Source organism: Paenibacillus rubinfantis, from assembly GCF_001486505.1.
GTDB classification, from domain to species: Bacteria; Bacillota; Bacilli; order Paenibacillales; family Paenibacillaceae; genus Fontibacillus; species Fontibacillus rubinfantis.
Window position 1 is genome coordinate 362,064 of record NZ_LN909066.1, and the last position, 57,233, is coordinate 419,296.

Here is a 57,233-nt window from a genome sequence, read left to right on the forward strand (position 1 = left end):
CAGGAGAAGGAGGTATAGGAAAGACCATAACCAAACGGAAATAGAACCTTCTCCGGGCAGAACGTTTCAAAGTAACGATAGCCAACATAAATATCTTCCTCATAGAGGTTGCGCACTTCGCTGCCAAAGTTGGCCGTAGAAGGATAGTCCTCGATGTGATAAGCGATCGTATCCGGCAGTTTGCCGCTTGGCGTAACGTCACCCGACAGCAGGTCGGCCACCGCATGACCGCCGATCATCCCGCCTTGCCATACGAACATCACCGCCCGAATCCGGCCTTGGTGGACTGGATCGTTAATCCAGCTCATGTCGATGACATTCGCAACGTTCATCAGTACAGCGACCTGTTCAAAATGTCGGGTGACGGTTTCTAGATTCAGCCGTTCCTGCTCCGTTAACCGGTAGCTGCCTTCGGTATCGGCATTATCCTTATCCTCACCGGCAGTTCGGCCGATGATGAACACCGCTTTGTCCGTTGCTTTTTTGGCTTCTGCCACAATTTCATCGGTAAGCGGCATTTCCTTCTGGCACCAAGGCTCGGCCGCCCAGCCGCCGCCGCCGTTGTCGAACGGGTTCTCGGCAATCCACTGCTCGTATTGGCCCGCCAACTGTTCATTGATGCGAATGCTCGGGTTGGCCCGCAGCCCGTCCAAAATGCTGACGACATAAGGGACGTTTACGGCGCCGCCAGATCCCGTACCACTTCGATAATAATCGATTTGGCATCTACCGAAAACGGATACAACTTCATGTTCTTGAATCGGAAGCATAGCGTTTTCATTTTTCAACAGAACGCCGCCTTCGGCTGCCGCGATTCTGCTGTATTCGGCGAAACCTTCCAAAGGAACGCCTAACATCGATTTGCTCATCTCTCTACTCTCTCCTATCCGTTAGTAGATCCCGATATGGGATATCTCATCGTAGTCCTAACTTCAACTATACCAAATCCAACGCTATGTTGGGTAGATTAACCTGATTTATGCTTGGAGAATTCAAGCGAAAAAACTCGCGTATACAACGATGCCGAGATAAGGAATCACCCATAGCAACGGCAGCAGATTCCACCACATCGCACGCTTGTAATTGCCCTTGGCGAAATAGGTCCAGCCCAGGATCAAAGCTAGCAGCAGTCCTCCGGGGTAAGCCTGGAGATACGTGAACAACCATCGCATCCCTGGGTGGACATCGCCGGAACCCTGAAAGAGATATGCGGAAATGCCAAGCACCACCAGCCATGCGTAAATGAACAGCAAATACACCAGCTGCGACGGGATCAAGAACAGCAATGCTTTGCGTTTGGATGACATGGGAATGACCTGCTTTCTTTAGCGGGATGGGTGTGCTAGTCAAGCCATACTTCGGAATCCTGACGCAAGTCAAACAACCGATCAATTTGCTTGGATGTATTCCGCTCAATGGATAACGGCGGCAATTCGTTCCGGCCGAAAAATCCAACCTCCAGCGTCTCCATTCCGGCTTCCGCTTGCCCCCCGGCAATCTCGCACAAAATAAACATTTTGTAAATATGGTAAGCCTCGGGAGGATGCTCGTGGAATTTCTTGTCCAAGACCGCCAGCAATCGCACAGGAACGACGGTGAGACCGGCCTCCTCCTTCACTTCCTTGACCGCGACTTCCTTCGGCGAAAGACCGATATCCGCCCAACCGCCGGGAAGCGCCCAGGCCCCGTCAATCCGCTCCCGGACAAGCAAAATCCGGTCATCGTGAAATACCACGCCGCGCACGTCAACCTTCGGGGTAGCGTACCCGGTATCGTTAGCAAACAGGGACCTTACTTTCTCCGTCTCAACCTCGGTATACCGGGACAAAATGTCCACGCTGAGCTCACGGAGCATCTCAAAACGCTCAAGATCATACATATCTTTGGAATAGGCCAGACCAGCCTGACTAATCGCCTGAATTTGTTTCGCCCATTCCAGCCATAACCGTTGCGGAATCGCGTCCGACATTCCTATCGCAACCTTTCGAGTCGAAGTGATCTAGATCCATTGCACCGCTGTCGCGATCAAATACGCGGCCGGCAGGATAATCACCTGTGCCGCAAGCGTCCCCACAAACCTCGCGCCCATCAATAGAATATAGATTTTCCCCAACTGCTGCCGGGATTCCTCCTGATGTAGCGCCCGTTCCGTAATCAGCCCGAGCTGCGGATCGATAAAGATCGTCAACAGGATGGTTGCCACGCCGTTAATGATGCCGGACGCCTGCGAAGCGGTGGTGCTCAGCTCCGGCACCAGATAAGCGGCATACAAGGAAGCCAACACCCCCACCGTATAGAAGGCGGTCACCGCGATATTCAACACGATGAAACGCTTCGGAACCCCCAGCAAACGGAAGGACCGCAGGCGCAAGCTTGGCTTGCGAAAATAATGCCTGACGTTTTTGAGCTGTGAGACCGTCACGCTGGTCACAAGCTTAGGCAGGGATCCCGCCACTTCCAGCTTGGCGATCACGCGTCCAAACAGGTTCACGCACGTAGGAAACAGAAACATCGCCAGCAGCGTTCCGACAGAACCGGCCAACAGCACGATCCGGAGCGTATCCATCACCTGAAAATCGGGATACTTCCTGGCATGATCGATAAAGGTGGCTGTCATCGGTGCCTGAAGCATATTTGCCGTTCTGGATACAAGCACGACGATCCCGGTCAGCGATAACGCAACCACGATTTTGTTCAACTTCACACCGGCATATCGGATCGAATACGATAAGGTCTCAGCTGCATGAATAATCATCGTTAGGATACATACAATTGCCAGATTGGTGGTCAATTTCTTCCCATCTCCAATGAGCTTCCCTTGGTTTTATTCCCCTGCTTCGATACGTTTTACATACTTGGCCATCATCGTTCGGTACTCGAACAGAACCTCTTCCTTGTCTTCGGTATACACAAACCCATTCGATTTATAAAAGAGCGTGCCGATGTCGTTCTCGCGCTCGCACCAGGCGTAAATTTCCTTAATCAAAGGGTTTTGGCGAATCAACTCGTTCAGCAATTGCTTGCCGATGCGCTTGCGCTGATGTTCCTTTAAGATATACAGTCGCGTCAACTCGCTGACACCATCATCCGGCTCCGACAATTGACCAAAACCAACGATCTCCCCTTCCCATTCCGCAACCAAAAACTTGCGGGACGTTTGCGCCTCATCCAACGTGATGCTTTGCTCCAGGCTGCTTTTCGCATAGGCGTGGGTCAAATACGTTGCGATGAAATGCTCCGGATAAATCGTTTCATACGTGCTGTTCCAGGTTTCCACAGCTACCTCGCGGATGCCTTCAATATCGTTCAGCCTTGCCGGACGGATCAGCAGTGAATCCATCAGCTTCAATCCTTTCTCTTTCTGAAATAACTGGACCCAGCTTTGGATATGGGCTATCTCCAGCCGGGTCGGATGTCGAAATCTTATATTAATGCCTGATTACAAATCTATGATACACTGTACTCAACGGGGAAAGCTACCCCCAATCATGAAATCGCTTTCTTTCTAACAATGTAATCAACGAAGCCTTGTCTGATGCGTTCCCCTTCAAAAATTCTTTCCAGTACCCTGTCTTCCTTGTATAAGATCTCCATATCACAAAGAAGCGCGTCCGGCTCCCCCGGCTCGTAATAAGAATGAATGACCGGCAGGTCATCATCAAATTGCTCATGCTCGTGATTCCCTACATCGGGGCCTTGGCCACACCGAAAATCCTGGGTAGTCAGAAAATTGACGAACATCAGTCCTCCCGGCATCAAAACGCGTTTTAACTCTTCGATCGATTGTTGGACCTCTTTTTTTCGCATATGAAAAATCGAATTGTATGAGTAAACGAATCCCATCGATTGGTCCGGATAGTCCAATTGGCGCATATCCCCCTGACGGATATTTAAGGTCTGTCTTTTTCGCCGGCCATAATCATTCGCAATTTCGCATTGCCCAGGGTCTACATCGATGCCGTAAGTGGTAAAGCCGTAAGCGCTAAACAGGCTTAAAGGAGGCATATCCCCGCCTGCTCCGCAATCGAGAATCCGCCTGGGGAGGTTCGTTTCCAGACCATAAGCCAAGAACCGGTACAATGGTATCTGCTTGAAGATTTCTTGCAAGGCCATCACGCTCCAATAGGTATGTAATTTGATTCACAAACATTATATTAAAGAATCGGCGATAGATATAGGAAAAAACCTATTCTCGGATTTAACACCGAGATGAAAAACACGTGCTAAGCTTGTCATAGGATGAAATGAGAAATGAGATCCGAGGAGGCAAACGATATGCTGGACAACAACGCCAACTGGCGGGAGTTGGCCTTTCATCATATCCCGCGTATGCTTATCGATGAACATGAACCGTTCCGTCCCATCCGTGTCGGTGTAACGGTCCTTACGGAAACCGGACCTTCCCCCTCCTTCAAGCGCATGCTGGAGGTGGATCACAAACGCGTTGGAGCCGTGATTGAGTATGCCGTCTATTGGGATTACGATATCACGCATTTATACGATCTGGAGCATATATGGATCTTCCTGTCCCCGCAAGGCACGGTTGTGGATTGCGAGGCCAGCTTTCACGGCGGGTATCTGAAAGGCATCGCCCCCGGCAAAACGAACGTTGGGACGGATGGGCGAATCAGTTTGTACTGCCAACCGGGAAAACATGCCTATTCTCCGCTTCGCGAGCTGTTCGACCTGATTCCGGACCTGCATCAAGCCACCGGAGAGCATGCGGGGAAAGACGGCGTATTGGAACCCGACATGCTGTGCGGCATGTATAAGACGCTGCCGGAAGCCGACGCGCTTGCGGCCGAGCATCTTCGCGGCTTCCGGTTCGACATCGCTGGTACCTATATGCCGTTCGAGTGGACGCCCGACATGCTGGTCACCTGGGAGGAGTTAAAGCGGGAAATCCCTGTCCGAATGAGGGACCTGTTGAAGCGGCTGGGTGAGCAGAAACAACTCAGCACCTAAGATTTCACCAAGCGTTTCCCCAGTTCGTGGCCGGCCAGCACCAGGGGCAAAACAAGCAGACCCACCGGGAGGCTGAGCAGGATTTCTCCCCAGGTCACCAGGTTCTCCGAGAGTAGGCGCTTAAACAGCAGAAGCGAGTAAGGAAGCACGATGAGAACGGCGGTGACGACGCCCGGCGTGTACATTTTTAGATACAAGGACTGGGCGACGTGGGTAAATACATGCACGAAGAACAACGTGTTAAACGATAAGAAAACAAAAAATCCCCCCTGCTCCGCCGCCATCAACGTAAACGGAACAAAGACGATAAACTCCAGCAATACAGCCACAGCAAATTGACTGCTGGTGATGTTTAGCATCTGGGTTAGCGAACGCTTCATGCGCACCGGGACGGCGGCCACCACCTTCTGGCGGTTTCGCTTCGCCCAAGGCCCCACCCAGATGACTTCCTCCATGTCATGGATGACAAACGCCACAAGAAACAGCCAAACCAGGGAGGAAACACTTATGTTATCCATGATTGAACCTCCTTAATGTCTCGCACTTTCACCTGCTCAAATCTGTCACAACATCTTATCTGGGCGAGCTCCCTCCCGACTTACCCCATCACAACGCCGATGATCGTCCACAGTCCGGACAGGACGATCAGCCACAGGGCGATTCGCTTAAACCGCTGCTCGTTGAGCTTCTTCAGTGCACGGATACCGATGAACACGCCGATCAGCATGCTAGGCACAAACCACGCCGTATAATGAAGCGTCTCCGAGGTCAGCAATCCCCCGTACAGATAGGTCAAGATCGTCACGATGTTCAGGAAGATCCCGTACACCGAAATATTGGCCCGAAACGTCTCCTTGCCTACCCCTTGATTCGATAAAAACAAAGCGACCGGCGGTCCGCTCATCGAGATGCTGCCGTTCAGCAGCCCACTTGCCGCGCCGACCGGCAGGTAGGCTAACCTGTCCCGCTTGACTGGAAACGTCTTGCCCGCCAGCTGCAGCGCGGCGACGAGGATGATCAGCGTCCCCGTCGCTAGCTTTAAGATGTCCCCGCTCAGAAACAGCAGGAGGTACGTACCCAGCGGTGCTGCCACTAGGCTGGCAAGGATCAGAAGCCAGATTTTGCGAATATCGGCGGATTTGTAGCAGCTTGCCAAGACGACCCCATTGGTGCACAAGCTCAAAATCACGACGATCGGTACGGTTTGCTGCAGCGGGAGGATCTGACCCAGGATCGGCGTCGCAATCAGCGCAAAACCAAAACTCGTCAGCCCTTGAGTAAATCCGGCGACGAAGATAACGACAATTCCAAGCAAGATAAGAACGGACAAATCCATGATCACGGGCTCCTTCTGGGGTAAAGACTTCCAGTAGACATGCTCCGTTTACTTTACCACCATCGGCCGGTTCCTTCCATGCCAAATCTCGCGAATCGGCCGAAGAGCTAAGCGATCCAGGTTACTTCGATGGCTGCAAATAACTAGTAAACCAGGCCGAAATCTCCTTCAGCCGTCGAATCCGGTGCACCGGTTTGCCTGAGCGCGACAGCTCGTGGTTTTCGCCTTTGAACAGGCATAGCCGCGACGCCACGCCGTGCATTTTCAAAGCGGTAAACATTTGCAGCGCCTCCACCTGCCAGCAGCGGAAATCTTCATCGGAATGGAGAAACAGTGTGGGAGTCTGCACGCGGTCCGCGTACTTCAGCGGAGACTGTTCCCACATGCGCTCCCCCCCGTCCCAAGGCGTTGATGCGGTTTGATCCACGGCAAAATAGTAGCCGATATCGGTGGTACAGCACATCGAAATCCAATTGGAGATGGAGCGCTGTGAGACGGCGGCGGTAAACCGCGAGGTATGTCCAATGATCCAATTCGTCATAAATCCGCCGTAGCTGCCGCCGGTAACGCCCAGCCGCTGCCGGTCGATCGCCGGGTACGTCTCTAGCACCCGGTCGGTAAATTCCATCAGATCGTCGTAGTCCACCGTTCCGTAACGCCCCCGGATATCGGCAAAATCGTCCCCGCGACCATCCCCACCCCGCGGGTTGCTGAAGAACACGAAGTAACCTTCATTGGCCCACAGCTGCATTTCATGGGAGAACACGGTTCCATAAACGGTTTTTGGTCCGCCATGAATGTTCAAGATCGCCGGATAAGTTCGTCCCGCATCATAATCCTTTGGCAGCAGCACCCAGCCATCGATCTCCACGCCGTCCTTGTTGGCGAAGCTCAGCGGCTGTGGGACCGCAACGTATTTTCCATTCAGAACCTGATCATTGAAATTCGTAAGCGGGGTCTCCTCTCCGGAAGACAAGTCCAGCCGATACAGCTCTTGCAGGCGCTGCTCCCGCATCCCAATGAACACCACGGTCTCCATGTGCTTAGCTAAGACATCCATGGAACCTTCGGCTTGGCTGAGGAACTCAATACGGCCGTCGTAAGTGATTTTGCAGAGGCGGGAACACGCCTGATCGGTCACAATGCAGTAGACGCCGTCCTCCTCCGCCATGAACCAGCGGCCTTCGCCCAAGCGGCAATCTGTTCCTACCGTATTCCCAACGGACAGGTCCGGATCGGCAAACCGGGTAATCCTCCCTTGCGAATCCAACCGCGAGAATGTCGGATTTTCATTAATCGTATATTTCCGGCGCTCCGAGGCAACGAAGACGATATCCTCTCCCACATATTCAGCTGTCCGAAACTGATAAGTGCCGGCCGCAATCCGTTCGTGCGCCTGGCCCGTACCAAGATCTACTGTCCAGAGGGAATCCGTCAGCCCCATTTTGTCGGTGTAATCCACCCCTATGTACATCAATTGTGTTTGAGCCTGATTGACCTTCATCAGAGATACGTCGAAATAAGAACTGCTCAGCGGCGTCAAGCTTCCGTCCGTCGCATCGTACAAGTAAACCCGGCTGCGCTTCTTGTTGGTGATCCCGGCACCGTTTTGCCAGAACGGAATTTCGTCCATAACCGTGTAGTCCTGCTCTTCGTCAAAGTTTTTCCGTGCCTGGTCCTTCTCCTCCTCCGTTTGCCCTGTCAGGGTCGGGTAGGTATTGTCATAGATGGCGCGCACCGCCCAGCGGTTACCGTTCAACGGCAATATCTCAGTCACCCGAAGCGGCAGAGTAAACGCCTTGAGCGCTTCACCGCCATCAAGCCGGAGAGTATAAAAATGGGTTTGTGGCTCCAGCGGATGCAGCTCTTTGTCGGAATGCTCCCTGTCCGCCTGGATAAACAACGTCTCATCATCCAGCCATCGAAATGAGCCGACATCCCCCATTCCCGTGTATTGTCGGGTTTGACCGTCCCGGACTGCGGTAATCCACAAATCGGAGAGATACTCCTTTTTCTCTGAATTGCTCGTTTTCACGCCATATGCGGCATAACTTCCGTTCGGCGAGAGTTGAACGGCCGACAGAAAACGATACCCGATAAAATCTTCGAGTTGCAGCGCTTCCATTCCTGAACCACTCCTTTTCCGGCATTTTATCCCATTCTACTACGCGGGAGGCTGGAACAAAACTACAAAAAAGACCTATTCCGAGACAAATCGGAACAGGTCTTTCACAAGAAGGAGGTGCACCCGGCTAGTTTTTTTCTTTCGTCACGGAAAACGAATCGGGCGCATTCTCCACCTTCTGATCTTCGCGGATACCGGTCATCTCCTCGGCCGCTTCCATTAACGGCGCGGGGCCACCTCTTGGGGTTGATCGAGCCGTTGCCCGTGTCCGTCGCTCTTTGAGCCAATAGATCCCGGCGAGTAGGGCAACCAGACTTAATCCAACCACCAGGCCGGTGCCCTGTCCGGAAATAAAGGGCATGCTCACGATGATGGCGACCATACCGATCAGCCCGGCCCAGGACGTATAGGGATAACCCGGAAGCTGACAAGCGGCCTCCGGGGAACAAGGTGTTATCCGCCGCCAGCGATAGTGGGAAGCCAAAATAATAAAGTAAGAAAACAAAAGCGAAAATCCGCCGCAGCTGACCAGGAAGAGGTACACCTGCTGAGGGAGCAGGTAACCCATCGCCAAGCCGAACAGCATCGCGGCCCCGGAGCACAGAATGCCCTTATAAGGGATATCCTGCCGGTCTTTAAGCCATGCGGGGGCGTGGCCTTCCGCCGCCAGCGAACGCAGCATCCGCGCAAGGCCAAACGTCGAGGCCAGCATGGTGGATAGAATCGCTGTAATCATCACGATATTGATCAGCGTCCCGGCCCAGCCCATCCCCCAGCGGGTCAACGCCAACACTAACGGGCTCTGATCCGCGATCATCCCCTGTGTAGGATACAACATAAGAATCACGGCGATGGCGGCGATATAAAGGGAGACGAGACTGATCAAGGTCATATTAATGGCCCGGGGAATCGTCTTCTTCGGGTTCTCGACCTCGGAAGCGGCCAAGCCGATCACCTCAAAGCCGGCGTACGTGAAGATCACAATGAGCATACTGCCCGCAATCCCCGCTATTCCGCCGGGAAACCACGCTTCACCTCGCAGCTCGCCCGTGCCTGCGGCCGGAGTTCCGGGAACCCAGCCCGCGATCAGGGCCAATCCGATTACGATAAAACCGACGATCGCCAGCAGCTTGACCGCGGCCAGGCCGCTTTCCAGCTTGCTCAGGTAGTCGGCACCAAGCAAGTTAAGCAGCGTGATTCCCACAATGATGAGCATGCCCATGACGACCTGCGGGAAGTTCGGAAACCATTCCCGCAGAAACGTCGATGCGGCAATCGATTCGCTGGACATCGCCAGAATCAAGCCAACCCAATACACCCAACCGGTGATAAAGCCAACGCCGCGTCCAAAGCTCCGTTCCGCATAGGTGCGGAAAGAGCCCGGAACCGGATCGGCCGCTGTCATTTCCGAGAGGGCATAAAGAATGACGTAAACCAGCAAACCGCCCAATATATATGAAAACAAAATGCTGGGACCCGCCGCTTTGATCGCCACCCCTGAACCGAGGAAAAATGAACCCCCCACAACCGTCCCCAGCGCCAGCATCGTTAAATGGAACGTCGAGATCCCTTTTTCGCCAGCCTTGCCGTTGCCCATAAGCCATACCTCCCTAATACACTAGTAAACTATAGGGAGTATTGGCGAAAATTAACGAAATTATGTTGCATAAACCGGAGTCTAGGCTATATAGCAGATTCTTCACGCCATCGTTCCGCTTGGATCCGAACCATCGAGACAAATTGATCCAAGGCAGGGGAGCGCCATTTCTTGCGATGTAATGCCAACTGCGTGGCGACCCGCTGGGATTCGTCATTCCAGTTCAGCTTCACCAGCTTGCCTTCTGCCAGTTCGCTGCGCACGCTAATCAACGGCAGGAAAGAGATTCCCAATCCGGACATCACACACTGCTTAATCGCTTCGATGCTCCAGAACTCCAAATTCGGATCGGGAAAAACGCCGTGACGGTTCAGGTAATGCTCGAACAAGGTTCGATACGAGCAGCCGCTTTCCGTGTGCAGGATCGTCTGCTCCTTCAGTTGGGCCGGAACGACCTCCGCTTCCCGGCTTAACGGATGGTCGGCCGGAGCGACCAACGCCATCGGTTCATGAATCAGCGTTTCGATGTTCAAATCCCGATCCTCCACTTCCGGCTGCAGCAGGAAAGCAACGTCCAGTTCTCCCGAACGCACCAGATCCCTTAATTCCCAACATTGACCAGGCTTCAGTACGATCTGCACCTGGGGATAACGCTGCCGGTAATGACGAATCACCTCCGGCAGACGAAACGCGGCTAGCGATTCCGGCGCGCCGATCTTGAGGGATCCGGCCATTTCGGCTTCCGGGTGCAACGCGTTTTTGGCCATATCGTGGATCTTGGCGATTTCCTGGGCATAAGGAAGCAACCGACGACCCGCGTCGGTTAAGACGATCCTCCTGCCGATGCGGTCGAATAACGGCAAGCCGATTTCCGCTTCCAGCGCCTGAATTTGCGCCGTTACGCTGGACTGCGCATAATCCAGCTGCTGAGCAGCCCGGGTAAAGCTGCCGGCCTCGACTACCACGAGAAACGTAAACAGATGACGAGATTCCATAAGTCCACCTTCTTCTTCCATCGGAAATTCGAATGGATCGAATTCGATAATTCTGTTTTTCCTATGGATCTATTATCTGATACGCTAGAAAAAAACACAATGAAAGCAGGAATCTTTTCATGAAAGAAACAAGCGGTAAACTTCAAAAGGGGATTGGCCTGCCGCAGGCCATCGCTTTATACATCGGCGCCGTGCTGGGGTCCGGCGTATTGATTGTGCCCGGGCTGGCGGCGGAGATGGCCGGACCGGCCTCCCTGCTCGCATGGGGATTCATGACGATGTTGATCTTGCCGATGGCGTTATCGATGGGACTCCTGTCAGCCAAATATCCGAATGCCGGAGGCGTGTCCCACTTCGTCACATTAGCTTATGGGAAGAAGGCGGGGACGCTCGTCGGCTGGTTTTTCCTGATGTCGGTGCCGATTGGTGCCCCGGTTGCCGCCTTAACCGGCGCCGGGTATTTGACCGCTGCTCTGGGCTGGGGAGAAGGAGCCAAGCTCGCCGTTGCCGCGGCGATGCTGGCCGCCGGTTTGTTGACGAACTGGATTGGCATGCAGCTTGCCGGCAAAATCCAGATCGCCGTCGTCATCGCTATCGCCTCTGTATTGATCTTCGCGTTTGGGGCCGCGCTGCCGCGGATGGAAAGCATCCATTTTACCCCGTTTATGCCGCATGGCTGGTTCAGCGTAGGTCAGGCCGCTTCCATGCTGTTCTGGTGCTTCATCGGCTGGGAGGCGGTATCGCACATGTCCGAGGAGTTTAAGGATCCGCAAAAAGCGGCGATCAAAGGAGTGACCGCCGCTGCGATTATCGTAGGGATCTTATATTTTCTGTCCGCATTGGCCACGGTGGGCACGCAAAGCTACCTGAAAGGCGGCTCGGAATCATCCATGGTCTGGATCATCAGCCAGCCGCTGGGTGCATGGGGCGGCATTGTCGCGGGAATCACCGGGCTGTTTATTTGCATGGCCGGAATCATCGCTTATACCGGGGCTGCGGCGCGGGTGGCTTACGCCATGTCCCGTGAAGGAAATGCCCCGAAATGGTGGAACGGATTGTCCCCTCGGTTTCATACGCCAACCGGATCGCTTTTGTTCCTGATGTTCTGCTTTGCGGCGGTCATGCTGCTTTACGGAACCGGGACAGTATCTCTTAGTACACTGATCCAGTTTCCAAACGCGACCTTTATTCTGACGTACATGGGCGGCTGCGCTGCCGGAATCCGGCTCCTGAAAGGCAGCCGCATCGGCGTCGTGCTCAGTTGGATTTCGTTTGCGGCTACGGCCATCGTCTTCCCGTTTACCGGCTGGGCTATGCTTTACCCGTTGCTGATCGCCCTGCTGTTCCTCGTGATCCAGCTGCGCTTCAGCCGGCGGAAGGCCGCTTCGTTAGATACTTAATGGAGGATTAGCGGAACAAAGATATGGATACGGCGGGGAAAGCAGGCTGTCCCACGTATCCTTGTCTTTATATCCGCCCTTCATCAAAATACGTAACCTCCACCCCTTTGGACACGACTCCGCTTATTCCTTCGGGGTAGTACGGCATGAGCTCGTCAGCACGACTCAATTCCACCCAGGCGATGTCCAAAATTTCATCCGGACGGGAGATCTTCGGCTCGCCCCCGGCAATTTCCGCCCGGAATGTCAGCAGGATGACATGTTCTTCATTGTCCAGATGTACGAATTCATTCACGGCCACCACCCCGTACACCTTCACATCCAGCCCCGTTTCTTCCTTCCCTTCGCGGATCGCCGCCATCTGCAGCGTTTCGCCGGGCTCCACGGCCCCTCCCGGCAGCGTCCAAGTTTCGTTTTCATTTTGCACCATGAGCACTTTGGTTCTGGTCTCATCGGGAATCAACAGATAGACGACATCCGTTCGTTTCATCGTTAGCCTCCAAATAATAGATCCAAGATCGTCGAGAATTTGCCTGACGGCTGTCCCCGAAGTACCTCCGGATCGTAGATTTCCACATGACCGCAATGCAGGCAGGAGACGAACAAGTAATGATTGTGCTGGATATCCATCAGTTTGCTTAATCCGGCGCCGGTCAGCGCCACTTCTTTAACCGCGGCTTCCCGGTGCCCGCACTTCCTGCATTTGAAACGGCGCTGCAGCACCTCTTCCAAATCAAAATAATCCATCACCCGAGGGGGTTCAGTGGAATCGCCCGGTTCCGGCCCGGGTAACCCTTCCAGATGCTCCGGCAACACCTCATGTCGGCATTCGGGACAAATATCTCCGACCAAAATAACCCGTTCTCCGCACCAAGGACACTGAATCATGCTTCCGCCTCCTTTTAAGGATTAGGCTTCAAAAATTTTACCCATATAATATTCATCAACGTATTTCCCATCCATCCGAATGGAATTTCGTTTAACCCCTTCGATTTCAAAACCCATTTTCTTATATAACGCTGCGGCCCTTTCATTCGGTACCATCACTCTTCGCCGCCCATTTTTCCGCGACCTGGCTTTCACCTTTGAAATAATCCGCTTGGCTTTCGCTTTCGTAAATTTCCTGGTAGGGCAAAATGTTGATTTTCCCCGAGTCGGGATATTCGGCCACATCCAGCCCCATATTCGTGCGGATATCCAGGTACTTGCACGGCTGCTCCGTATGATTAAACAGCTGGTGCGCTCCCGAGGGGCCCATTTCGAAAAACACGATGTCTCCGGAGTGCAATTCCTGCTGCCCTTCCGGGGTACGGAGCAACGCGCTCCCCTCCAGGATAACGAAGATTTCCTCGGCATTGCGGTGAAAATGATAAGGATAAGAGTACTTCCCCGGATCCAGCGAGCGGATATCGAAGACTAATTGCTTGGAGCCGGCCAGCTCCGCCAATCGTTCGCTGGTGTGCCAAGCGAATTCCGGTACGGGCGATTGCTTCTGATGATACTTAACGCGATCCGCGTGAAAAAGATGTGCCATGTCTCTCCCCCTCATTAAAAAAATGCCCGGCCGCCGATCATTGCTTCCTGGGGCCGGGTCTTACGTTGGTCTTCTCATTATACCTAATTTCAGACCGTTTCGAGTATTCGCGTTCGTTTACAATGAAAAAGTTTGAGCCAGAACCTCGTGGAGCCCGGGCAACCCCTCGATTTCCACGCGTTCGATCGTCTCGACGAAAGAGATTCCTTGCAGCCGGTAAATTTTCTTCCAGAAAGCTACGGCAACGGCGTTATTCTGCAGCTGCTCCACCCGGATTTGGCCCTTCAAGCGCCGCAGTATTTCGAAGACGGCTGTCTCTGCCGTTTTTCCTCCTCGATATTTAGGAAGCACGAACATCTCCTGCACCGTAAAGTCGATCTCCTCGGGCACAAACGGCGGTGCGCAAATCAGGATGAAGCCGGCCACTTTTCCCGAACAATAGATGAAATAAGGATGCAGCTCTTCCCGCTCCAAGTAAAGGTAAGTGTTCGCTAGATCAAATCGCCCGTCTTCCCCCGGTTCCTCGCCGGTAAACGCCGATAAATCATGCAAGTACAGCTGAAATAAATTAAAAAACAGCGAGCTTTGAGTCGGTAAAATGGGTGCGATCCGAACGTCCACGCTCCAGCCCCTCCTTGGTTTTGCGATTTCGAATTACCTTCCTCTTTTGTCCCGGAGATAAATATCCAACGCTTCGATCCCCCGGTGGGCCAGCTTAATAAATAGGATCAGAGCGTACAATGCCAAGCCGGCCATAACGATATAAAATAATAACAATAGTCCGGGAAGTACAGCGGTCATACTCACCTTCCACCTCCTCCGTCCTTATCGTGCGGGCCGGCCTCGCCGCCAGCCAGCTCCTTGACCTCCGCCAATCGGTGAATCTCGTAAGTCGGCCGCAGATCCAGTGTATTCGGGCGATGAAACGGATTAAACCAGCAGGTGTCGATACCGTAATTAAGGCCGCCTTTCATGTCAGAGGTCAGCGAATCTCCCACGATCAACACTCGGCTTTTGTCCGTCTGCTGAAGCCCCAGTGCATCAAACGCATAGTCAAAAATCCCCGGATGCGGCTTCTGATACCCCGTGTCCTCGGACACGATCACGGCCTCAAACATCTCCGCTAATTCCGATCCGGCAATTCGGCTCGTCTGCACCTTCTTGATGCCGTTCGTGATGATTGCCAGGTGGAACCCGGCTTCATTCAAGTCCCGGCAGAGCTCATAGGCCCCATCGATCAGAAAAATGCCTTCGCCAAGCAGCTCCAAATAACGCTCGCTGATCTCCTCCACTTGGACGCGGGGCGTTAAGCCGAGCTGCTGCACCAGCCGGGCGAACCGCTCCGTCCGCAGTGCGGCCTGCGTCACAAGGCCTTGCTCCAAATCACGCCACAGCTGCTGGTTAATCGCTTGGTAGGCTTTCATCACCTCATCGGTGCAGGGGATACCTGCCTCTGTTAGCGTTTGGTTTAAGGCGTGGTTTTCCGCCTTGGGGTAATCGTATAACGTATCGTCCGCGTCGAATAAAATGTGCGTGTAAGTCATGGGGCTCCTCCTGTTGCCTAATTTGATTGCGGATCGGATTTAAATAACTTATCTCCTCTCACGCCCTTGCTTTGATCGGAATGTATAAGTCGACCTTGGCCTTCCCCTGTGGATCCAGCGCCGGATCGTTCATGCAGAACTCCAGGCAATACCGGTCGTCCGGGTCGTATTCGCTGTCCGGCAACCAGTTCCCGAAGATACTTTGGTACAGAAGTGCCAGTTTATCCGTTGTATCGTAAAAGTAAAACTTGGCATATCGACCTCCAGGCAATGTCTGGAACTGGATCTCCGGCGGGGCATCCGCTCGGCTTAGCGTATTCGGTACGGTTACGCAAGCATCGTACCGGCATACCTCCTCCTCGGTCACCGCCGGATCGTCCAAGGAGATCCCGATAAAGGATTGCTCCGGCGGAAACCATCCATGCTGCGCAGCCCACATCCCTAACTTGGCCCAAGCTCGATAAGTTTCCAGATAACTACCAACCTGCCTCACGTAGGCTACTTCCATCAAGGGAAGCTCTTCAATGGTTGCTTGCATTTGCCAAACCCTCCTCAATAAACTGTGTTTTACAGTTTGATCATAAGGGTTTGGCGCGGGACCGGCTTCCTCCGGATTGCGGACCGATTGCGAAATCTTGCGGTCCTGCCGAGCCTTCGCCTTCACGCGCATCTCGGTTGGCGTATGGCCAAAGTGCTTCTTGAATGCCGCATTAAAGTTCGAAGCGGATTCAAACCCGCAGCGCAGCGAAATCTCCAGTACGTGTAGATCGGTATCCCGCAAATAAGCGGCCGCCCGGGCTAACCGCTGCTTGGAGATATACGCAAACGGCGTATCCCCCGTCACCGAGGTGAAAATCCGCGAAAAGTGATATTTGGAGAAGTGGGACAATTCCGCCAATTGATCCAAGCTGAGCTTATAATCCAAATGCGCGTCAATATACTTGCAGACCTGGTTGACCCTTTCCCGATAATCATGGATCAAGCTTGATTCCTCCCCGAAGCTCCTTCCCAGTGGAAAGGCCGTTTGAGGAGGGGAGGTAACTTGGTGGCGGCATCCCCTTTGGCGGCATTGACCTGGGCCTGCGTCAGGAACAGGCTCTGCGATAGATCCGCACCTCTCACATCGGCATCTCGCAGGTCAGCGCCGATCATGTCTGCCCCGCGGAGGTCCGCCCCCCGTAAATCGGCGGCAATTAGATAGGCACCTCTTAAAAGAGCGCCTCGCAAATCAGCACCCCGGAGCTTGGCGCCAATCAAGTCGGCGCCGCGTCCAAAGCTTCGGCGGCGTTCAGGAGCGGATCCCGCCTTCCGCAGAGCTTCGGCCCGTACACACTCGCTCACCTCCAGCAGCAGCTCGTTCACTTTCGCGCGATGAGCTGCCGGATCACAGCCGATCAAGCCGTCCACATCGGCATATGTTAACCGTTCCGTTTCGTCATAGGTTTTCCGCAGACGTTCATGCAAATGGCTCACTTGAGGCAGACTCAACGCCTCATCTAGATACCAAAGCAATTCGTACAGTTGCCACATCACCGGAAACACGTCAAACATCGGCTTAGCCGATCCCGGCGCCTCGCGCCAGTTCACCCCGCCGAAAGTGACCTGAGACACCCGTTGTCCTGCGCCGAAGCAGTCATAAACGGTACACCCCCGATAGCCTTGGGCCCGCAGACCGTCATGAATCCCGCAGCGGAAATCCTCCCGTAAATGTCCGCAGGGCTGTCCAGCCGCTTTATCCGCAGCGAAGTCCACTGAAGCGGCGAAAGGCAGAGCGGCGCAGCACAAGCCAAAGCAATGCTCGCAGTCCGCCTGCAAGGTCAAACGCCGTTGGCCGTAAGGGGGTTCCTCGGTCGTTAAGTTCTCAGGCATCGCTGTTTTCCTCTCTTTTTCTACATGGTTGTGTTTCTAATATAAACAAGGAAGCGGGAAAATGATAGGGACTCTCCTAGTTTAATGCCCTTACCGAACTTCGCGGATTTGTCCGAGATGATGCTCCGCATGCCGGATATAATCTTCTAGCAATTCTTCGAGGGTCAGCGAGGTGCCATCGCTAAGGAAGCACTGTTTCTCCCAATCCGACCCGGCGGCACTCCGCAACACGTTCAAAATTAACCCGTTGAGTTGGTTCCAAGCGGAAAGCATCTCCTCGCGACTGTAATGCTGCTGATATCCGTGACGCTTCACCCATTCATCCTGAACGTACCCCTCAATCGTCACCGGCTCATCCGTCGTTAAAATTCGCGTAAACCGCACGTGGTTATTGGCCGCCGAGTCGCACAAGTGCCCGAGAATTTCCAGCTTCGACCACTTTTCCGGTGACGGTTTATGAACAAACCGTGCCTCTTCGATCCCGCTAACTGTACTCGTAAGCTCCATCAGCAACCGTTCCAAGCCTTCAATTGCTCTGCTCATCCTACTTGTCCTCCTCGATTTGGCGACGTAAATACGCTTCGTTTAACCCGTTTTGGGCAAAGGAGAACCTCTTTCCAGTTCCCGATTGCACCCGGTCGATGATTTGCCCAAGATGATAGCCGGTATGTTCGACCACGTGATACAGCTGATGCATTTGCTCCGAATCGATTCCGGTCCCCTGGTGAAGACGTTCAAGCAGTAAGCTCTTCCACGCCTCAAGCTCCTCTTCGAAAAGCTCGATCAACTGCTCTCCGTTTTGATCCCCGTCCGGAAAATACCGCTCAAAATTCGGCTGTAATTGATCGTTGCGCTGCTGCAGCCGCAAACTGCTTCTGGCGATGTGTTCGGTCACATGCAAGACAATGCCACCAACCGAATTGCCTGAGGGGTAGGGCTCCGTCCACAACACCTCTTGGCTTGCGATGCTTAGGGCTTCCCGCAACTTGGGCAGATACAGGTCCCACATGCGATGGAGCGTTATTTTCATAAATAACTCACCCAAGTTCTCTTCTCCCATCAACGACACCTCCAATACCCCCATATTAGGCTAGAAACCAGTTGGAAGTAAATGCCGATTTTCGGACGCTTCCGCCAAATCAAAAGAGGTCCGTCAAAGCAGGGTTTACCCCTGCTCCAACAGACCTCCCGAGATCCCTTACTCTTATCGAGTACCTTTTTCATATCGTGCTGGTTTCTTTTTTTATTTCAATTTCGCCACGGTGACAGCGACCTTCTCCAGCTGTGTGTTGCTTAATTTGCCGTCCGGCGAGCTTAGCGTAACAAAGCGGTCGTCCAACTGGAAGGAAAGCATCGGGGTTTCGGATGGTGTATACCATTTGGCTTTCACACCGTTCGATAGGGTGATCGTCTTTCCCTCGTACCCATATGCGTAATCCCGCGGAGATACCGTAACTGTCATATGATTAAAGATCAGATTTACGCCGTCCTCCGAGGCGCCCACCATCTTGAAGGTGTCTCCCTGGCTCATTTGTTGGGGTGCGTATGGCGTTTCAAACGATTCGAACTTGGCGAAAGCCTTCCTGATCTCCTCCAGTTGTGCTTTCGTGTAAGCCGCTGAGATTAAGCTTATGTTAGTGTCCGGAGCTGCCGGGGTTTCCGGCGATTTGCCGCCGATTTGCACCCGATTGTTTTTGGCGTCATAGTTTACCGGAACCTTCAACACGTCCGCCAACGCCCGTACCGGCAAGTACGTTGAGCCGTTATAAGTGATTGGCGCTAACTGGCGGCCTTGCCCATCAACGGGAGCATAGGTTTTGCCATCGACTTGAATGCTGATTTGATGGTTCAGGTAAGCGTTGATCTTTTGCATTTGCGTTCCGGCGTAAACACCGGCGGCCCCTGTAAGCGTCATCCCTACGACAGCGAAAGCTACGATTGACTTTTTCATATTGTTTTTCATAACGTTGATCTCTCTCCTCTTATTTAAAGATAAAATCGATAACCTGAGTGACGAGCTGCGAGTTGGAATCCTCCACTGTGATCCCCAACCGATGGCCTGACGGACTCCAGCTCAGCGGGTAAGTTGGATGGGGCAACGGTTCAGTAGGTGCATAATAAGGTGCGAGCGGCGAGACTTGACCTGATTGGGTATCAAAAAGATACACCCCGTTCATGCCCGGTTGTTTTTCGGTATACACATCAAATGCCAACTTGTCGGAATCCGGGGACCAAGTGACATAAGTGATTAGGTCACCTTTGCCGATGAGTGTGCCTTGAAGGGTGCCGGCCGAGTCATAGATCAGCAACTCGCTGCCCTGAAATGCTCCCGATTGGGTAACGGTAGATACCGAGATATATTGGCTGTTCGGCGAGAGCTGAAAATTCCATACGTCGCGAATTAAACTCACCGGCTTGGTTTGTCCGGGATCAAACACCTTTAAGACCTGATGGTTGTCGGTGTAATAGATTCGGCCGTGACTAACGCCAAACTGCGTAAAAATGTCCACGTCGGGGTCCTCCAGCGGAAGCGTCTTTACATTCCCATCCGCCGCAGAGATTTGCCGGATCTCTCCTCGCCCATTCATGGAACCGGCCGCCAGAATATACGTATCCGCGTTAAGCCAACCGCCGAGCTCTAGATAGTTATCCCCGGGAATTTCAATCAATTCGCCCGTCCTGCGATCCTTCACGAAATTGTCGGCTGTGTATTTGTCCTTCCATTTCTGAATAAAACTGTACTCTCCCTCAGGAGAAAAGGTCTCTTTCACAAACATGTAGCCGTCCATCTGCCGTCCCTCCTCTCCCGTGGGCTCGCGTGTTTGACCGTTCAGCAGGTTCATGATTAAGATCTTGTACTCGTATTGAGGTTCTTCGGTCTCGGTCCCGGCCTTTACGAGCCGGATCGTTTCGATTTCGACCTCGTCCTCTGAGATCCAGGATTGAATCGTCGCAGACTTTATCTTATGCGTACCGGCAACGGTGACCTCTCGGCCAGTCTGCTCCTTGGGCGTACGAACGACCGTGAGTTGCCGTTTGGTGTCAGCCCGGTCCGCTCCGTCTCGGACAACCGGCTGCTGATCGGCGTGGCGCGTAGCGGGGTCAACGACCGTCAGCCTTTCGCCGTTCGGCTGGCAAGCCGTCACAGTGATGGACAAGAGTGCTGCCGCCAAAATGAACCCGTACTTCTCCGCGTGGTGTTTCATCACAGGTACCTCCCGCGTTAGTGCCCCAGGAGCTTAACTCCGAAACTGTTGCCCGTCTCCCGGACCGTTTCGGTTTCCCCTGATGACCTTAGTATAGGTAAGAGTTATCACGCAAAAATATCCGACTTGTAACGTTCTTGTAACGGTGAACCGCGATGGTGACATCAGCTGGGAGTTGTAACATCGACCGCTTTTGTTACTTCGATCGCTATTGCTACTTTGATCGCTATTGCTACTTTGATCGATATTGCTACTTTGATGGCTATTGTTACATCGACCGCTTTTGTTACTTCCTCCGCTTCTGTTACATCCTCCGCTTTACAACGTCCTCTGCTTTACAACGTCCTCCGCAAATGTAAAAGTGCTGTTAAATTCCCGCGGTATGCTGAAAAATGACCCTTTGGATGTAAAAGTACAGTTCAATTTCGCCTAAAACGCCCTTTGGAGGCTCGAAGCCGCTGATCAGATGCACTTTTACATTTCAATCGCTCGAAATCGGCGGTTTAGCCAAGAATCAAATGCACTTTTACATTTGGCCGGTTCGGCGGCCATCCCTCCGGCACCCGACAGCCCCCGTCCGGGCATCATGCAAGCAAAAAAAGCCCCGACTTCTTCAAGTCTGGGCTGAAATCCGCGGGCTTAGCCGCTGCTCGGAGACTACGGGCGTTCCAGCGGCAGTTCGATCACGAACGTGGATCCTTCGGGTCCGGAGGCCGTCAGGTTAACCGAGCCATGCTGCTTCTCCGCCAGGCTGCGCACCAGCGACAATCCTAAGCCTGTCCCGCCGTGGGCTCTGGACCGGTCGCTGCTGACAGTGAAGAACGGATCGAAAATGCGGGATTGCGCCTCCAAGGGAATCCCCATGCCCGTGTCGCTCACCTTAATTTGCATTCGGCCTGGACCATCCGGTACCGAGACGGCTTCATTGCTCATAACCACCTTTCCTCCCGGTTTGTTGTATTTCACGGCGTTATCGAGCAGATTCATCACCATGTGCATCACATTATCCGCATCGGCCCATACCTTGCCTTCCTGTAAATCCGTGACAAGCAGGATCCCCTGCTTCTCCGCCTTCGCCTGCAAGCGTGTCGCCGCCTCCGCAAGCAAAGGCTTCAGGTCCACCGAGGCCGCATGCGTCTCGAACTCGTATACGTCCATGGAAGAGAGCTTCAGCGATTTCTCGACCAGCGCGTATAATCGCTCCGCCTCCGTACCGATCTGACGTGAAGCCTCCTCAAGAAGCGCCGGGTCGTCCCGGTACATGTCCAGCAAGTCCGTATAGGCGAGAATCGAGGTCAACGGGGTCTTTAACTCATGGCTGATGTTCCCGATGAACAGCTTCTGCTGCTGCTCCAGCTCCCGTAAACGGGTCACAACCTCAAGCAGCTTGCTTTTTTCATCGGTTAATTGGGCGTGGGTGGTGGCAATTTTTCCGCTCATTTCAAAAATCCCCTGCGCCAGTTCGCCCAACTCATCCTTCCGTTGGACCGTGGGCTCGCGAAGATACTCTCCTTCCCCAATGCGCATGGCAGCGCGGTTTAACCGCGTGATCACATGGGCTTGGCGCCAGACGTAGAGGAAACCGAGTAGAAATCCCCCAACCAGTACCGTCACGCCAACAAGCCAGAACAGACGCTGAATCCTCTCATAAAAAGCATGCTGCTCCGCAAGGGACACATGGAATTGGACCGTCCCCACCGGTTGCTGATCCATCGTATAAAGGGGCGCCAGATACAGCAGTTGATCTCCTTCCGTGATATACGCCGACTGATCTTTGGCTGTATAAGCCAGCGCATCCCGGACGTCCGCCTTGGGCTGAAAAGGCAACGAGGTGCCGACAAGCGTCCCGTCCGTTTTATATAACGTAACAGGCAGCCCGCTCTCAGCACCTAAATCGACGGCAAGGCCTTGACCGCTTTGTTCCATAAACGCATCCGGAGCGGGCGAGCCGCTCGTCAGCGCTTCCTGGCGGACCCGGAGATTTGCGGTCTCCGCTTCCGCAGCCAACGTTTGCTCCAATCGCTGACGCTGGTCCTCCCGGATTCCGGCCAACACTAGGACGCTGAGCACGGCGATAACTGAAGCGAGCAGGACGGCAAGCAGCGCGGCCGCCTTCCATTTCAAGCCAAACCGGAAGGTCCACCGCTTCATGTTAAAGGCTCCGCGCTTTTATAACCGATGCCGTATACAGTTTGAATGCAATCGCTCCACGGGCCTAGCTTTTTGCGCAGCCGTTGCACGTGCATATCCACCGTTCGCGTGCCGCCGGCGAAATCGATGTCCCATACCTGCTCCAGCAAGGCCTCCCGGGAATATACTCGTCCCGGATGCCCGGCCAGGAGCGCCAGCAAATCGAACTCCTTGGGCGTCAGGTCGATCAGGCCCTCCCCGGTGTGAACGGTACGGTTGAGCAGGTTTATCGTTAACCCCCCCAGCTGAATCGGTTCCTGCGTAGCCTCGCCGGCATCTCCCGGGTGAGGACGCGGCCCGCGCCGCACCAGCGCCTTGACCCGAGCAACCAACTCCCGCATATCAAACGGCTTGGTCATGAAATCGTCCGCCCCAAGTTCCAGGCCTAGCACTTTGTCGACGATGTCGTTTTTGACGGTTAACAGTAAAATCGCCGGCCGCAACGGACGCCCCTCCAGCCTGCGGCATACCTCGTATCCGCTTAGCTTAGGCATCATGACGTCGAGGACCATCACCTCCGGTTTAAACGCATCGACGCGGTCCAGCGCCTCTTGCCCATCCGCCGCCGTCTCCACCGTATACCCTTCCCGCCGCAGCGCATAAGACACAGCTCCTGAAATACTCGCTTCGTCATCTACTACAAGCACTTTGGTCATACGATAACCCCTTCTCGGATTACAAGCTTAAGAAGTAATGGTAAAACTCCGTATCCCGCTCATACCCGCTTGTTTCATACAAGCGCTGAGCCCGGACATTGGGGATGGCCGTCGACAGCTCCAGACCTTTGGCGTCCGTTTGTCGGGCATGGGATTTCGCCGCCTCCAAGAGCAGCTTCGCCGCACCTCGGTTCCGGTATTCCTCCCGTACGTACAAATCGTTTAAAATCCAAACTCGTTTCATCGAGATCGAAGAATAAGACGGGTACAGTTGGGTAAACCCCACCGTGTTCCCGCTGCTCGGATCGATGGCCATAAATACGACGGATTCGCCCCGGTTCAGCCGTTTCTCCAAAAACCGCCGGGCCCCCTCCATATCCGAGGCTTGTTCATAAAATTGGCGATACTCATCAAAGAGCTGAGCGAGCGGTTCCAAATCCCCGGACGCCACTTCACGAATAATGATTGGTGAATGATTCATAGGTGCATCTCCATCTCTTATTGGATTGTAGTTTCTAAGGTCACATCGGTGGCGCTCATCGAGAGCTCGTGTAATCCAGTACCCGGAGCGTCCAGAAGCAGCCGGAAATCAACAAAATTAGGCCTAGTCCAATCGATTTCCTCATACAAGCAAAGGCTGCCCTGTATAAGCTCAGGGCTTTCGGCGCAAAGAAGGTTTACGTTCCGATATAGGAGACGCGTTTCGTGTTCCTTGCCGATCTCCTTAAGCATCATCTCAACACTACCATCATCGAGCGGGTTAAACACCTTGATTTGGGCATCGTGAAATCGGACATTCTCTCGAAGACGCTGAGCACCTACAGGAAGGTCTTGCTTTATCTGTTCGTACCTATCGTTGTATTCGTTGCAGCGTCGTTTCCATTCAGCCTCCCAGGCGGCTTTCCACTCACTGATCCAGGCTGCCTCCGCAGGATTTGGCCATTTTGACGTCATCAGGCTTCCATCAAGAACCTGGGGATGAACGTCTGGAGGAAGATGTTTTAGCATAAGAGGTTGGATGTATTCATACATCTTCTTAGCTTCTTCCGCATAATCCCTGCCTTGTTCGGCATACCAAGCTTGGTCTGCCTCCAGCTCTTGCTCTGAATCCGGATAAACCCAATACCCCCGAATTTGCATCTGCTCATACATCGCTTTAGTAAAATAATTCAACCTCACGCACTCCCATCACCGCTTACATCTCCAACTCCAGCAATCGGCGGAGCTGCCACTGCCGCTCCTGCTCGGTCCGCGCCTTAGACGCGGTTGCATCGTTCGCGGCATAGGCCATCGCCTTGGCGGCGTAGGTGGCGCTATGCGCCGCGTGCCCCGCCACATGCGCGGTAGCCGCCGCGTGGCCGGCCCAGGCGCGAGCCGCTTCGATAGCCAGCCTCGGCCGCAGATCCTCCGGCCGCTCCGCCTCGAAGCAGGCCAGCACGCGTTCGGCGCAATCCGCCGCCCATAACGCCAACGTACGCTGACTCATCTGCTCCGCTTGGTCGGCGATGGTTCGCTTGATTTTTACGTCGACAAACTTCCTGGATTCCAATGTGGATTTTCCCCTTTCCCCAAAACGAAGCTAGTTGAACATCCCCCAGTAGACAATAAACAAGAGCACCAGGATCACTCCGGCAGTAATGGCCAATTTTTGGATCAAAATTCCGTATATTTTTTTCAGGTGCAAATAGGATTCCGTTAGAATAAATAGACCGGCAAAGATCGTTACGACCATGCCCAGACTACGAACCAACCCGATGATCGGGCGAAGCAGAAAGAAATCCGCCGCCGGAAAAGGCGCCAGACAAAACCCAGCGCCGACCAAAAAAGCGTATAACAGGCTTTTTTCCTTGCTCAACATCACCACGTCCTTCGCTTATTCGGCTTGCAAATATTCCTCATATATTTTATATATGCTGGCACCTAGCAGAAAACCCGCCGCGTTCAAAATCAGATCGTCGACGTCAATCGAAGTATCGAGTGATGCACGGCCCACCTTCTATTCTTTGGTTCCACCCTCGGTGGCCTCTTGTTCGATCCAGTTAAATAACAGCTGATAATACTCGTCCGAATTGGGCGTAAAATCCGTGAGCCGCCAGGTGGCCTGCTGTTCCCGCAACCCCCCGCTAATCTCGTCCACGTAAACTCCGGCAGACGTCAACAGATCGCGTTTCCCGCAGCGCAGCTCCCTAAATTCCTGCAACCCCACCCAATAAAGTCCTGTCAGTTCCTCCGTCTGGATGCGGTAATCGAGCAAAGGGCGTTCGTTTTCGTAGATAAAAACATGGTTGATCTCACGATCAATCCAATCAGGTGAGAGTAAATGCTCCTGGGCCACCCTGCCGATATAAGTCAATTCCTCAACCGGTACCGCTAAACCAAGCTCCTCTTCGAGTTCACGGATCCCGTCTTTCACGTCTTCTCCCGCTTGGAGATGCCCAGCACAGGACGTATCCAGTAACAACGGGAACACATCCTTGTTGGGATGACGCCGTTGAAATAAAAGAGAGGGTTCGCCCTCGGCATCCCTTTGGATGATCCAGCAATGAAAGGTTTGGTGCCATAGCCCTTGGGCATGGACCTTTTGTCTGGAGGCAGTACCCAGCTTCCTCATATCCTCGGTATAGATGTCAAACATTTCAGTTTCGCTCATGCTGTCCTGTCCTCCAAGTCAGTTTGTTCCATATCCCTTTGTCTTTACGCTTGATGCTCCGCCCCACCGAGAAGGAGTTGCTACAACCGAAACCGCTCCTGAATGATTTTAGCCGCCTCGTTTGGTGGGCAAGCGGTATTGTTGATTTTGATATAGTTAAGTTTCTTGATTTCGCCGTCCAAAGAGTTTAACCGATATTTCTCCAGGGTACGGAGAAGATCTCTTTCCGAGCGCTCCAAATTTCGTTTGCTTGGCTTATGCAGCAAACGATGCGGATCACGGTTGCGGATCAGCCGCTCTTCCAAATCGGCCTCCAGCTCCACATAGTACACTTCCCCACCCTGGGATTCAAAAATCCGGCTGATATGTTCAACATATTCCCTGTCCGAGGGGAGGTCAAACGCCCAAACATAGGTAAAAATCAAACCAGGCAAGTCGCTTTTCGCCACTTCTTTAAAGATTTCCTCTCGAAACAAACCAACCAACCGTTTTCCGGAGGGAGATCCATAGTCAAAAAAATGCGACACCAGCTCAATCGTCATATGATTATGAAACAGCTTTAATCCAGTTAACTTCTCCAACTCCTGGCCCACCGACATTTTGCCTACAGCCTGGGGTCCAAAAATAATGACAAGCTTCATCTATGGCGCCCACCTTCCGTCTATAATACAACCCGGCCCTCGTATACGTTTGTGGCCGGGTCATGAAGGATTTGCTAACCTAGTTGCGGCGAGGCAGCTTTGCATCCAGATAGGATGTCTGGCAATCGTCCCGCAGCAGTTCCATGTAAATTTCGTCGAAGTAGTCATTGTTCACGTAGTAGCTTCGCGATCTGCGGCCAAACACGCGGAAGCCCGCTTTTTCGTAGCATCGGATGGCCGGTTGGTTGAACTCAAAGACGCGCAGCATGATGTTGTTGAGGTTCAGGATTTTAAATCCGTATTCACAAATGAGCTGCAGCGCCTCGGTCCCGTACCCTTGCCCCCGCTGGCCCTCGTCGCCCAAGAAGATCCCGACCTCCGCCACTCTGCGGACATGATCGATGGCAAACAACGAGCAATTGCCTAGTAATTGGTCTCCATCCAGCTGAACGATCGCGTAATTTTGACCTTCCTTGGCCAAGTCCTCCAAAAATTTCTGCTCCCGTTGCAACCCGATTACTTCACGGGAAGTCCCCAGCCGGACGGAAACGGAAAGATCGTTGATCCAATGAGCATACGTCTCCGCATCCTCCGGATTCACCGGGGACAAGTACAGTCTGGACCCCACCAGCTTCTTAAAATACTTCATCGGTTATCTCCCTCTCTAATGATGGCATGAGTCTCACCTGCCGATTCTTTTTCTATACAAGATACGCTTTACGCGCTTCGATTTGACTCCGATGGTGATGATCATGCCATATAAAATCACGCAGATAGGAATCGACCGTAAAATCCCCATAGGTTCGACTGAACCTCTCCTCGTCCAGGCCTTCAATCGTCTCGATGATCATCTGACGATAGTGCACGGCAAGCTGGGTAAGCTCCGATTTCGGCTTCGATCTTCCGAACTCGACGGACTCCCGGTTAAAGACATCAAAATCGAGCTCCTGCAGCGTGACAGGTTGATCCTGCGAAATCGGCTGAATCGCTTCCTCCCAGAAATACTTGTCCCACCCCATCAAGTGGCTGACCAGCCCGTGTACGGACCATTTCCCTTCTTCGATCGGCTTTTCCCAATCCAATGGCTCAAGTTCCTTGACATAGCCAATCCACTCGCGGAATTGTGCCAACAGCTCGGCTTTAGTTTCTTGTTTCGTCATTCCCGATTTCCCCCTCCGTTTCAAACTCCCTGGCTAAAATCGAATATTGATAGGAATCCCGCCAGCTCCCCTTATGCCAACGATGTTCCCGGAAATGGCCTTCATAACGCATCCCCAGCTTTTGCATGACTTTGGCGGATCCTATATTCCCCGGCCGGCAGGTCGCGTAGATCCGGTGCAGTCCTAACTCATGAAAGCCCATACGTACCAAGGCTTTTGCCGCTTCCGTCGCGTATCCCTGGCCCCAAAAAGACCGGTTAAAACAATAGCCTAGCTCGGCTTGTCGATACCCCTCCAGAAATAAGCCGCAGCCGCCGATCAATTGACCGGTTTCTTGGAGGACTACAGCGAAATCATATGCAGTCCGCGGCACGTGTTCCTGCTTCTGGATCACTTGTCTTAAGTAGTCCTGCGTCTCCTCCGCCGAATTTGGCCCCCAGAGCATATGCTCCACCACCAGCGAATCAGAGGCATACGCATGCACCGCTTGTTCGTCCTCCAAACTAAATTCCTTAAGCCGTAGACGCCCCGTACTTAATTCCATCTTCCTGCCCCCAGTTCAGCTCCATATTAACGCCATGTAATCCTCGTCAAAATAGCAATCGAAGGATTTGGTAGATTGTCGCATCTCCTTCCTCTAGTAATCGCAATTGCATCTCATCCCCCCGTGCAACACTTAGTTGATACCAGAATACCAGAACCCTATGGATTTGAAAAACCTGTAAAAAATCTGGTTGTAAACTCCATCTTTAAATGGTAATCTATGTAATGATAGCGCTATCATATGCAATCGAAACCGGTTTAGTATGAACAACATCGCATGTGGCAAGTTAGCCCAAACCCTTCATTTTTGAAAGGAGCGAATTCATGATGCGAAAACGCAGTAAACCGTTTCTCCTCTTTCTGTTGCTTACCCTCTTGGTCGTCTTTATCCCTACACCCGGTACCACCAGTGCGGCTCCCAACTGGAGGCTGGTCTGGAGCGATGAATTTAACGGTAACTCGCTGAATCGTGCGAACTGGACTCCCGAAATTGGCACCGGGACAAACGGTTGGGGGAACAACGAGCTTCAATACTATACCGACCGGCCGCAAAACGTACAGGTCTCTGGCGGTAATCTGGTGATCACCGCCCAGCGGGAGAATTACGAAGGTCGAAATTACACCTCGGCGCGAATCAAGACTCAAGGCTTAAAGAGCTTCACGTACGGAAAAATTGAAGCCCGGATCAAGCTTCCGACCGGACAAGGCTTGTGGCCGGCATTCTGGATGCTGGGCGAAAACATTAGCTCGATCCGTTGGCCTTATTGCGGCGAAATCGATATTATGGAACGCGTAAACCATGAGGGGTCTGTCCATGGCACCGTCCATTGGGACGCAAACGGACACGCCTCTTACGGCCGGACCTCCGGCAATCTGGATTTTTCCCAATTCCATACGTACACCGTGGAGTGGGACTCGAGTTATATTCGCTGGTTTGTTGATGGTGTTCAATACAATGAGTTTTATATCGCAAACAATACTGGAAACACAGAGGAATTCCAGAAACCATTCTTCCTCCTGCTGAATCTGGCCGTCGGCGGCAACTGGCCGGGCAGTCCGGACGGGGGGACGCCTTTCCCAGCGCAAATGCTCGTGGATTATGTTCGCGTTTATCAGGATCAACCGGGTTCCTCGCCAATCCTTGAAAACGGCGCTGTCTATACCATCGCTTCCAAAGTCAGCGGCAAGGTGCTGGATGTGGTTGACGTCTCCACTGCGGAAGGAGCCAAGATTCAGCAGTGGACCAACTATAGCGCCAGCAATCAACGCTTCCGGCTGGATCACACGGGCGACGGTTCCTATAAGTTGACCGCCATCCATAGCGGCAAGGTGGTGGACGTACCAAGCGCAAGCACAGCTACCGGCGTACAACTGCAACAGTGGACCGATAACGGCAGCGACGCGCAGCGTTGGCGTATCGTTGATGCAGGCGGCGGTTACTTCAAGCTGGTATCCAAAGCCAGCGGTTTGGTGATGGATGTGTCCGGCGCCTCTACAGCTGACGGCGCAGCGGTTCAGCAGTGGACGGACAACGGTACGGACGCGCAGAAGTGGCTGTTTACGAAAGTGAACTAAGCTTGCAGTTCGGATTCGAAGGGGCGGAATGGGCTTCCGCCCTTTTTTAGGTCAAGTCCTGGTTCTGAAGGAAACGGTGGATGCGCAGGCTGGCTGGAATATGCCCGCTACCTAGGATCAAGCTGCAAACGAGCAGAGGAACGAAAACGGAAGGCAGCAGAAACGAAGCGCTGATGAAATACAAAATCGGCATGACCGCCATCGGCACCGGAATCCCCAGCATCGGCGCATATAAGAAGCGATACTGCCGATCGTTCCATAGATAGCGTATCCAGCCAATGACATATAACCCTAAGCTGAGGAGCATCCCTGCAAGTGCGAAACGTTCCAGCTTCCCTCCCACCTCCAGGGACGAGAATAAGGGCAGGACGATAGTACCCGCCCGTCCGATCCCTTCGGCGACTTGATAGAGCAAGTTTTCCTGAAGTTCCTTCCGCTCGGGCATCAACTTTGGAGGCCATACCATAAACAAGATATTAGGAAGTAACACTGCAGCCGGAATCAGTAAACTGGACACATGCACCATGGGGTTAGTCCGCCCTCTCTCCTCGCATTTTATCCAGCTTAGCAAAATTGGGCTAAAGGAGATGTGACATGCGTCCCTTCGTTCACGTTCTGTCCACCAATTGGATGGAGGGATTTCGACGAATCAGCTCTTCGATGAACCGTTCCTGCTCTACCGGCGAAATAACGACGCTGCCCAAGACACCGGACCGGTAATGGATTTCGATGGCGTCGCGTGAGAATAAGAGCCGATACCCCAACCAAATATTAGGATGCTGTGATATCCGAGTGATTTCCTCAAAACGAATTTTGGAACGGAACATCCCCCCTTTGACGAACAGAACCTCCTCTCGGATCACATAAGAGATATCAATCGCCAGCCAAGCCAGCAAAACGGTCACAAGCAAATCAGGCACGATAAGCCCCGCGAGTCCTCCCGGCGTCAGCGCTTGCGGATCGAGAAGCAGCGGCCAGAGAATGACCAGATTCGCCAGCAAAATTAACGCCGCCCACAAGCCTGCGAACAACGGATCCCGTTTTGTTTTGAATCGCATAGCACCCCTCCTGCCATACATACTCCACTTCATGTTCACGAAAATCTGCCCGTTTCACAGGAATTTCTAATTATATCCAAACCTTCCCCTCCCCATAACCGTTTGGCATGAGATAATGGCAGAAAATACGTATTCATCCATCTGGGGGTAATGAATTGAACGTACACAGGATTCGTCAAATGCGTAAACCAAACGATTACGACGCGGCAGCCGATCTGTTGAACTTGATCATGTCGGAGCCCACAACCGGGAAGCGATTAGAGGAAGAAGACAACAAAATCCCGCCAGGTCAGCTAGACTATAATGCAGAAGGGAAACTAACGGGTTGGGACCATCCCAAATGGGTGGCCGAAGACGACCAGGGACAGGTCATCGCTTATGCTCACGCATGGCGCGCGCCTTGGACAGAGCCGGGCGAGCTCATGCTCAACTTGGTCGTGCACCCCAAGAAACGAGGAACCGGCGTAGGGGGCGCCATCTACGATGAAGTCCGCCGCTGGTCCGCCGATGTAAAAGCCTCTCGTATTATCATCTATATGAAGGATAATGATCCAGCTTCCTTGGCCTTTGCCGAGCGTAGAGGGTATGTTCAGGAACGCCACACGTTTGAATCTGTACTGGAGTTGGGGAATTTTGAGGGGAATAAGCTGCTGGATGCCATTCCTGATGCCCGCCGAACCGGCATCGAATTCGTCACATTAGCTGACGAGCCCGGCGAAGCCAACGAACGGAAGCTCCATGAGCTTTACCAAACGACTCACTTGGACATCCCCGGATTCTCCGGAAGCTTTCCTTGGTTCGAAGAGTGGAAAAAATGGAGTATCGACCAACCCGGCGTTCGTCCCGAGTGGATCCATATCGCCAAGGACGGGGAACGATACGTTGGCGTCGTAACGCTGCAGCAAAACGAGCAAACGCAGGCGATGTACCATGAATTCACCGGCGTGCTCCGGGAATACCGCGGCCGGCATCTCGCTCTAGCCCTGAAGCTGCTGGCGATCCAGACCGCGATCGGCTGTCGCGTGCCTTACTTGCGGACGCATAATGATTCCATGAACGGTCCGATGCTGCGCATTAACCGCGACCTGCTTGGTTTTCGTGCCGAGCCCGGCAGTTATAAGATGGTGTTGGAATTCCGGGGATAGCCGAAGAACTCCAACTCCTAACAAAACGCCCCGACCTTAGATAGCTCTGTCTAGGCGGGGCGTTAGCGTTGTTTCGTTTTTTTTATTTTACGATCAAGCCAAGCAGTTTGGCAAAGCCGATCGCTTGCTCCGGAGAAACCGTGCAACCGGCCATGGCATGGGCAGGAATATCTACACGTTCGAACGTGCAGGTGCTGATATCCATTCCCTTCAAGGAGGTGTCGTTAAAATCAGCCTCATTCAGATCCGATCTCAATAGTTCCACATCCTTCAATTTGGCGCCGTAAAAATTCGCGTTCTGCAGGGAGCAATCCTGAAATCTCACTCGTTTCAAGGAAGCTTCCACCATGTCGCTTAAATTCATCACACAATGCTCAAACGTTATAGAGCCTGCATTCACTTTAGAAAGATTTAACCCCGTTAACTTGCAGTCTTTAAAATGCACCCGGTGGATGATAGCCTTTTCCAGCACGGCATTGGACAAATCACAGTTCTCCAGCACGACATCGGTCATGTCCATTCGTTCAAAGACGGTGCCCACGAAGGAGCAGCCCCGGAGCACCACCTTGGATAAGATGCATTTTTCTAACACCTCATGCTCATAGGAAGCGCCGGACACCGTCGCCTCAACCAGCTCATGGTCTTCATCGTCAAGCAGTTGCTCCCAATCGGCTTCCGTCAATTCGGTCGTAAGCTGAGGGGGGCTAATTTTCGATTTTGCGGTCATCAAGATTCCTCCCGGTTGGCATCTTCGCCAACTCATTCACTTCATCAATCAAGCTGCGGAGTTCGTGGATACTTTCGCGGATTCCCTTCGGGTCCGGTCCCAGCTTGCCGTATACCAAATCCACTCGCTCCTTGTAACGTTCCGGACGGATGGCAAACGATTGAATGTTGCGCACTGCTTTTTTCTCGTTCAGGCAATAGCGGCCATTTAGCGCATAAAGTACCTGATTGAGGCTGGATACCCCTCGAAAGGCGTGTCCTGAGACGTAAGAGACATCATCACGGTCGGCATTGGCTTCCATAAACATCAGGGAGAAGCCCGCTTCAAACAAAAAGTGGCGTTGCATCCCCTCTCGCAACAGCGGAGGGTAAGGATGGGTCCGGGTTTTCAGCTGAGTTAACCGGTCCTCCCGCTCCCATAAGATTCGGCATTCCGCCACCTCCCCCATATACATGCTGTTCAGGAACGCATGGGGATGTCCGGTCTGGTACAGCATTTGGACTTTACCTTCGCAGCAATCCTCGATTGCCGTTCGGACCGCCGTCAGATCCCGGTACAGAAAATCCACATGATATCCGCCGATGATTAGCCAACCACCCCCGTTCACCCCAGGCCCCCATTCGCCGATCCCTGTCATCAGATCGTTACGGTGCTGATCGTCGAGTTCCATCGCGGCTTGACTCAACCCGGCGATATCCACCCCCGTCTCGCCCTCATAGTACAGACCGAGGTCTATATCTGAATCAGGACGGTGAGTGTTTGTCGCCCGCGATCCTCCCAGAACGATGGCTTGAAGGCCGTCCGTTCCCTGCAGTCGATTGACGATACGTTCTAATATAAGCTCGATCCCCATGGTTGCCCTCCTCTACTCTTCAGAACTGCCCGAGGATCAATCACTGGGTTTCCCCGCTGCTTCCAAAGCCTCGACCAAGCCGGTTACGTCCAGCCCGTCCACGGCAAAAGCGCGCCGCACCAGCTCCGGCGGTAAAAACTCGTCGTATTTGCCCAGATAAGGGGCTTCCGACGCAGCCAGCAGCGCCTCCGGATGAGGGACGGAAGCCAGCTCCGCCTCAATGGCGGCAAGCAGCTCCTTGGCGCCTGCTCTCCCCGCCACAACCATATAATAAGGCTCCATCGGTACGACTTGACGCAAGCCCATCGGGTCCGTCAGATTATGCTTCAACAGGCGTTCCAATGTGCGGAATTGCTTGCTTCCCGCCCACGGCAAAATAAACAGCGAGTCCCCGCCCGCCGGGATCACCGTACTGTTCAGCAGCCCGCTCTCCCGGGCTAACCGGCGTGCCCGCTCCAAGCGATTGGCCGCGCCCGGGGCAAGATACGGATACAAGGTGTGCTCCTCCAACACCTGGCGCATCTTCTGCATGACCCGGGTATGGACATCTCCCCCGGCGCCAAGCCAAAGCGTATCTACCTTACCGCGCGAAGACTTCACGTACACCGCTTTATGTTTGCTGTCCACTTCCTCGACCTTCCACAGCTTCCCAGCGAGCGAGAAGCAATAGCCGGGCGGCGGTACGGTGGTGATGCTGCCGATCTCCTCGGAGCCGTTGTAGACGACATGCTCCTCGTCGTCCTTGAAGACGGCGTAAAATCGGAAGTTGTTCACCACCTTCTCCCCGCCGAGTCCGATGATCAGCGTACCTTCCTCGGTCTGCTGGATATGGTCAGTCTGCAGCAGATACTGCAGCATCGCCTTGTATTCCTCGGGTTCAACGCCGCGAAATGCCGGTAACGTCAGCACGTGCCGAGCCAGATCGGCCGGTTCCGCTTCGCCGATGCTCTTGAGCGTGCTCATCGTTTGATGGTACAGCACACCAACCGGCTTCTGGCGCAGCTTTACCGGCTCCACCCAGCGCTCGCGCACGTACAGCTCAATGATGGCGATCGCCCGCAGCAGCATCCATGGCATCCGCGCCGGCAATTGGGCGTCCTCATCCTCTTCCTCCGCGCAGAGGAACATCATCTCCGACGCTTGGTCGCCGCGCCGGCCGGAGCGGCCCAGCCGCTGCACGAAGCTGGAGCAGCTGTACGGCGCGCCGAGCTGGATCACCCGCTCGAGCTCGCCCAGGTCGATGCCGAGCTCCAGCGTCACCGTCGCTGCGGCAACCGCCGGGCCGGGGCCGGAGCGTAGCGCGGCCTCGGTCCGCCGGGCCGGGGCCGGAGCGTAGCGCGGCCTCGGTCTCCTCGCGCAGCATCGCGGAAATGCTGCCGTGATGGACGTGAAACACATCGCGCTCCTCCCGCTTCGCCGCAATCCGGCGCAGCTCCAGCGTGGTTAACTCGGCGTCGGTGCGGCTGTTGGTGAAGACGAGCGCTTTTTTGCGATGGGTGTTGTCGTAAATGAAGTTGTAATACTTCTGCTTGGCCAGCTCCAGGTGCTCCGCTTCCCGTTCGTCCCGGGCATCCGGGAAAGCGAAATGCTCCACCGACAGCTTCAGCTTGCGCCCGCCCGGCGGGGAGACCACCTCCACCGGCTGCGGCGTCCCCGCGCCAAGCCAACGAGCGGCAATCTCGTAATCGCCAAGCGTAGCCGACAAACCGATTCGTCTCGGCGTACAGGAAGCCATCCGCTCTAACCGAGTCAACTGGCTGATCACCTGAATCCCGCGATCGGCTCCCATAAAGGCGTGCACCTCGTCGATCATGATGTATCGCAGATCATGGAACAACGCCGGGATTGCATTCGGGCGATTCATAAGCAGCCCTTCCAGCGATTCGGGGGTAATTTGCAGGACCCCGCTGGGGCGCTGCATTAGCTTGGTTTTCTCCGCTTGGGCGACGTCGCCGTGCCAATGCCAGACCGGCACTTCCCCGTCCCGCAGCAGCTCCTTGATCCGTTCGAACTGGTCATTAATCAGCGCCTTTAACGGCCCGATGTAAAGAATCCCGACGGATTCCGAAGGCCGATGATAGAGCTCCGTCAGCGCAGGGAAAAAGGCGGCTTCCGTTTTCCCCGACGCCGTCCCCGATGCGATCAGGAGATGGTGCGGCGTATCGAACAACACGCGGCAAGCTTCTACTTGGGCGTCGCGCAGGGAATCCCATTTTTTGCGGTAGATGTATTCCTGAATAAACGGCGCCAACCGGGAAAAAGGACGGGGACCGCTCATAACTCAAACTCCGCCAAAAAGTCGTCGAGCTCGTCGGGGCCGCCCTTCTCCTTGGCCCCTTGGTTCCCGGACGCCGCGTATTCCAGCTCCCGTTCACCCATCAACTCCTCGAACGACAGCTCCGGCTGTTGGTGCAGCAGATGCAGCACATCCATAAAATCGCGTACGACCTCCCGGGTCGTCAACAGCTCCTCCGCCCCAAGCCGATTCACCGCTGCTTGCATGAAGGCGATCAACTGCTCGTCGGTCAGACGCATCGCGTAACCGAAATGGATCGCATGAATCTCGCGCAGCTTCTGCAGCAAGAGCAAAATTTCCTCATGAGACAGCATGTCCAGCTTCAGAATCGGCGACGTGTACGAACGGCGCGCCCCGCTGCTATAACGCCCGTCGATCAGCCGCGAGCGCAGGGCATCGTAGCTGAACAGCCCCCGCCGCTCGTCTTCCACGAACTGCGGTGTTCCGCCCAAGAAGATGCCGAGGTACTGGGCTTTGCCCTGCATTGTGTCGTTGAACATCGTCAGCAGTTTTTCGTAATTGCTTTGGCGGGAGACACTGTTCGTGATTTTGTACAGATTGACGCCTTCATCGATAAACAGCAGCAGCCCGCGATACCCGATGCGCACCGCAAACTCCGCCCACAACTTCATGTAGTCGTACCAGTTGTCGTCGTCGATGATTACGCCGACGCCCAGCTCCTGGCGCGCCTCCGTTTTGGTTGGAACCTCGCCGCGTAACCAGCGCAACGCCGCGGCTTTCCGGTCATCGTCGCCAAGCTTGTAGCCCGACCAGTAGGCGGCCAGCACTTTGGCGAAGTCAAATCCGTGCACGAGGTTTTGCATCTCGTTGGTCACCGCATAAATCCGCAGCTCCACCGCATCATGCAGTTGCGGATCACCGGGACGCAGGCCGGTGGCCTGCATTTGCTCCTGTTGGAGAGCGGCGATCCACTTCTGCAGCATCGTCTCCAGTGCGCCGCCGTCGGGCCGCGTCCGGGTGGATAAATGCGTCATCAACTCCCGGTAAGTCCCCAGCCCCTGCCCTTTCGTGCCAACCAGCCGACGCTCTGGCGACAAATCGGCGTCGGCCACTACAAAATCGCGGTCCATGGCATAATTGCGAATCATCTGGAGCAGGAAGCTCTTCCCGCTTCCGTAACGCCCCGTGATCAAGCGGAAAGCCGCCCCGCCCTCCGCAATATTGTCCATGTCCTGCAGGATGGACGCCACCTCTGGTTTACGCCCGACCGCGATATGCTCCAACCCAACTCGCGGTACGACCCCGGCCGTCAAGGAATTGACGAGCGCGGTGGTCAGCCGCTTCGGAATTTGCACCTGTTTCATTCTCGTTCACCTCATCGTTCCAAACTTATCCTATATCCTCAAGCCGCACCGTTTATCGTTTATGTTTATCGCTTAGCGCTGGCTTGCAAGCCACTCGTCAAGCTCCGCACGGTAGTCGTCTACAACTTCGTCCCCATCGACCAGGAGGTCCCCGATCCGCTCCATCGCCAGCTCATTGATCTCATCGATCAGCAGCTCGGGCATCGAGCCAGCCTGCTCGGCAATGGTTTGGCGTTCCGCCGCGCTTTGGCCCTGGAGCAAAGCAGTCAGCATCTGAGCCTGAGGCGCAGTCAGACTTGCAAACAGCTCCTGCCATTCCTCCGACAGACTCGTCATCGGCCCGCCCTCGTTCTTCTCGCTACCGCTTCGTTCCTCGGTGGATGGCGGAAGAACTTGTTCTGGCTCCTGCTCATATCCCCGTTCAAAATCAAAGGTTGGCTGCAGCGGTTCATCACTTATTCTTCCAGGCAGGCTGGCAGCCCGCTCCGGCGGTAGACCGGGGGCTTCCGGCGCGAACGCAAGCGTCAGCTCCTCGCTGAGCAGAAGGTCCCGCACCTCGTTGGATTCCTGCTGCAGTTTGCGCAGTTTAGCGGCATTGATTTTTACCTTCGGTGTCCGGGCTTTCGCTTCTTCCGCTTTCCGCCGTTCAAATTCCTTGCCGAGGTATCGGCCAACCAGCTGTTCGATCTCCGGCCCGACGTCGATTCCCCGCAGTTTCCCCTTAAATCCGGTTAATTCACGCAACTGGTTCTCCGTCAATCGAATGAGCTGCGTCAGGAACCCGCGCAGCGGTGGATGCCCGCTATAGGGCAAGACGGTGACCGTCTTGGTGCGCCCATACAAATCATGGTCATACACGGCGCTGCGGAACAAGAATCGAGACACCCGGGTCTCCGATGGCTGAAACAGCTCCAGAATTCGGATGCCCTTGCTCCTCGAAAGATAGCCATCGACCAATGAGATGACCTTCGGTACGTAGTTCCGCATATCCTTACGCCCTAGCTCCTGATAAAAGCGGCTTTTCTCCACATTATAATCGGTCAGCGTCATCAGCAGATCCCAGCTCAACTCCAGCGGATCGGCGGTGAACCTTCTGCGCCATTCCAGCTCCTTCAACTCCATCGACAAATTGCGAGGCAGCTTGGCCATCGGCTCTGCAGACCGTTCCTCCAACTGGAAGACCAACGCCAGATCGTATAACCATTCCCGGACGTAAAGATCCAGCTTAGGGTAACGCTCCCGGTAGGCCTGCCAGACCCGTTCCATTAAGGCATAACCCTCTGCGGGTTCCGACCAGCCAACCCCATGGATCAGCTCGTATAAATAGACAAACAGGTAGGACAGATCCGTGTCCGGATAACGTTCAGAACGAACCTCTCCCCGCCAGAACAAATACCATTTCAGCTGCCTGGGCTGCATCTCATCATAAGTCGGCCAATACGTCTGAAAAGGAACAAACTCCGCCGCCGCTTCAACGGCCGACTCCAGCTCCTTCGCTTTCTGGACAAACCGCTGTTCCCGGGAAATATAACGGAAGTCCTGCCGCCAATCCGTATCGCGTTCCCAAAGATCGGGTGCAACAACCCGGCTCACCGGCTCCGATCTGCCGTTCGCTTGTTGCCCGACGTCCTCTACTTCCAATTCCGCGAACGTCAACCGATGTTCCGAATCCGTCTGCCGTTCCCGGTCTCTATGTAGTTGTTGGCTGAAAAAACTGTATTTTTCGTCCGCTCCGTCGTTCATCGTTCCAAAACCTCCGTCACGACCATTATACCACCCGACCGAAAATTTGTTCGCCTTTTGAATACTATTTTGCCCTCCCTTATAATGAAAAGCAACTGCAAGTTGCCAGGGAGGACGATAGTTCGATGAATAAATGGCTGAAGGCCTTATTATTTCTGATCGGAGCGGCGATATTAACCCGCTTGATCCCGTTTTCCGACTGGTTCCGCATGTTGGATACGATGGTTCATGAACTGGGCCATGCGGTTGTGACCCTACTCGCTTCGGGACAGGTGCTGCGCATTGAATTACACCCTGATCACAGCGGTGTTACCTACTCGGTGCTAGCTTCAGGTTGGAGCCAACTGGCCGTAGCTTTGGCCGGGTATATCTCGGCTTCGTTGTTTGCCGTAGCCATGTTCTTTGGCTATTCCCGGCAAAACCAAGCGGCCGGGCTTGTCCTCATCAGCATGCTGGCTTTGGTCTCGTTGCTGCTGTTTGTGCGTACGGGATATGGCCGGGGATGGTTAATCCTGTTCCTGCTGATTAACGTGGCCTTTTTCCTGCTAGGGGGACGAATTCGCAATTTCTATTATCTGCTGCTGGCGTTCTTATGCTTGGAGGAGTCGGTGATGGGTCCGGTCACACTGCTGCTGAACTCTATCGTTTCTCCCGGCCAAGCGGGCGACGCGACGAACTTGGCTCAGCTTACGGGGGTATCCCCACTGGTGTGGTCGGTGATTTTTCTAATCATATCCCTGCTCTGCGCCTTATCCGCGCTCCAGCTGTATTGGAATGACCGCAGGCGGAGCCGGGAGAAGAAAAAAATGAGCGGATCAAGCTCAATGAGCGGGTGAATCTCGGCTTCATTTGTTCTTGATGATCGTACATCTCAGCACATGGACATCCTGGTTATCCCGAATTATTGCTTCAATATTGTCGCTGGATTCCACATGGTCCTTGCCCTTATTTCTCACAATCACACCCAAAGCAATCGTTTCATTGGGGTTTACGGTAGTTGGTGGCATGGAGTGAATCATTGTACTATCAAAATCGCCTTTGGGGATTTCGAATTTGGAGCTGACCACGTTTCCTTTCTGCCTATAAGCAAGCGTCCATCCTTCGTCCCCCTCACTCATGACAGGGGTCGTTAAATAAAGCCTGAATGGGTTATCCTGGACCTGATCAAGTAACGTTTCCAGACCAAGTACGGATCCTTTGCTTTCACCGTTCACATATTGATCTATCCAGACATGCACCCGATCGGCTTGGATCTCTCCTGGGTTCACTTCAAATACCATGGAATTGCCGACACCCGCCGCTTTAAGAACGGCATACTCCTCGTCCTCCATCGGCAAGGTTTGGATGGAAATCCCGTTGATCTCCTGCTTCGGTACATGATTATCTAGATCAAGCGTCTCTGAACGACTCCCTTCACAACCCGAGAGGACTAAGGCTGTAACTAGAAGACAAGCCAGGATAGGATAAAAATATCTTCTCATTCTGCACCTCACAAACTGCTGATGTTAAATCGATTTCCGTCCGGATCATAGAAATGAAAACTAACTAAACCCTGCGTTAAAAAGCCGCCAATTCCGGACGTCTCGATCCCGCGTTGTTTCAAATATTGATGATACTTGAAAAAGTCCTGCCGATCGCGAATCCAGCAGATTGGCTGGACCTGGCCGTCCACTTTACCCACGTAGGCATCGCTGGATTTTTGTTCAAGCACCCAAAGCGACTTCTCCTCGGAATGATTCAGCTTCAGCTCCATGACGGCGTATCCGCCGGCCGGATGATGCTGGGTGCATTTCATACCTAGATGCTGGCTGTACCATTGAATCGACTCGTTTAACCGGCTGACGCCTACCCGAATCCAGGAAGGTACCAAATCGGCGGAAGGCAGCGTTAAGTCCTCCTGTAACGTTAACCGGATCCCTTCGGCCGTCGCCCACACGTCGAAATATCGGGTTTTAGTTCCCGAATAGACGGCGGACACACGCACTCCATCGGTCACCAAGGCACGCCGCAGGCGATCGAATTCCCGTGTTCGAAAACACAACCGTAGATCGGGATCCACGGTCCCGCGCTCGGCATAATGATGGGGGAGCCGGGTTTCCGTAAGATAAGTAACCAGCCAGGTCCCAAAGTCCAGTTGCGTCATTTTGCCTTGGGAACATCGGGGGTCCACCTTCCAGTTCTCTTGCCGAAGCACCTTCCAGCCAAAGTACTTATCAAACCACTTCACAACCTGATCATGATTATCCCACAACACATTGATCCATTGGCCGTCAAAATAAAGCTCGGGGATCTCCTTGCCCGTTGACATGGGGAAACCTCCTTCATACAGATCTTACCAACCCTATTATCGCTGAACCGGTCCGAATGATAAAGGAAAATATATGCAAGAAGCGCCGCTTCCTTCCGAATCTTTCGTTCATATAATGCGACTGGATATAACAAAACAAGTTTAAAGAATGGCGATTTTGAGGTAAGATGGTATTCGATGTTTCTATGAACTAGGGATTGGAAAGGAACGGTGCAGATGGACCGTCGGCAGCATATCATTAAACAAGCCGAGCAATTCGTACAAAACGTGCACAGCGGAGACGGGAGCGGCCACGACTGGTGGCATACTCATCGAGTCCGGAACACAGCCCTGGCCATCGCCCGCAAGGAGAAGGCGGATTTGTTCGTTTGTGAGCTTGCGGCTTTGCTGCACGACGTAGCAGATGAGAAGCTGAATCCATCCAAGGAAGAGGGATTGCTTAAGGTACGGAGCTGGCTGGATGAACATGTCGGGGATCCGTCCGTCATCGGTGAAGTGATGGAGATTATCTCCACGATGTCTTATAATGGCGGCAAAAACCCTCCGATGTCCACCCTCGCCGGACAAATCGTTCAGGATGCCGACCGGCTTGACGCCATTGGCGCTATCGGCGTGGCCCGAACGTTTGCCTTCGGGGGCTCCAGAGGCAGGTCCATGCATGAACCGGGGCAAGATTTCTCGGATTTCGAGTATCGCAGCCGCGGAAAAACGACGATTTATCATTTTTACGAAAAGCTATTAAAGCTAAAAGATTTGATGAATACCCGGCATGCCCGGAAGCTCGCCGAATCGCGGCACGAGTTTATGCTGCGTTTCTTGGAGCAATTTTACCGGGAATGGGATGCCGTAGACGAGCATCAGGATGAACAAACCACAACAAATTCAGGTGATATGAGTGAGAATCGCATTATTTGATTCAGGCATCGGCGGCTTGACCGTATTGACAGAGGCCATGAGGAGGCTGCCGAAGGAAGATTTTCTGTATTTTGCCGATACCCTCCACGTACCGTACGGAACCAAAACGCTGCCCGAGGTGAAACGATTCGTCCAGGAATCGGTAAACACCATCATGCAGGAGGAGATCCAAGCTTTGGTTGTGGCCTGCAACACCGCAACCAGCGCCGCGATCGAAGAGCTTCGGCGAACGTACGACATCCCGATTATCGGCATGGAGCCGGCCGTTAAGCCGGCCGTCAAACGAAGCCAAGCGGCCGGCAAACGGGTGCTTGTTTTTGCGACCTCGTTGACGTTAAGCCTCTCGAAATATACCGACCTGGTGGCCCGAGTGGACGACCACAAAGTGGTGGATTCCATGCCGCTGCCGGAGCTGGTGCAATACTGCGAGCAGTTGCAGTTCGACCGGGACGAGATCGAGCGTTATTTCAACCGCAAACTATCCGGCATCGATCTGGCGCAATACAGTACGATCGTGCTTGGATGCACGCATTTTCCTTATTACAAAAGCCTTCTGCAGCAAATCCTGCCGCCGCACATCGAGTTGATCGACGGAAGCCATGGCACGGTGGAAAGGTTGTGCTCCTTAATCGGATGCTCGGCCACCCCCTCTAAGGGATATTCGGGGCATATCGAGTTCAGGTGCTCCGACGGAAACCCGGCTTATCTGGACAAAATGGCCCGGGCGCTGGATTATCTGCAAACGCAATATACCTTATAATTTACGGTAAAAAGTTAAAAGCCTTGTCTTAAGCGATTTCATCGCAAGGACAGGGCTTTTTTGCTGCAGTGGTTTGGGTTCGCCTTACTCCATCTCCTCGTTTAATCGCACCCTATGAATATGATCTTCCCACTTTCTCTTTCCGTTGATCTGCAGGTATTTATGCGTTTTGTGCTGATTTGATGATTCATAGTTCCCCTCGCTCTCCTCGTTAGGTATTGGAAAGCCTAATCTCCTGATTCACCCTAACGCTTGCTTGGTATGCTTCACGAAATCCTTGGGTTTCGATGCTTTGCTTTGACACCTGTCTCACCTGCAGCGATGTCGTTAATTCCTTCGACAAAAGAGAGGGGGATAATCGAATATCTCATGGGACCCCCACCTGATTCGTTATTTCTTCTAATATCTTCGTACTGATGATCTGCCGATCCTCCGTTTGCGCGGTCAGCATAAACCTTGTTCCCTGCTCTTCGGATACAAAAAGATACCAGATACGGAGTTCCGGATCCCCGGTTTCCTTTACAGACGCAGTAAAGCTCTCGTCTGTTGCATAGCTGTAAACGTCGATCGCCTCGATTTTCGGGTTGTTGATCACGCCAAATAAGAGTGGAAACGGCGAATCATATTTTGTTCCTTTGGTGGATGCAAAAAATTGCTCCGTCCAGAAGCTGTCGGGGTCGTTTCCATGGATCGAAGGCAGCGTGTGCCCTCCGCCATATCCCCATTTCCACCCGAACAACAACGTTTTTTGGACGTATTCAACATCGAGGGTTTGTCCGTTTGGAAGATCCCGAAGAAGAAATAGAACCTTACCTCGATCCGTTTCGATCTCATGTAAGAGACGGAGACGGTCATTGATCTCATACCTCACCTTCTCAATCGCCTCAAGTGGTGTGGACGAGTATGGGTTGCTCATATAGAGATAGCCGAATCCCAATGCAATCAGGATTAATGCGACTAGAGTTCGTTTTTTCATAGCTCCTCCAGGAAGTAATCTTTGGGATATGGCCCCTTCCATAATTATACATTCACGCCCAGGAATAACACTACCCTCGGTTTTATTAAACGAATAACCCACCTTCACGCTGAAGGTGGGTTGAAGATGGAGCTTAACGATTACGAGAGCGGCAAATCCACCCATACCCCAGGCGTTTCCGCCGCTTTGATTCCATACTCGATCACGGCGATCACGGCTACGGTTTCGGCCGGGTTAACCGCAGGTTGGCCGGTTTCAAAGAAAGTCACCAGATTACGAATAAACGGCTCGAAGAAATTGGAGGCTGCGGAAGCTTGGGTAAAGGATCCGTTGTCGTATTTAATGCCTAACGTAAACGGGCAATGATCCCCCAAGTGATGGATCGAGGCCCGGCAGCCATCGCCGAAGTCGATGAGGAGTGCGGGAGAATCCGCCGTTCCGGTGTACATGACGCGCTGTGGACCCGGCCCCATCAAGCGAACGATCGGCTCGATTTGGTGGATCGAATAGTTGGTGAAAGCACCGGGCCCCCAGCTGCAAATCGTTTCTATCCCTGCCGGGTTAATCTCCGCGTATTCGCTGGCAAAACGAAGCGCGGACGTCGAATACATCGGCGTTCCGTGCTGTGCCGCCAGCTCGAAGAGGCGAACCGCCGTCTCCCGATCCGGAGCAAACGTCTTATCGATGTACGTCGGCTTACCCGAACGCAGCGGAAGCTGAGATAATTCCTCGTGGAATTCCGGATTGTCAGGAGATAACACGATCAAGTAATCGCTCCGCTCAACGACGTCCTGGATGGACGGCAGTTGCTCGATCCCGTTCTCCTTACACCAATCCTCGTTCGTGCGCCCGTTCTCCTTGTCTCTTTTTCCATAGGCATATGTCACCTTCATCGCGCCGGCGGTTGCCTGCTCGATCCACCCGGGATATTTGTTCGCATGGAACTGGTCGAGGTGCAGGTCGATAAACCCGATCTTTTTCATGGGATCGTGATTTCCTCCCCTTTGTCAGACGAATCATAGATCGCTTGGATGATCCGGGAGGACAAAATGACGGTGTCGATGTGTGAAGGCTGCTTCTCTCCCGTCTGGATGCACTCCAGAAATGCGTCGATTTCCTGCTGGTACATATTGCCGGAGGTGAATTTGGGCGTCGTCTCGGTTAATGCGCCGTCTTTCGCCGTATAGAACGTAAAGTCTCCGCCGTAGTTTAAGCGAATGCCGCCTTTGTCGCCCAGGAAGTCGATAAACATCTCTTCGACCCCGATGTTCTGGGCCCAGGCACCGTTCAAGGAGATCGTGGGGCCTTCGGTGCGGATCAGCGCGGTCACGAAATCGTCGACATCATACGTCCCGCTGTAGTCCGGCGGTCCGGCCCACATTTTGAGATACGTATAGTTGGCCATGTCTTTCCCCAGCTTGGAGTAAGCCTGGCCGGTCACGGTTTGGGGCTTCGGATCCCCCGCACAATACATGACGATATCGAGAAAATGAACGCCCCAATCGATCAGCGCTCCGCCGCCGGCGATCGCCTTCGTCGTAAAAGCGCCGCCTAGGCCCGGAATCGACCGGTGCGAGCGGAAGCTGGCATACACATGGTACAACTCGCCAAGCTCGCCGTTTTGGATCATATTTTTGATGCGGTTGACGCTTTCGTTGTACCGGTTCACTACCCCGATATTCAAAACTTTGCCCGTCTCATGTTGGACTTGCTGCATCTCCAAGGCTTCTGCATAGGTGCGGGCGGCCGGTTTCTCGCACAGGACATGCTTGCCCGCCCGCAGGCACTCGATGGCGATGGAGGCGTGCGAAGCGTTTGGTGTACAGATGGATACCGCATCAACCTCCGGGTCTTCCACGATCTGCCGGTAATCCTGGATGGCCTGGCCGCATTCGTATTTGGTGACAGCGGCTTCCGCCCGGTCCAGCAGGATATCGCAGAAATACTTGATGTTCACCTGCTTGTGGGCTAAGTAGGACGGGATGTGAGCGTGGTTTGCAATCGTACCGCAGCCAATCACGGCAATGGTTATGGGGTTCATCAACTTACCTCCTACAACGTGAAATAGTTCTCTACAGGAAAGTCTATGATGATTCCTAGCATATCAGATCCAGCGCAAATTGGGATGAGGTTAAGGGCGAATGCACATCAGATTACCATAAAAGGTCACCCGCCTCCCGTACCGTTCTCCGGCTGAACCCTCTACAATGAATGCAATCATGGGCAACTTGACGCTAAACTCTTAAATCCATGCCAAAAGGAGAAACCTGCGAATGAGACGCGAAATGCAAGCTGATATCGTGATTCTCGGGGGCGGTACCGGAGGAACCGCCGCAGCCCTGGCCGCCGCGGCTTCGGGCAAAACCGTCATCCTTACGGAGGAGACGCGCTGGATTGGCGGACAGCTAACCAGTCAGGCCGTCCCTCCCGATGAGCACCCCTGGATCGAGCATTTTGGGTGTACGAGAACGTACCGAAATTTCCGCGAAGGCGTGCGCCAGTATTATCGGGCTCATTTTCCGATGACACCGGGGGCAAGGAACCAGCCGGAGCTTAATCCCGGCAGCGGCATCGTCAGCCGGATCAGCCATGATCCGCGCGTTGGCTTGGCTGTGCTGGAGCAGATGCTGGCTCCGTACATTCACAGCGGCAGGCTGACGATCCTGTACAACTCCCGAGTTCACCAAGCCGAAACCATAGGGGACACGGTGAGCAGCGTGACGGTGCGTCATCTCGGCAGCGGCGATGAGCTCGTGCTTCAGGCTCCGTTCTTTATCGATGCCACCGAGCTTGGCGATTTGCTTCCGCTGGCCGGCATCGAATACGTGACCGGTGCGGAATCCCAAGCGCAGACCGGCGAACCCCATGCGGTCGACGGAGCCCCCGCGCCGCAGGATATGCAGGGCTTTACTTATTGCTTCGCCGTAGATTACGCCGAGGGTGAAGAGCATCTCATCGACAAGCCCGCGATGTACGATTTCTGGCGGAATTATCGGCCGGCGTTCTGGCCCGATCGGCTGTTAAGCTTAACCGGCGTGAAGCCTTCGACGAATGAGCCGGTCGAATATGAGATATTTCCGGGGCACGGAGGCAAATTCCCGCTGTTTCAATACCGGCAAATCCTTGATCCCGCTCATTTTGACAGCCGCCTGGGGTTCCGTCCGCTCTCCCTGATCAACTGGCCGCAGAACGACTATTGGCTGGGCTCCCTCATCGACGTCCCGGAGGAAGAAGTCGCGCGTCATCTGTACCAGGCCAAACAGCTGAGCTTGTCGCTGTTGTATTGGCTGCAAACCGAAGCGCCCCGTCCGGACGGCGGGCAAGGCTATCCGGGTTTGCGCCTGCGACGCGACGTCGTAGGAACGGAGGACGGATTGGCCATGGCTCCATACATCCGCGAGTCGAGGCGAATACAAGCGGAGTTTACGGTACTGGAGCAGCATGTCGCCACAGCTTCCCGGCCGGACGGCGCAGCCGAAGCGTTTGCGGATTCCGTCGGAGTGGGCTGTTACCGCATCGATTTGCATCCAAGTACAGGCAACCGACCGTATATCGACATCTCCTCCTTACCGTTTCAAATCCCGCTGGGCAGCCTGATCCCCAAACGGGTCAAAAACGTGCTGGCCGCAGGCAAAAACATCGGGGCCACCCATATCACCAACGGCTGCTACCGGCTCCATCCCGTGGAATGGAACATCGGCGAAGCGGCGGGAAGCTGCGCCAGCTTCTGCTTGGACCGCAACCTCTTCCCTACGGATGTTCGGAATCATGAAGAAACCTTAGCCGACTTCCAGCAGCGCCTCCTTCAACAAGGGATTGAACTGCAATGGCCAAAGCTTCGCCCGGTTTAATTTAATCAAAGAATGCCAGCCTGCGGAGGATGTTTTCCGCAGGCTGGCATTTTTGCGTTGCATTTAGGGATGGATCAGTCCCGCCAACCGCAGCATTCGAGCAAGAACCACGGCCGCTTCCGCGCGGGTAGACGAGGCTTCGGGAGCAAACTCGCCGGCCCCGCGCCCTTTCATCAAGCCTGAATCCACCGCAGTTGCTACAGCTTCCTCAGCCCATGCGCCAATTTGGCTGCGATCCTCGAGCCCGGTTAGCGTGGAATCCGGGCTTGCTGGATGAACTTCTGCCCCCGCCAGCTTTAGGGCGCGAGCCAGCAGAACGCTCAGCTGTTCCCGAGTGATCGGTTCGTTCGGACGGAACTCTCCGTCGGCAAACCCTTCAATCAATCCGTGTTCGACTGCCGTCGATATCGCCCCTGCATACCACGCACCCGAGTTTACATCCGTGAAGCTTGCGCTTGGAGGCTGCTCCTGTCCCGGTAATCCGAGGGCGCGAACCAGCATCGCTGTAAATTGGGCTCTCGTGATCGGCATATTGGGGCTAAACTGCGTATCGGTGGTGCCTTGGATGACCGTTTTGGAGGCCAACCTCGCCACCTCGTCGGCCGCCCAGTGGCCGTTCATGTCCGTAAACGTCTTTCGGTATGAAATTGCCGTATAGAGGCCGCTTTCCTTTAACCGGAACGTGATTCGTGTCTTCCCGCCTTCCTCCTGGATCACCGCAGGCACAAACGTATAGCGGTTCACGGAAGGCAGCAGAAGAAGAACGGTAGTCGTATCGGCCGGAACGCTCTTCGTCAGCGGTGCAGCCGTGAGTTTGACCGCCGCCCCCTTAAAGGCCGGCAGGACAGTTAGGGAGTCGCCCTGCTCCCAGAAGAAGGATACCTCCAGCATTGAATCGAGCAATTCAGCCTGCTTCGGCAATAAGCTGCTCAGCTGCTGGTTTTTCTGAGTTTTTGCGGGCATCGCAAGGCGAATTTGCACACCTTCCGCCGCCCCCTGCTGCTTCAGGGATTCGCGTAGCGCCTGAACCGGCAGCTCCAGCCTCCCTAACGAAGACTGCAGGAGGATCATTCCGTCCGGCAGCTCCTTCACCACTGCTTCCAATCCCTCGATCGGCAGGTGCAGGGTGAGGACGTCGGCAGTTTCCATGATGCTGTATTGCAACTGCTGCGACGGAATCGGTTTGTCGCGAAGCTGCTTCACCTCCTCCAACATCCGCGACAAATCGACTTTGGCCTGAATGAGATGCCGCCCGTTCTCCGCGGTCTTCACAACGCTTACCCGTTCCGGCTTCGCCGGTTGGATTGGTGTGGAGGGTGAACCGCTGTTGCTGCCGCTCGGGGAACCCGGTTGGCCAGAGCCTCCATCTCCGGTAGAGGTGCGGATGATTTGCACGGAGTCACTATTCGTCTTCAGATCATCCACATACACCTCCACTTGGACGAAGTTGATCCCCGTCGTTAACGGAACGTTTACGGTAAAAGTCCCGCCGGGGGATACGGAAGCTGTCTCTCCGTTCACTTTGACAGTAGGCGTCCCCGGCCCAAGCACTTCGACCGTTCCTTCCAGCTGATAAAAGCTGTCCCGGGTCTCTCGTTGCTCATCGTCCATCAGTCCGCTTAATACCGCTGCTCGAACCTGATCGCCCACCTCATAAGCGTTCGCCACGAGCTGCCGGTTGGTTCTCGTTCCTGAAGGATCAATCGTCGAGATCACGAAGCCGCCCGGCGGAATAACGCTGTTATTCTCCTCCGGCGCTCCCCAGCTCCAATTAATCGCTTGATTCCGGTTCGCCACCCGGGTGATGGTTCCCGTGTTGTCCACGACCACCTCCACGCCAAAGTGATTCGTGCCGGTTGTCGTTCCAAAGGCGTCCGTCATCACGTTAATGTTGCCTTCCACCCGGTTCACATTGTAGTAATGACCTTCCAGGAACGTATCGGCGCTGTCGGGCAAGCTCATACCCAGTTGGTAATCCTTCACCCATTCGCGGTCCTGCAGCGCCGCTTTGGCAATCGCCCAGTTAATTTGCGAGGCGTCAAACAGCATCAGCCCGTTTGTCGTTTTTAAGCCCGCCTGGAACACCTCTCGCTGAACGGCGGGTAGCTGCACATTGTTTAACGCAATCCCCGCGTACAGCGGAATTTCTCCATTCGTCACGATGTTCCCTAGGGTAATGTACTTCTGAATTTCCTGGCTGGTCGTCTGATAGGCACCGATCATCAGGAAGTCCAGGGATTCGATATATCCGGTATCGTAGTATTCCGGCGTATAGATGGACTCGACCGGCAAGCCCAGGGAGGGATGGATACGGAAGTTTTTGCTTGCCCAATTCACCCCGTTCAGATAGTACGTCTCATACCAGGATCCAACATAGGAAGAAACCTTGATCGTTCTCCCCGTCTGGACTTCGTAGGAATCGACCAGCGACTTCACGTCGCTGAAGAAGCTCTGGATGATGCCTGACCGGAACTCCCACCAGTCTTGAATGAGCGGGCCATCGATTCTGGCGTTATTTTCATAATAGAAAATATCGTTTGGCCACTGGTTTAACGTCTTGCCGCGCTGTTGCAAAAACCGCTCGAACTTGACCCGCGTCTCCTCGCTGAAATCCGCACCTTCATTGTCGTACCGCCCACGGTCGTGCACGACGCCGTCCACATCATAGTTTTTGATGATCTCCTCAAACGTCTTGAGCTGATATTCGCGCACTTCCTCGTTCGCCGGATTCACAAACGCAACCAAGCCCTGCTTCGCGCTTTCCCGCAGCCGCTTGATCTCGCCGTTGTTTTCCGCGTAATGTACGCGTTCCTCCCAATCTAAGTGGTCATTCAACACGGCGAATTCGTTGTAGGCGATCGATCCTTCGGCAAACACATTGACGGCTGCATGAACCTCGAGTCCCAGGGCATGGCCATGGTCGATGAACTCCTGCAGCAGATCCAGATCCGGGCTGGCCCCCGCTTTCTCGGGAGCTTGGATCTCGCTGACGTACGGCCTCCCGGTCAAATCGTTTTTCTTGTAGGAGACGTACCCCTCAACGCCTTTCACATCAAACACGATGGAGGTGACTCCGCTGTCTTTGGCTTTTTGTAGAAAAGCCCGTACCTGCTCGCTGGTTTGGAACTTTTTCGCGTTGGAAGCCTGATCTACCCAAAGAATGACTTCTTTGTCCGCGTCGAGAGGGTCTCGGGCAAACACCGCCAGATCCCGCCGATCCTGCTCGATCTCGTTTTTTAATACCCTAATCTCGATATAGTTTGTGCCTTTCGTTAAGGGGTAGGTATAGTTAAAAGTTCCCTCCGCATCAAAAGGAACGGAGCTCCCATTCACCAGCAGCTGGATGGCCGCCGGATCGTCGATGTTCTCGATTACTCCCGAGATGACCGTGCTGTCCTCCGTGACCGTATACATCCGCTGATTGGTCAGCTGGAGGCGGGCGATTAAGCCGTTCCCGCTCATCAGATCCCGCACGGACACGACTTCCCCGTTCTTGCGCAGCTTGATGATATCTCCCACCTTGAAGTTCTCCGCCAGGAAACGCTTGATATAGTTGCCGGCATAACTGTTGTCTTGCGCCATCAACACGTAGCCTTCCTCCGGAATATCAAGGGGCGTCGGTCCGGACCATACGGGCGGCTGACCGTTGATCGATGGATTGATCACCTGTAAGACCCGATTGCTCGCGTCAACCTGGACCGCGACATTCGTCTGGGGAATCACGATAGAGCCGCCATAGTCTCTCGTAAACAAGGCCACGATATTCGGCACGCCCGTCACGTCTTTATCCACGTAATCGATCTTAATCCGCGGCCCATCGATATCGATCGAGATGTCCTTAGGCGCCGCCTCGACTTCAATATAATCTTGATTCTCCGACGGTTCATATGTGATCGTCAACGTCTTCTTCACGACCTCCTCCCCGGCCTGGAGCAGTTGAATCGTCACGGCGTTGGCTCCAGGGCTTAAATACACGTTCTCGCGAAAAACGCCTTCTACCGATAACTCTACCGGATCGCCATTCACCATGACGTTCAGCTCCAGTTCCACGTCATAATTCGCCACAAACCCGGCAACTTCGATGACGGGGATGTCCACGATCGTCTGGTCCTCCGTGAGGATCATCAGTTCCGGAAGTCCAGGCTCCGGAACGGGATCCGGGTTGGGTTCGGGGTCGGGGACAGGAGTGGGCTCCGGTTCGGGGTCGGGCTCCGGATCCGGCGATGTTGGAAAGAAGTCCGCCGCGGTCACTTCCACTCCCGCTCGCATCAGCTTCACCCGATCACCGGAATGATACTGCCGATAAAGGGCCTGCTTCTCATGCGACTCCTCCCAAGTGCCGTTCCCTCCGGCCAGCACGACATACCCTCCTTCCGGAATCGGGAGCATTTGCTCCGCATCCCAAGTTGTCGGAGGATCGTCTTGCGGGCCAACCACCTCCTGCACAACCCCTTCTGCATCTACGGCGACAGCAACATGCAGCTCCGGCACCCGTACCTCTGTCACTGGGCCTTCGTACGCCGCATCGGTCACGGTTGCGCCACTCGTGAATAAGGCGAGATAATTGGCTTTATCCGCAAGCGTGGCCCTCGCCATGTTAAGATCAGTGAATGTCAGTGAGGTCTCTCCGTCCTCGCTGACAAACTGCACCGGCTCTCCTCCAGTCTCACCCATGCTTGGGATGTCCTCCATCCCGGCGGCCGAGGAGACGATCGGCAACCCCGGCCAGAACAACGCCGCCAGCAAGGAGAGACAAATTAGCCCGGCCATCCGCCTCTGTAACCTACGCTTCATCAGCTTCCCCCCTTTTTAAGCGGATTGCTATTTCGTTGATTGGAACCATTCGTTCGCCGCGGCCACCATGTCGGCTCCACCTTCCGCTCTCCATTGCGCCAGGAATGGGTCGTATTGCTCGATTGGCTTCGCTCCGGAAATAAACTGCAGTACATTATCATCCAGCAGCGTCGTCAGCTTTAACAGATTTTTGGATACGGCTTCAATCGGCGGCGCGGTCGACATCGGGTCTACGACGATCAGGCCTTCCGCATTTTTCTGGAACGCTTCAAAATGGGCCTGCAGCACCGGATCCTTCCGCACGCGCGCCTGCCAATAGATCGGGTACTTCTCTTCGTCAACACCGGTCAGGAAGTTGCTGGCATTGTTTAATTGATCATTAAAGATCGGCAGAATCGGATAATATTTGTCGTCCTTCACTTCATAATGAACACCTTCCTGCCCAAGGGCGATGCCTTTAAACGTCTCCGGCTCCAGCTTCGCATTCAGGAACTCCATCGCGGCTTCTTTATTCTTTGAGGACTTCAGAATCCCGACATACCAGGTCGTATTTGCTTTGGCTCCAACGACGGCTTTCCCGTCCGGTCCCTTCAAATAAGGGATGATCGATGTCTTCGCTTCGGGGAAGTTCTTCTGGAGCGCGGCAATCGTGGATCCCGCGTTCCACCAGGCCAGCTTATACATGGCCGCATTGCCGCCGGAAAACTTCTCGATCGACTCCTGGGCGGTATTCAGCGGGGTTTCCGTATCAAGCAAACCTTCCTTGTATAACTTGTTCATGTAGGTGATGTACTCTTTCATCTCCGGCTGCTCTGCGCGGTGCACCAGTTTGCCGTCCACTTCCTTCCAATCGGTGTACACGCCAAAGGTCGTAGCGATGTCCCCATAGATGGAATCCTTGCTCATCGTCAGCGGGATTACGTTTTTCTTCTCTTTGATCGTTTTAAGCACCGTGTACAGCTCATCCCGGTTTGTCGGTATTGACAAGCCCAGCTCATCCAGCCAATCCTGCCGGACAACAAGCTCCTCGCCGATACTCACGCCCGCCCCAGTCTCAGGGATCCCGTAGATCTTCCCATCGATCGTTGCGCTGGCGAAGGACTCCGGCTTGATCGACTGTTTGATGTAGTTGCCATGGGCCTCCAGCAGCTCATCCAACGGCTCCAGCGCCCCCGCGGAAGCCAGGTTGTAGAACTGGGCCGCATTAAGCTTGGCGATGTCATAGTTTTCTTTGCTGGATACCATCAGGTTCAGCTTTTCATCGGCATTCTCCGCCGGCAGCAATTCATAGTCCACATGGAACCCCGTTTGTTCCTCAATGTATTTCGCTACGTATTCCGTTTTTGGATCAAAGAGCCCGTATTGCATGATCATCCGCAGGTTCGGCTTCTCCGTGCTCTGCCCACCCCCGTTACTTCCTTCCGTGGAGGTGTTGGTGGTGCCCCCCGAAGGATCGGCCGCAGTCGGCTCCGACGCCCCGCCTCCTCCGCCGCAGCCCGATAACGTCAATGTCAAACCTAGAATGGCGGTGAGTACCGCCGATGTTTTCTTTTTAAGAATCATAAATAACCTCCTTAATTTGCATTACGATCTAGGGGTACTACGGCAAACGGAGCGCATCACCTCCTTTAGGAACATTCCGTCTCAATCCGTCCGTTTAGCCTTTAATCGAACCAACCAATACGCCTTTGACGAAGTATTTTTGCAGGAAAGGATACACGAGGAGAATCGGAATGGTCGCGAGCAGGATCGAAGAGGCTTGGATCGACTGAGGGGTCGTATTGATAGCGGCATCAATGTTATCCTTGAGGAAATCACCGCTGGATGACACGAGAAGCTCCTTCAAATACAACTGCATCGGCTTAATGGCCGGATCGCTGATGTAAATCATGGCGGAGAAGTAATCGTTCCAGAACGCTACGGCAAAAAACAACCCGATGGTGGCAAGGACCGGAAGCGATAAGGGGAGCATCACCAACGCTAGGATCCGGATATTGCCCGCTCCATCCAATTTGGCCGATTCTTCCAACTCCTCCGGAAGGCCTTCAAAGTAATTTTTGATAATCAGCATGTTGTACACGTTCACCATCGCAGGGAGGAATAAGACGGGAAAGGTGTTGACCAAATTCAGGTTCTGCATCAGCAGATACGTTGGAATTAACCCGCCGCTGAACAACATGGTAAATACGAAGATCAGCAAAATCCCCTTTCTGCCGCGCAACCGCACCTTGGACAACGGATAGGCCGTCAGTGTGGTTAGAAATAGGCTGCACGCCGTCCCTACCACGGTCAAGCCGATCGATACTTTTAGCGAGTTCAGGAACATGGAGTCTTGAAGTACATATTGATACGTCTCGAATTGGATGCCAACCGGGAGCAGCCCCACCTTGCCGGAGATTACGGCACTTTCGCTGCTTAAGGACTTGGCGAGCAAGTTTACGAAAGGAAGTAGTGTCGTTAACCCCAACAGAACAAAGAACACATAATTAAAAACGGTAAAGCATTTTTCGGATAACGAGGTTTTGATCGTATTGCGCGGCGCGCGGTGTACTCCTAGCAACGTTTGATTCGGATCCATGATGATGTTTCTCCCCCTTTCCTTTCCCTTCCCTTGCTACCAAATTCCGCGTTGCAAATATTTGCGGCTCGCCGCGTTGCCGGCGATTACTAACGTAAAGGAGATTACCGCTTCAAAAAGCCCCACCGCCGTGGAAAAACTGTAATCCTGACTGCCGAGCCCTCTGCGGTACACAAATGTGCCGATGACATCCGACACCTGGTAGACCACCGGATTGTACATGACCAGAATCTGTTCGGTGCCGGCTTCCAGCACGCTGCCCAGCCGCAAAATAAACATCAGGATAATGATCGGCGCGATCCCCGGCAGGGTAATATGCCACAATTGCTTCCATCTCCCGGCTCCGTCCATTCTTGCCGCTTCATAGAGCATCGGATCGATCGTGGTAAACGCCGCGAGGTAAACGATCGTACTCCATCCGATCTCCTTCCAGCCCGCCGAAGTGATGAGCACACTTCGAAATACGCTGTTGTCCAGAAAGAAAGCGATCGGCTCCATCCCCATCGCGGTTAACGCCTTGTTGACGATCCCGCCGTTCGTAGACAACAGATCCATAAATAACCCGCCAACAATGACCCAGGACAGGAAGTGCGGGAGATATATCACGGTTTGCACCGTCCGCTTAAAGATCATATTCCGCATCTCATTTAGCATCAGCGCGATCACAATGGGTAAAGGAAACAAGATGACGATTTTTAGGAAGCTGATGATGACGGTATTCTTAAACACTTGGGCAAAATCCGGCGACGTAAACAGCTTCTCGAAATGCTTCCATCCCACCCATGGGCTGTCCGCATAACCGCTGAAAATATTAAAATCCTTAAAGGCAATGGTGATTCCGTACATCGGTGTGTACTTGAACAGTAAAATAAACAAAATGCCCGGCACGAGCAGCAGATAAAGGTCCCATTCCTTTCGGATGTCGAGTCCTAACCGGCTCCAATAGCTGCGTTTGGGTTTGGTCGTTTGGAGTTTGACCGAATCCAACTCGGGTCCGATCTTCATTGACATCAGCTTGCCCCCTTTCTCTTCCCATCGTCCGCTTGTTAATCCATTGTAAAATCGGCCTGGCGGGCTGAGTAGGCGAGATCAATTACTATTTGTGGTAATCTGATGGTATCTCCCGACCTCTTGGGGCAAAAAAGAAGAAGCCTTGCGGCTTCTGGGGAACGCATACTCTCACCTCACTGTGCTCGTTGTTCGTTGTTCGTTGCTCGATGCTCGTTGCTTGATGCTCGTTATTCGTTGCTCGTTGCTCGTTGTGTTGTTCGTTGCTCGATGCTCGTTGCTTGATGCTCGTTGTTCGTTGCTTGATGCTCGTTGTTCGTTGCTCGTTGCTTGATGCTCGTTGCTCGTTGCTCGAATGCTCGCTAACGCTTGCCCTGGCGCTTATTTCGCAAAAATCGCGGGTTTTCAGATTCTAACGCTTGCCACAGAGCTTATTCGAGGGAAAATGGGTAGGTTTTCGCCGAAAATCAGGAAATAAGCTCTCTGATCAGCGTTAGATTGAAAAACACATCGTAATCCGACATATAGCGTTGCTCACAAGCGTTAGACTAAGTTACTCTACTGTCGATGACCCCACACACCAGCATCTCGCACCAGTTCCAGGGGTGGCATCAGATACCCGCGTCGAGCATCCCGCACCAGCACTCACTTGCCCTCAGGCCACCCCCATCATGCAGCCAAAAACGCGCGCCGGGAGTAGCACACATTAGGACGCATGCTGAAGCATCCTCTCACACCCGTACCCCTTCCTCGCTAACGCTTGCCCTGGCGCTTATTTCGCAAAAATCGCGGGAGTTCAGATTCTAACGCTTGCCACAGAGCTTATTCGAGGGAAAACGGGTAGGTTTCCGCCGAAAATCAGGAAATAAGCTCTCTCATCAGCGTTAGATTGAAAAACACATCGTAATCC

Annotated in this window: 58 protein-coding genes and 1 pseudogene (1 of these 59 only partly in view); 8 read left to right on the forward strand and 51 right to left on the reverse strand. The window is 53.8% G+C overall.

From position 1 onward, the window contains the following. The 6 genes from BN3277_RS19220 to BN3277_RS19245 form a co-directional block, all read right to left on the reverse strand. Nucleotides 1–869 carry the 5' end (the start) of a glycoside hydrolase family 3 C-terminal domain-containing protein gene (locus BN3277_RS19220; protein ID WP_059045508.1) on the reverse strand. It extends 1,930 nt beyond the left edge of the window, so only the first 869 of its 2,799 coding nucleotides appear in the window; the start codon lies at nt 867–869; its stop codon lies beyond the left edge, outside the window. Nucleotides 870–992: 123 nt separating this feature from the next. Then, nucleotides 993–1,307 carry a hypothetical protein gene (locus BN3277_RS19225; protein ID WP_059045509.1) on the reverse strand — a complete coding sequence of 105 codons (315 nt, stop codon included), beginning with the start codon at nt 1,305–1,307 and terminating at the stop codon, nt 993–995. 35 nt (nt 1,308–1,342) lie between these two features. After that, nucleotides 1,343–1,969, reverse strand: a complete 627-nt coding sequence (locus BN3277_RS19230; protein WP_059045510.1) for an NUDIX hydrolase — start codon at nt 1,967–1,969, stop codon at nt 1,343–1,345. Nucleotides 1,970–1,999: 30 nt separating this feature from the next. Then, complete coding sequence (locus BN3277_RS19235; protein WP_089153378.1) at nt 2,000–2,791, reverse strand: lipid II flippase Amj family protein; 792 nt, start codon at nt 2,789–2,791, stop codon at nt 2,000–2,002. A 33-nt stretch (nt 2,792–2,824) separates the two neighbouring features. Further along, nucleotides 2,825–3,340, reverse strand: a complete 516-nt coding sequence (locus BN3277_RS19240; RefSeq protein ID WP_059047329.1) for a GNAT family N-acetyltransferase — start codon at nt 3,338–3,340, stop codon at nt 2,825–2,827. 146 nt (nt 3,341–3,486) lie between these two features. Next, nucleotides 3,487–4,107, reverse strand: coding sequence for a class I SAM-dependent methyltransferase (locus BN3277_RS19245; protein WP_059047331.1), 621 nt, complete (start codon nt 4,105–4,107; stop codon nt 3,487–3,489). A gap of 144 nt (nt 4,108–4,251) precedes the next feature. Here BN3277_RS19245 and BN3277_RS19250 point away from each other — a divergent pair, with 144 nt between their 5' ends. Beyond that, the gene (locus BN3277_RS19250; protein ID WP_232436470.1) at nt 4,252–4,965 is read left to right on the forward strand and encodes a hypothetical protein; all 714 of its coding nucleotides are present in this window, start codon (nt 4,252–4,254) and stop codon (nt 4,963–4,965) included. Here the strand turns inward: BN3277_RS19250 and BN3277_RS19255 are convergent. From BN3277_RS19255 to BN3277_RS19275, 5 genes are all read right to left on the reverse strand, one after another. Continuing rightward, nucleotides 4,962–5,483 (reverse strand): HXXEE domain-containing protein, encoded by a 522-nt coding sequence (locus BN3277_RS19255; RefSeq protein WP_059045512.1) that lies wholly within the window; start codon nt 5,481–5,483, stop codon nt 4,962–4,964. The genes BN3277_RS19250 and BN3277_RS19255 overlap by 4 nt on opposite strands. A gap of 80 nt (nt 5,484–5,563) precedes the next feature. After that, nucleotides 5,564–6,301, reverse strand: coding sequence for a sulfite exporter TauE/SafE family protein (locus tag BN3277_RS19260; RefSeq protein ID WP_059045514.1), 738 nt, complete (start codon nt 6,299–6,301; stop codon nt 5,564–5,566). Nucleotides 6,302–6,422: 121 nt separating this feature from the next. After that, the gene (locus tag BN3277_RS19265) at nt 6,423–8,426 is read right to left on the reverse strand and encodes an alpha/beta hydrolase family protein (RefSeq protein ID WP_059045516.1); all 2,004 of its coding nucleotides are present in this window, start codon (nt 8,424–8,426) and stop codon (nt 6,423–6,425) included. A gap of 127 nt (nt 8,427–8,553) precedes the next feature. Then, nucleotides 8,554–10,023 carry an amino acid permease gene (locus tag BN3277_RS19270; RefSeq protein WP_059045518.1) on the reverse strand — a complete coding sequence of 490 codons (1,470 nt, stop codon included), beginning with the start codon at nt 10,021–10,023 and terminating at the stop codon, nt 8,554–8,556. An 86-nt stretch (nt 10,024–10,109) separates the two neighbouring features. Beyond that, nucleotides 10,110–11,018: a LysR family transcriptional regulator gene (locus BN3277_RS19275; protein ID WP_059045520.1), complete on the reverse strand. Its 909-nt coding sequence runs from the start codon at nt 11,016–11,018 to the stop codon at nt 10,110–10,112. A 119-nt stretch (nt 11,019–11,137) separates the two neighbouring features. Here BN3277_RS19275 and BN3277_RS19280 point away from each other — a divergent pair, with 119 nt between their 5' ends. Continuing rightward, the gene (locus BN3277_RS19280) at nt 11,138–12,418 is read left to right on the forward strand and encodes an amino acid permease (RefSeq protein ID WP_059045522.1); all 1,281 of its coding nucleotides are present in this window, start codon (nt 11,138–11,140) and stop codon (nt 12,416–12,418) included. A gap of 67 nt (nt 12,419–12,485) precedes the next feature. Here BN3277_RS19280 and BN3277_RS19285 read toward each other — a convergent pair whose 3' ends face one another. From BN3277_RS19285 to BN3277_RS19390, 24 genes are all read right to left on the reverse strand, one after another. Further along, complete coding sequence (locus BN3277_RS19285; protein ID WP_059045524.1) at nt 12,486–12,908, reverse strand: NUDIX hydrolase; 423 nt, start codon at nt 12,906–12,908, stop codon at nt 12,486–12,488. A 2-nt stretch (nt 12,909–12,910) separates the two neighbouring features. Further along, nucleotides 12,911–13,306, reverse strand: coding sequence for a zinc ribbon domain-containing protein (locus tag BN3277_RS26325; protein WP_187380107.1), 396 nt, complete (start codon nt 13,304–13,306; stop codon nt 12,911–12,913). A 21-nt stretch (nt 13,307–13,327) separates the two neighbouring features. Then, nucleotides 13,328–13,462 carry a GNAT family N-acetyltransferase gene (locus BN3277_RS26135; RefSeq protein WP_392396641.1) on the reverse strand — a complete coding sequence of 45 codons (135 nt, stop codon included), beginning with the start codon at nt 13,460–13,462 and terminating at the stop codon, nt 13,328–13,330. After that, the gene (locus BN3277_RS19295) at nt 13,449–13,952 is read right to left on the reverse strand and encodes a cupin domain-containing protein (RefSeq protein ID WP_059045526.1); all 504 of its coding nucleotides are present in this window, start codon (nt 13,950–13,952) and stop codon (nt 13,449–13,451) included. The genes BN3277_RS26135 and BN3277_RS19295 overlap by 14 nt, the downstream gene beginning before the upstream one ends. A gap of 117 nt (nt 13,953–14,069) precedes the next feature. Next, the gene (locus tag BN3277_RS19300; RefSeq protein WP_059045527.1) at nt 14,070–14,573 is read right to left on the reverse strand and encodes a GNAT family N-acetyltransferase; all 504 of its coding nucleotides are present in this window, start codon (nt 14,571–14,573) and stop codon (nt 14,070–14,072) included. A 33-nt stretch (nt 14,574–14,606) separates the two neighbouring features. Further along, nucleotides 14,607–14,759, reverse strand: coding sequence for a hypothetical protein (locus BN3277_RS25595; protein WP_157688735.1), 153 nt, complete (start codon nt 14,757–14,759; stop codon nt 14,607–14,609). Then, the gene (locus BN3277_RS19305) at nt 14,756–15,496 is read right to left on the reverse strand and encodes a YjjG family noncanonical pyrimidine nucleotidase (RefSeq protein WP_059045529.1); all 741 of its coding nucleotides are present in this window, start codon (nt 15,494–15,496) and stop codon (nt 14,756–14,758) included. The genes BN3277_RS25595 and BN3277_RS19305 overlap by 4 nt, the downstream gene beginning before the upstream one ends. 58 nt (nt 15,497–15,554) lie before the next feature. Continuing rightward, nucleotides 15,555–16,478 (reverse strand): AraC family transcriptional regulator, encoded by a 924-nt coding sequence (locus BN3277_RS19310; protein WP_059045531.1) that lies wholly within the window; start codon nt 16,476–16,478, stop codon nt 15,555–15,557. Next, nucleotides 16,475–17,365, reverse strand: coding sequence for a pentapeptide repeat-containing protein (locus BN3277_RS19315; protein ID WP_059045533.1), 891 nt, complete (start codon nt 17,363–17,365; stop codon nt 16,475–16,477). Before BN3277_RS19315 ends, BN3277_RS19310 begins: the two co-directional genes overlap by 4 nt. A 90-nt stretch (nt 17,366–17,455) precedes the next feature. Then, the gene (locus tag BN3277_RS19320; RefSeq protein WP_059045535.1) at nt 17,456–17,908 is read right to left on the reverse strand and encodes a DinB family protein; all 453 of its coding nucleotides are present in this window, start codon (nt 17,906–17,908) and stop codon (nt 17,456–17,458) included. A 1-nt stretch (nt 17,909) separates the two neighbouring features. Further along, the gene (locus BN3277_RS19325; RefSeq protein WP_059045537.1) at nt 17,910–18,425 is read right to left on the reverse strand and encodes a hypothetical protein; all 516 of its coding nucleotides are present in this window, start codon (nt 18,423–18,425) and stop codon (nt 17,910–17,912) included. 183 nt (nt 18,426–18,608) lie between these two features. Continuing rightward, on the reverse strand, nt 18,609–19,328 hold the full coding sequence (locus tag BN3277_RS19330) for a stalk domain-containing protein (RefSeq protein ID WP_059045538.1): 720 nt from the start codon (nt 19,326–19,328) through the stop codon (nt 18,609–18,611). Between the two features lie 19 nt (nt 19,329–19,347). Then, nucleotides 19,348–20,571: a WD40 repeat domain-containing protein gene (locus BN3277_RS19335; protein ID WP_059045541.1), complete on the reverse strand. Its 1,224-nt coding sequence runs from the start codon at nt 20,569–20,571 to the stop codon at nt 19,348–19,350. Between the two features lie 657 nt (nt 20,572–21,228). After that, nucleotides 21,229–22,722 (reverse strand): sensor histidine kinase, encoded by a 1,494-nt coding sequence (locus BN3277_RS19340; RefSeq protein ID WP_059045542.1) that lies wholly within the window; start codon nt 22,720–22,722, stop codon nt 21,229–21,231. Continuing rightward, entirely contained in the window at nt 22,719–23,417 is a 699-nt protein-coding gene (locus BN3277_RS19345) for a response regulator transcription factor (protein WP_059045544.1), read from the reverse strand. Before BN3277_RS19345 ends, BN3277_RS19340 begins: the two co-directional genes overlap by 4 nt. Nucleotides 23,418–23,436: 19 nt before the next feature. After that, the gene (locus BN3277_RS19350; RefSeq protein ID WP_392396655.1) at nt 23,437–23,883 is read right to left on the reverse strand and encodes a GNAT family N-acetyltransferase; all 447 of its coding nucleotides are present in this window, start codon (nt 23,881–23,883) and stop codon (nt 23,437–23,439) included. Nucleotides 23,884–23,915: 32 nt separating this feature from the next. Continuing rightward, a complete protein-coding gene (locus BN3277_RS19355; protein ID WP_059045549.1) occupies nt 23,916–24,590 on the reverse strand; it encodes a DUF4085 family protein in 675 nt (224 codons plus the stop codon). Nucleotides 24,591–24,612: 22 nt separating this feature from the next. Then, a complete protein-coding gene (locus tag BN3277_RS19360; protein ID WP_232436471.1) occupies nt 24,613–24,966 on the reverse strand; it encodes a putative immunity protein in 354 nt (117 codons plus the stop codon). A 30-nt stretch (nt 24,967–24,996) separates the two neighbouring features. After that, nucleotides 24,997–25,275: a hypothetical protein gene (locus tag BN3277_RS19365; RefSeq protein ID WP_059045551.1), complete on the reverse strand. Its 279-nt coding sequence runs from the start codon at nt 25,273–25,275 to the stop codon at nt 24,997–24,999. Between the two features lie 138 nt (nt 25,276–25,413). Then, nucleotides 25,414–26,067 (reverse strand): NUDIX hydrolase, encoded by a 654-nt coding sequence (locus BN3277_RS19370; RefSeq protein ID WP_059045553.1) that lies wholly within the window; start codon nt 26,065–26,067, stop codon nt 25,414–25,416. Between the two features lie 80 nt (nt 26,068–26,147). Beyond that, a complete protein-coding gene (locus BN3277_RS19375; protein ID WP_059045555.1) occupies nt 26,148–26,708 on the reverse strand; it encodes a DEAD/DEAH box helicase family protein in 561 nt (186 codons plus the stop codon). 79 nt (nt 26,709–26,787) lie between these two features. Beyond that, a complete protein-coding gene (locus BN3277_RS19380) occupies nt 26,788–27,357 on the reverse strand; it encodes a GNAT family N-acetyltransferase (protein ID WP_059045556.1) in 570 nt (189 codons plus the stop codon). 52 nt (nt 27,358–27,409) lie between these two features. Continuing rightward, nucleotides 27,410–27,868, reverse strand: coding sequence for a DinB family protein (locus BN3277_RS19385; RefSeq protein WP_059045558.1), 459 nt, complete (start codon nt 27,866–27,868; stop codon nt 27,410–27,412). Next, nucleotides 27,849–28,412 (reverse strand): GNAT family N-acetyltransferase, encoded by a 564-nt coding sequence (locus tag BN3277_RS19390; protein WP_059045560.1) that lies wholly within the window; start codon nt 28,410–28,412, stop codon nt 27,849–27,851. The genes BN3277_RS19385 and BN3277_RS19390 overlap by 20 nt, the downstream gene beginning before the upstream one ends. Before the next feature lie 326 nt (nt 28,413–28,738). Between BN3277_RS19390 and BN3277_RS19395 the strand changes: the two genes are divergently transcribed. Beyond that, nucleotides 28,739–29,986 (forward strand): RICIN domain-containing protein, encoded by a 1,248-nt coding sequence (locus tag BN3277_RS19395; protein ID WP_392396656.1) that lies wholly within the window; start codon nt 28,739–28,741, stop codon nt 29,984–29,986. 46 nt (nt 29,987–30,032) lie between these two features. On the opposite strand, the gene BN3277_RS19400 is transcribed toward BN3277_RS19395, so the two are convergent. Further along, the gene (locus tag BN3277_RS19400; protein WP_059045564.1) at nt 30,033–30,512 is read right to left on the reverse strand and encodes a hypothetical protein; all 480 of its coding nucleotides are present in this window, start codon (nt 30,510–30,512) and stop codon (nt 30,033–30,035) included. Nucleotides 30,513–30,594: 82 nt separating this feature from the next. Further along, nucleotides 30,595–31,044, reverse strand: a complete 450-nt coding sequence (locus BN3277_RS19405; protein ID WP_059045565.1) for a PH domain-containing protein — start codon at nt 31,042–31,044, stop codon at nt 30,595–30,597. Between the two features lie 179 nt (nt 31,045–31,223). On the opposite strand from BN3277_RS19405, the gene BN3277_RS19410 reads away from it, so the two are divergent. Further along, nucleotides 31,224–32,189 (forward strand): GNAT family N-acetyltransferase, encoded by a 966-nt coding sequence (locus tag BN3277_RS19410; RefSeq protein WP_059045568.1) that lies wholly within the window; start codon nt 31,224–31,226, stop codon nt 32,187–32,189. An 82-nt stretch (nt 32,190–32,271) separates the two neighbouring features. Here the strand turns inward: BN3277_RS19410 and BN3277_RS19415 are convergent, their stop codons facing one another. The 5 genes and pseudogenes from BN3277_RS19415 to BN3277_RS19435 form a co-directional block, all read right to left on the reverse strand. Beyond that, nucleotides 32,272–32,916, reverse strand: coding sequence for a pentapeptide repeat-containing protein (locus BN3277_RS19415; RefSeq protein WP_059045569.1), 645 nt, complete (start codon nt 32,914–32,916; stop codon nt 32,272–32,274). Next, nucleotides 32,894–33,769: a nucleotidyltransferase domain-containing protein gene (locus BN3277_RS19420; protein ID WP_059045571.1), complete on the reverse strand. Its 876-nt coding sequence runs from the start codon at nt 33,767–33,769 to the stop codon at nt 32,894–32,896. Before BN3277_RS19420 ends, BN3277_RS19415 begins: the two co-directional genes overlap by 23 nt. 36 nt (nt 33,770–33,805) lie before the next feature. Continuing rightward, a pseudogene (locus tag BN3277_RS19425) lies at nt 33,806–36,047 on the reverse strand (DEAD/DEAH box helicase). Beyond that, a complete protein-coding gene (locus BN3277_RS19430) occupies nt 36,044–37,390 on the reverse strand; it encodes an ATP-binding protein (protein ID WP_059045572.1) in 1,347 nt (448 codons plus the stop codon). Before BN3277_RS19430 ends, BN3277_RS19425 begins: the two are co-directional and overlap by 4 nt. A gap of 72 nt (nt 37,391–37,462) precedes the next feature. After that, a complete protein-coding gene (locus BN3277_RS19435; RefSeq protein WP_059045574.1) occupies nt 37,463–39,133 on the reverse strand; it encodes a TerB N-terminal domain-containing protein in 1,671 nt (556 codons plus the stop codon). Between the two features lie 125 nt (nt 39,134–39,258). Here BN3277_RS19435 and BN3277_RS19440 point away from each other — a divergent pair, with 125 nt between their 5' ends. Further along, entirely contained in the window at nt 39,259–39,969 is a 711-nt protein-coding gene (locus tag BN3277_RS19440; RefSeq protein WP_059045576.1) for a M50 family metallopeptidase, read from the forward strand. Nucleotides 39,970–39,978: 9 nt separating this feature from the next. On the opposite strand, the gene BN3277_RS19445 is transcribed toward BN3277_RS19440, so the two are convergent. Both BN3277_RS19445 and BN3277_RS19450 read right to left on the reverse strand, forming a co-directional pair. Next, a complete protein-coding gene (locus tag BN3277_RS19445; RefSeq protein ID WP_059045578.1) occupies nt 39,979–40,614 on the reverse strand; it encodes a hypothetical protein in 636 nt (211 codons plus the stop codon). An 8-nt stretch (nt 40,615–40,622) separates the two neighbouring features. After that, entirely contained in the window at nt 40,623–41,441 is an 819-nt protein-coding gene (locus BN3277_RS19450; RefSeq protein WP_059045580.1) for a VOC family protein, read from the reverse strand. Nucleotides 41,442–41,657: 216 nt separating this feature from the next. On the opposite strand from BN3277_RS19450, the gene BN3277_RS19455 reads away from it, so the two are divergent. Together BN3277_RS19455 and murI are read left to right on the forward strand one after the other, a co-directional pair. Further along, entirely contained in the window at nt 41,658–42,356 is a 699-nt protein-coding gene (locus tag BN3277_RS19455; RefSeq protein WP_059045582.1) for an HD domain-containing protein, read from the forward strand. Continuing rightward, entirely contained in the window at nt 42,337–43,116 is a 780-nt protein-coding gene (gene murI, locus BN3277_RS19460; protein ID WP_059045583.1) for a glutamate racemase, read from the forward strand. Before BN3277_RS19455 ends, murI begins: the two co-directional genes overlap by 20 nt. A gap of 367 nt (nt 43,117–43,483) precedes the next feature. On the opposite strand, the gene BN3277_RS19465 is transcribed toward murI, so the two are convergent. From BN3277_RS19465 to BN3277_RS19475, 3 genes are all read right to left on the reverse strand, one after another. Continuing rightward, nucleotides 43,484–44,092: a hypothetical protein gene (locus tag BN3277_RS19465; RefSeq protein WP_148501087.1), complete on the reverse strand. Its 609-nt coding sequence runs from the start codon at nt 44,090–44,092 to the stop codon at nt 43,484–43,486. Nucleotides 44,093–44,232: 140 nt separating this feature from the next. Continuing rightward, nucleotides 44,233–45,075: a Gfo/Idh/MocA family oxidoreductase gene (locus tag BN3277_RS19470; protein ID WP_059045587.1), complete on the reverse strand. Its 843-nt coding sequence runs from the start codon at nt 45,073–45,075 to the stop codon at nt 44,233–44,235. Further along, nucleotides 45,072–46,133 (reverse strand): Gfo/Idh/MocA family protein, encoded by a 1,062-nt coding sequence (locus BN3277_RS19475; protein WP_059045589.1) that lies wholly within the window; start codon nt 46,131–46,133, stop codon nt 45,072–45,074. Before BN3277_RS19475 ends, BN3277_RS19470 begins: the two co-directional genes overlap by 4 nt. Before the next feature lie 232 nt (nt 46,134–46,365). On the opposite strand from BN3277_RS19475, the gene BN3277_RS19480 reads away from it, so the two are divergent. Continuing rightward, nucleotides 46,366–47,943: an FAD-dependent oxidoreductase gene (locus BN3277_RS19480; RefSeq protein WP_059045590.1), complete on the forward strand. Its 1,578-nt coding sequence runs from the start codon at nt 46,366–46,368 to the stop codon at nt 47,941–47,943. 63 nt (nt 47,944–48,006) lie between these two features. On the opposite strand, the gene BN3277_RS19485 is transcribed toward BN3277_RS19480, so the two are convergent. From BN3277_RS19485 to BN3277_RS19500, 4 genes are all read right to left on the reverse strand, one after another. Then, on the reverse strand, nt 48,007–52,737 hold the full coding sequence (locus tag BN3277_RS19485; RefSeq protein ID WP_059045592.1) for an S-layer homology domain-containing protein: 4,731 nt from the start codon (nt 52,735–52,737) through the stop codon (nt 48,007–48,009). Nucleotides 52,738–52,764: 27 nt separating this feature from the next. Continuing rightward, nucleotides 52,765–54,300 carry an extracellular solute-binding protein gene (locus tag BN3277_RS19490; RefSeq protein ID WP_232436472.1) on the reverse strand — a complete coding sequence of 512 codons (1,536 nt, stop codon included), beginning with the start codon at nt 54,298–54,300 and terminating at the stop codon, nt 52,765–52,767. Nucleotides 54,301–54,394: 94 nt separating this feature from the next. Continuing rightward, nucleotides 54,395–55,315, reverse strand: coding sequence for a carbohydrate ABC transporter permease (locus BN3277_RS19495; RefSeq protein WP_059045594.1), 921 nt, complete (start codon nt 55,313–55,315; stop codon nt 54,395–54,397). Between the two features lie 36 nt (nt 55,316–55,351). Next, a complete protein-coding gene (locus BN3277_RS19500; RefSeq protein WP_059047340.1) occupies nt 55,352–56,320 on the reverse strand; it encodes an ABC transporter permease in 969 nt (322 codons plus the stop codon). Nucleotides 56,321–57,233: the final 913 nt, after the last annotated feature.

Bases quoted from the DNA above. Each gene is read 5' to 3' on its own strand.
- BN3277_RS19225 (WP_059045509.1), bottom strand. From the start codon at position 1,307: ATGTCATCCAAACGCAAAGCATTGCTGTTCTTGATCCCGTCGCAGCTG.
- BN3277_RS19230 (WP_059045510.1), bottom strand. From the start codon at position 1,969: ATGTCGGACGCGATTCCGCAACGGTTATGGCTGGAATGGGCGAAACAA.
- BN3277_RS19240 (WP_059047329.1), bottom strand. From the start codon at position 3,340: ATGGATTCACTGCTGATCCGTCCGGCAAGGCTGAACGATATTGAAGGC.
- BN3277_RS19250 (WP_232436470.1), top strand. From the start codon at position 4,252: ATGAGATCCGAGGAGGCAAACGATATGCTGGACAACAACGCCAACTGG.
- BN3277_RS19255 (WP_059045512.1), bottom strand. From the start codon at position 5,483: ATGGATAACATAAGTGTTTCCTCCCTGGTTTGGCTGTTTCTTGTGGCG.
- BN3277_RS19260 (WP_059045514.1), bottom strand. From the start codon at position 6,301: ATGGATTTGTCCGTTCTTATCTTGCTTGGAATTGTCGTTATCTTCGTC.
- BN3277_RS19265 (WP_059045516.1), bottom strand. From the start codon at position 8,426: ATGGAAGCGCTGCAACTCGAAGATTTTATCGGGTATCGTTTTCTGTCG.
- BN3277_RS19270 (WP_059045518.1), bottom strand. From the start codon at position 10,023: ATGGGCAACGGCAAGGCTGGCGAAAAAGGGATCTCGACGTTCCATTTA.
- BN3277_RS19275 (WP_059045520.1), bottom strand. From the start codon at position 11,018: ATGGAATCTCGTCATCTGTTTACGTTTCTCGTGGTAGTCGAGGCCGGC.
- BN3277_RS19280 (WP_059045522.1), top strand. From the start codon at position 11,138: ATGAAAGAAACAAGCGGTAAACTTCAAAAGGGGATTGGCCTGCCGCAG.
- BN3277_RS19285 (WP_059045524.1), bottom strand. From the start codon at position 12,908: ATGAAACGAACGGATGTCGTCTATCTGTTGATTCCCGATGAGACCAGA.
- BN3277_RS26325 (WP_187380107.1), bottom strand. From the start codon at position 13,306: ATGATTCAGTGTCCTTGGTGCGGAGAACGGGTTATTTTGGTCGGAGAT.
- BN3277_RS26135 (WP_392396641.1), bottom strand. From the start codon at position 13,462: ATGGTACCGAATGAAAGGGCCGCAGCGTTATATAAGAAAATGGGTTTT.
- BN3277_RS19295 (WP_059045526.1), bottom strand. From the start codon at position 13,952: ATGGCACATCTTTTTCACGCGGATCGCGTTAAGTATCATCAGAAGCAA.
- BN3277_RS19305 (WP_059045529.1), bottom strand. From the start codon at position 15,496: ATGACTTACACGCACATTTTATTCGACGCGGACGATACGTTATACGAT.
- BN3277_RS19315 (WP_059045533.1), bottom strand. From the start codon at position 17,365: ATGCCTGAGAACTTAACGACCGAGGAACCCCCTTACGGCCAACGGCGT.
- BN3277_RS19320 (WP_059045535.1), bottom strand. From the start codon at position 17,908: ATGAGCAGAGCAATTGAAGGCTTGGAACGGTTGCTGATGGAGCTTACG.
- BN3277_RS19325 (WP_059045537.1), bottom strand. From the start codon at position 18,425: ATGGGAGAAGAGAACTTGGGTGAGTTATTTATGAAAATAACGCTCCAT.
- BN3277_RS19330 (WP_059045538.1), bottom strand. From the start codon at position 19,328: ATGAAAAACAATATGAAAAAGTCAATCGTAGCTTTCGCTGTCGTAGGG.
- BN3277_RS19335 (WP_059045541.1), bottom strand. From the start codon at position 20,571: ATGAAACACCACGCGGAGAAGTACGGGTTCATTTTGGCGGCAGCACTC.
- BN3277_RS19340 (WP_059045542.1), bottom strand. From the start codon at position 22,722: ATGAAGCGGTGGACCTTCCGGTTTGGCTTGAAATGGAAGGCGGCCGCG.
- BN3277_RS19345 (WP_059045544.1), bottom strand. From the start codon at position 23,417: ATGACCAAAGTGCTTGTAGTAGATGACGAAGCGAGTATTTCAGGAGCT.
- BN3277_RS19365 (WP_059045551.1), bottom strand. From the start codon at position 25,275: ATGTTGAGCAAGGAAAAAAGCCTGTTATACGCTTTTTTGGTCGGCGCT.
- BN3277_RS19370 (WP_059045553.1), bottom strand. From the start codon at position 26,067: ATGAGCGAAACTGAAATGTTTGACATCTATACCGAGGATATGAGGAAG.
- BN3277_RS19375 (WP_059045555.1), bottom strand. From the start codon at position 26,708: ATGAAGCTTGTCATTATTTTTGGACCCCAGGCTGTAGGCAAAATGTCG.
- BN3277_RS19380 (WP_059045556.1), bottom strand. From the start codon at position 27,357: ATGAAGTATTTTAAGAAGCTGGTGGGGTCCAGACTGTACTTGTCCCCG.
- BN3277_RS19385 (WP_059045558.1), bottom strand. From the start codon at position 27,868: ATGACGAAACAAGAAACTAAAGCCGAGCTGTTGGCACAATTCCGCGAG.
- BN3277_RS19390 (WP_059045560.1), bottom strand. From the start codon at position 28,412: ATGGAATTAAGTACGGGGCGTCTACGGCTTAAGGAATTTAGTTTGGAG.
- BN3277_RS19395 (WP_392396656.1), top strand. From the start codon at position 28,739: ATGCGAAAACGCAGTAAACCGTTTCTCCTCTTTCTGTTGCTTACCCTC.
- BN3277_RS19400 (WP_059045564.1), bottom strand. From the start codon at position 30,512: ATGGTGCATGTGTCCAGTTTACTGATTCCGGCTGCAGTGTTACTTCCT.
- BN3277_RS19405 (WP_059045565.1), bottom strand. From the start codon at position 31,044: ATGCGATTCAAAACAAAACGGGATCCGTTGTTCGCAGGCTTGTGGGCG.
- BN3277_RS19410 (WP_059045568.1), top strand. From the start codon at position 31,224: ATGCGTAAACCAAACGATTACGACGCGGCAGCCGATCTGTTGAACTTG.
- BN3277_RS19415 (WP_059045569.1), bottom strand. From the start codon at position 32,916: ATGACCGCAAAATCGAAAATTAGCCCCCCTCAGCTTACGACCGAATTG.
- BN3277_RS19420 (WP_059045571.1), bottom strand. From the start codon at position 33,769: ATGGGGATCGAGCTTATATTAGAACGTATCGTCAATCGACTGCAGGGA.
- BN3277_RS19430 (WP_059045572.1), bottom strand. From the start codon at position 37,390: ATGAAACAGGTGCAAATTCCGAAGCGGCTGACCACCGCGCTCGTCAAT.
- BN3277_RS19435 (WP_059045574.1), bottom strand. From the start codon at position 39,133: ATGAACGACGGAGCGGACGAAAAATACAGTTTTTTCAGCCAACAACTA.
- BN3277_RS19440 (WP_059045576.1), top strand. From the start codon at position 39,259: ATGAATAAATGGCTGAAGGCCTTATTATTTCTGATCGGAGCGGCGATA.
- BN3277_RS19445 (WP_059045578.1), bottom strand. From the start codon at position 40,614: ATGAGAAGATATTTTTATCCTATCCTGGCTTGTCTTCTAGTTACAGCC.
- BN3277_RS19450 (WP_059045580.1), bottom strand. From the start codon at position 41,441: ATGTCAACGGGCAAGGAGATCCCCGAGCTTTATTTTGACGGCCAATGG.
- BN3277_RS19455 (WP_059045582.1), top strand. From the start codon at position 41,658: ATGGACCGTCGGCAGCATATCATTAAACAAGCCGAGCAATTCGTACAA.
- BN3277_RS19465 (WP_148501087.1), bottom strand. From the start codon at position 44,092: ATGAAAAAACGAACTCTAGTCGCATTAATCCTGATTGCATTGGGATTC.
- BN3277_RS19470 (WP_059045587.1), bottom strand. From the start codon at position 45,075: ATGAAAAAGATCGGGTTTATCGACCTGCACCTCGACCAGTTCCATGCG.
- BN3277_RS19475 (WP_059045589.1), bottom strand. From the start codon at position 46,133: ATGAACCCCATAACCATTGCCGTGATTGGCTGCGGTACGATTGCAAAC.
- BN3277_RS19480 (WP_059045590.1), top strand. From the start codon at position 46,366: ATGAGACGCGAAATGCAAGCTGATATCGTGATTCTCGGGGGCGGTACC.
- BN3277_RS19485 (WP_059045592.1), bottom strand. From the start codon at position 52,737: ATGAAGCGTAGGTTACAGAGGCGGATGGCCGGGCTAATTTGTCTCTCC.
- BN3277_RS19490 (WP_232436472.1), bottom strand. From the start codon at position 54,300: ATGATTCTTAAAAAGAAAACATCGGCGGTACTCACCGCCATTCTAGGT.
- BN3277_RS19495 (WP_059045594.1), bottom strand. From the start codon at position 55,315: ATGGATCCGAATCAAACGTTGCTAGGAGTACACCGCGCGCCGCGCAAT.
- BN3277_RS19500 (WP_059047340.1), bottom strand. From the start codon at position 56,320: ATGAAGATCGGACCCGAGTTGGATTCGGTCAAACTCCAAACGACCAAA.